This is a genomic window from Metabacillus arenae (assembly GCF_014773385.1).
Classification (GTDB): Bacteria; Bacillota; Bacilli; order Bacillales; family Bacillaceae; genus Metabacillus_D; species Metabacillus_D arenae.
In genome coordinates, this window is record NZ_JACXAI010000036.1 from 1 (window position 1) to 56,420 (window position 56,420).

The 56,420-nt window shown below is 39.8% G+C and carries 73 protein-coding genes, 1 rRNA gene and 2 other annotated features (1 of these 76 running past the window's edge); of the genes, 2 read left to right on the forward strand and 72 right to left on the reverse strand.

The features are described from left to right. A 16S ribosomal RNA gene (locus IC621_RS21195) occupies positions 1–165 on the reverse strand; the annotation flags it as partial. 244 nt (positions 166–409) lie between these two features. Next, positions 410–592, reverse strand: a complete 183-nt coding sequence (locus IC621_RS21200; RefSeq protein WP_191161199.1) for a hypothetical protein — start codon at positions 590–592, stop codon at positions 410–412. Between the two features lie 86 nt (positions 593–678). On the opposite strand from IC621_RS21200, the gene pdaB reads away from it, so the two are divergent. Next, complete coding sequence (gene pdaB / locus IC621_RS21205) at positions 679–1,440, forward strand: polysaccharide deacetylase family sporulation protein PdaB (protein ID WP_191161201.1); 762 nt, start codon at positions 679–681, stop codon at positions 1,438–1,440. An 80-nt stretch (positions 1,441–1,520) separates the two neighbouring features. On the opposite strand, the gene IC621_RS21210 is transcribed toward pdaB, so the two are convergent. Beyond that, a complete protein-coding gene (locus IC621_RS21210; protein ID WP_191161203.1) occupies positions 1,521–2,138 on the reverse strand; it encodes a KinB-signaling pathway activation protein in 618 nt (205 codons plus the stop codon). Positions 2,139–2,334: 196 nt separating this feature from the next. Between IC621_RS21210 and gerD the strand changes: the two genes are divergently transcribed. After that, positions 2,335–2,958 (forward strand): spore germination lipoprotein GerD, encoded by a 624-nt coding sequence (gerD, locus tag IC621_RS21215; protein ID WP_191161205.1) that lies wholly within the window; start codon positions 2,335–2,337, stop codon positions 2,956–2,958. Between the two features lie 180 nt (positions 2,959–3,138). Here gerD and IC621_RS21220 read toward each other — a convergent pair whose 3' ends face one another. The 69 genes from IC621_RS21220 to radA all read right to left on the reverse strand — a co-directional run. Further along, entirely contained in the window at positions 3,139–4,191 is a 1,053-nt protein-coding gene (locus IC621_RS21220; RefSeq protein WP_191161207.1) for an Mrp/NBP35 family ATP-binding protein, read from the reverse strand. A 312-nt stretch (positions 4,192–4,503) separates the two neighbouring features. Then, positions 4,504–5,217, reverse strand: coding sequence for an N-acetylmuramoyl-L-alanine amidase CwlD (gene cwlD / locus IC621_RS21225; protein WP_191161209.1), 714 nt, complete (start codon positions 5,215–5,217; stop codon positions 4,504–4,506). Positions 5,218–5,277: 60 nt separating this feature from the next. Then, positions 5,278–5,721 carry a DUF2521 family protein gene (locus IC621_RS21230; RefSeq protein WP_191161211.1) on the reverse strand — a complete coding sequence of 148 codons (444 nt, stop codon included), beginning with the start codon at positions 5,719–5,721 and terminating at the stop codon, positions 5,278–5,280. 414 nt (positions 5,722–6,135) lie between these two features. Continuing rightward, the gene (locus IC621_RS21235) at positions 6,136–6,645 is read right to left on the reverse strand and encodes a GNAT family N-acetyltransferase (RefSeq protein ID WP_191161347.1); all 510 of its coding nucleotides are present in this window, start codon (positions 6,643–6,645) and stop codon (positions 6,136–6,138) included. A 13-nt stretch (positions 6,646–6,658) separates the two neighbouring features. Further along, positions 6,659–6,961, reverse strand: coding sequence for an acyl carrier protein (locus tag IC621_RS21240; RefSeq protein WP_318153103.1), 303 nt, complete (start codon positions 6,959–6,961; stop codon positions 6,659–6,661). Between the two features lie 698 nt (positions 6,962–7,659). Further along, positions 7,660–8,052 (reverse strand): 30S ribosomal protein S9, encoded by a 393-nt coding sequence (gene rpsI / locus IC621_RS21245; RefSeq protein WP_191161215.1) that lies wholly within the window; start codon positions 8,050–8,052, stop codon positions 7,660–7,662. Positions 8,053–8,073: 21 nt separating this feature from the next. Continuing rightward, positions 8,074–8,511 (reverse strand): 50S ribosomal protein L13, encoded by a 438-nt coding sequence (gene rplM / locus IC621_RS21250; protein WP_191161217.1) that lies wholly within the window; start codon positions 8,509–8,511, stop codon positions 8,074–8,076. 152 nt (positions 8,512–8,663) lie between these two features. Next, on the reverse strand, positions 8,664–9,404 hold the full coding sequence (gene truA / locus IC621_RS21255) for a tRNA pseudouridine(38-40) synthase TruA (RefSeq protein WP_318153104.1): 741 nt from the start codon (positions 9,402–9,404) through the stop codon (positions 8,664–8,666). Positions 9,405–9,415: 11 nt separating this feature from the next. After that, on the reverse strand, positions 9,416–10,213 hold the full coding sequence (locus IC621_RS21260; RefSeq protein WP_191161222.1) for an energy-coupling factor transporter transmembrane component T family protein: 798 nt from the start codon (positions 10,211–10,213) through the stop codon (positions 9,416–9,418). Further along, on the reverse strand, positions 10,210–11,079 hold the full coding sequence (locus IC621_RS21265) for an energy-coupling factor ABC transporter ATP-binding protein (RefSeq protein ID WP_191161223.1): 870 nt from the start codon (positions 11,077–11,079) through the stop codon (positions 10,210–10,212). Before IC621_RS21265 ends, IC621_RS21260 begins: the two co-directional genes overlap by 4 nt. Beyond that, positions 11,055–11,894, reverse strand: coding sequence for an energy-coupling factor ABC transporter ATP-binding protein (locus IC621_RS21270; RefSeq protein WP_191161225.1), 840 nt, complete (start codon positions 11,892–11,894; stop codon positions 11,055–11,057). Before IC621_RS21270 ends, IC621_RS21265 begins: the two co-directional genes overlap by 25 nt. Positions 11,895–12,336: 442 nt before the next feature. Then, positions 12,337–12,699: a 50S ribosomal protein L17 gene (rplQ, locus tag IC621_RS21275; RefSeq protein ID WP_191161227.1), complete on the reverse strand. Its 363-nt coding sequence runs from the start codon at positions 12,697–12,699 to the stop codon at positions 12,337–12,339. A 75-nt stretch (positions 12,700–12,774) separates the two neighbouring features. Further along, positions 12,775–13,719, reverse strand: coding sequence for a DNA-directed RNA polymerase subunit alpha (locus IC621_RS21280; protein WP_191161229.1), 945 nt, complete (start codon positions 13,717–13,719; stop codon positions 12,775–12,777). A gap of 183 nt (positions 13,720–13,902) precedes the next feature. Beyond that, positions 13,903–14,292 carry a 30S ribosomal protein S11 gene (gene rpsK, locus IC621_RS21285; protein WP_191161231.1) on the reverse strand — a complete coding sequence of 130 codons (390 nt, stop codon included), beginning with the start codon at positions 14,290–14,292 and terminating at the stop codon, positions 13,903–13,905. A 19-nt stretch (positions 14,293–14,311) separates the two neighbouring features. Beyond that, the gene (rpsM, locus tag IC621_RS21290) at positions 14,312–14,677 is read right to left on the reverse strand and encodes a 30S ribosomal protein S13 (protein ID WP_191161233.1); all 366 of its coding nucleotides are present in this window, start codon (positions 14,675–14,677) and stop codon (positions 14,312–14,314) included. A gap of 22 nt (positions 14,678–14,699) precedes the next feature. After that, on the reverse strand, positions 14,700–14,813 hold the full coding sequence (rpmJ, locus tag IC621_RS21295) for a 50S ribosomal protein L36 (RefSeq protein WP_003156543.1): 114 nt from the start codon (positions 14,811–14,813) through the stop codon (positions 14,700–14,702). Positions 14,814–14,848: 35 nt separating this feature from the next. Next, a complete protein-coding gene (infA, locus tag IC621_RS21300; protein WP_003217190.1) occupies positions 14,849–15,067 on the reverse strand; it encodes a translation initiation factor IF-1 in 219 nt (72 codons plus the stop codon). Next, a complete protein-coding gene (locus tag IC621_RS21305) occupies positions 15,045–15,380 on the reverse strand; it encodes a KOW domain-containing RNA-binding protein (protein WP_191161235.1) in 336 nt (111 codons plus the stop codon). Before IC621_RS21305 ends, infA begins: the two co-directional genes overlap by 23 nt. 16 nt (positions 15,381–15,396) lie before the next feature. Next, positions 15,397–16,143, reverse strand: coding sequence for a type I methionyl aminopeptidase (gene map / locus IC621_RS21310; protein WP_191161237.1), 747 nt, complete (start codon positions 16,141–16,143; stop codon positions 15,397–15,399). Then, positions 16,140–16,793, reverse strand: coding sequence for an adenylate kinase (locus IC621_RS21315; protein ID WP_191161239.1), 654 nt, complete (start codon positions 16,791–16,793; stop codon positions 16,140–16,142). The genes map and IC621_RS21315 overlap by 4 nt, the downstream gene beginning before the upstream one ends. 52 nt (positions 16,794–16,845) lie before the next feature. Next, positions 16,846–18,138 carry a preprotein translocase subunit SecY gene (secY, locus tag IC621_RS21320; RefSeq protein WP_191161240.1) on the reverse strand — a complete coding sequence of 431 codons (1,293 nt, stop codon included), beginning with the start codon at positions 18,136–18,138 and terminating at the stop codon, positions 16,846–16,848. Next, entirely contained in the window at positions 18,138–18,578 is a 441-nt protein-coding gene (rplO, locus tag IC621_RS21325) for a 50S ribosomal protein L15 (protein ID WP_191161241.1), read from the reverse strand. The genes secY and rplO overlap by 1 nt, the downstream gene beginning before the upstream one ends. A 30-nt stretch (positions 18,579–18,608) precedes the next feature. Further along, on the reverse strand, positions 18,609–18,791 hold the full coding sequence (gene rpmD / locus IC621_RS21330) for a 50S ribosomal protein L30 (protein WP_191161242.1): 183 nt from the start codon (positions 18,789–18,791) through the stop codon (positions 18,609–18,611). Positions 18,792–18,804: 13 nt separating this feature from the next. Beyond that, positions 18,805–19,302, reverse strand: a complete 498-nt coding sequence (rpsE, locus tag IC621_RS21335; protein ID WP_191161244.1) for a 30S ribosomal protein S5 — start codon at positions 19,300–19,302, stop codon at positions 18,805–18,807. 25 nt (positions 19,303–19,327) lie between these two features. Then, positions 19,328–19,690, reverse strand: coding sequence for a 50S ribosomal protein L18 (gene rplR / locus IC621_RS21340; RefSeq protein ID WP_191161246.1), 363 nt, complete (start codon positions 19,688–19,690; stop codon positions 19,328–19,330). 33 nt (positions 19,691–19,723) lie between these two features. Then, the gene (rplF, locus tag IC621_RS21345; RefSeq protein WP_191161248.1) at positions 19,724–20,260 is read right to left on the reverse strand and encodes a 50S ribosomal protein L6; all 537 of its coding nucleotides are present in this window, start codon (positions 20,258–20,260) and stop codon (positions 19,724–19,726) included. Between the two features lie 30 nt (positions 20,261–20,290). Next, positions 20,291–20,689 carry a 30S ribosomal protein S8 gene (gene rpsH, locus IC621_RS21350; protein WP_191161250.1) on the reverse strand — a complete coding sequence of 133 codons (399 nt, stop codon included), beginning with the start codon at positions 20,687–20,689 and terminating at the stop codon, positions 20,291–20,293. Positions 20,690–20,719: 30 nt separating this feature from the next. Next, positions 20,720–20,905: a type Z 30S ribosomal protein S14 gene (locus IC621_RS21355; protein ID WP_191161252.1), complete on the reverse strand. Its 186-nt coding sequence runs from the start codon at positions 20,903–20,905 to the stop codon at positions 20,720–20,722. A 20-nt stretch (positions 20,906–20,925) separates the two neighbouring features. Further along, a complete protein-coding gene (rplE, locus tag IC621_RS21360; protein WP_191161254.1) occupies positions 20,926–21,465 on the reverse strand; it encodes a 50S ribosomal protein L5 in 540 nt (179 codons plus the stop codon). A gap of 25 nt (positions 21,466–21,490) precedes the next feature. Next, entirely contained in the window at positions 21,491–21,802 is a 312-nt protein-coding gene (gene rplX, locus IC621_RS21365; RefSeq protein WP_191161256.1) for a 50S ribosomal protein L24, read from the reverse strand. 37 nt (positions 21,803–21,839) lie between these two features. Beyond that, on the reverse strand, positions 21,840–22,208 hold the full coding sequence (gene rplN, locus IC621_RS21370; protein WP_191161258.1) for a 50S ribosomal protein L14: 369 nt from the start codon (positions 22,206–22,208) through the stop codon (positions 21,840–21,842). 39 nt (positions 22,209–22,247) lie between these two features. Beyond that, complete coding sequence (gene rpsQ, locus IC621_RS21375) at positions 22,248–22,511, reverse strand: 30S ribosomal protein S17 (RefSeq protein ID WP_191161260.1); 264 nt, start codon at positions 22,509–22,511, stop codon at positions 22,248–22,250. A 22-nt stretch (positions 22,512–22,533) separates the two neighbouring features. Beyond that, positions 22,534–22,734, reverse strand: a complete 201-nt coding sequence (rpmC, locus tag IC621_RS21380; protein ID WP_191161262.1) for a 50S ribosomal protein L29 — start codon at positions 22,732–22,734, stop codon at positions 22,534–22,536. Continuing rightward, on the reverse strand, positions 22,724–23,158 hold the full coding sequence (gene rplP / locus IC621_RS21385; protein ID WP_191161264.1) for a 50S ribosomal protein L16: 435 nt from the start codon (positions 23,156–23,158) through the stop codon (positions 22,724–22,726). Before rplP ends, rpmC begins: the two co-directional genes overlap by 11 nt. A 1-nt stretch (position 23,159) precedes the next feature. Next, complete coding sequence (rpsC, locus tag IC621_RS21390; protein ID WP_191161266.1) at positions 23,160–23,816, reverse strand: 30S ribosomal protein S3; 657 nt, start codon at positions 23,814–23,816, stop codon at positions 23,160–23,162. A gap of 3 nt (positions 23,817–23,819) precedes the next feature. Next, on the reverse strand, positions 23,820–24,161 hold the full coding sequence (rplV, locus tag IC621_RS21395; RefSeq protein ID WP_191161268.1) for a 50S ribosomal protein L22: 342 nt from the start codon (positions 24,159–24,161) through the stop codon (positions 23,820–23,822). Between the two features lie 17 nt (positions 24,162–24,178). Continuing rightward, entirely contained in the window at positions 24,179–24,457 is a 279-nt protein-coding gene (rpsS, locus tag IC621_RS21400) for a 30S ribosomal protein S19 (protein ID WP_191161270.1), read from the reverse strand. Between the two features lie 57 nt (positions 24,458–24,514). Beyond that, positions 24,515–25,345: a 50S ribosomal protein L2 gene (gene rplB, locus IC621_RS21405; RefSeq protein WP_191161272.1), complete on the reverse strand. Its 831-nt coding sequence runs from the start codon at positions 25,343–25,345 to the stop codon at positions 24,515–24,517. 27 nt (positions 25,346–25,372) lie between these two features. Then, on the reverse strand, positions 25,373–25,660 hold the full coding sequence (gene rplW, locus IC621_RS21410; RefSeq protein ID WP_191161274.1) for a 50S ribosomal protein L23: 288 nt from the start codon (positions 25,658–25,660) through the stop codon (positions 25,373–25,375). Next, positions 25,660–26,283 (reverse strand): 50S ribosomal protein L4, encoded by a 624-nt coding sequence (rplD, locus tag IC621_RS21415; protein ID WP_191161276.1) that lies wholly within the window; start codon positions 26,281–26,283, stop codon positions 25,660–25,662. Before rplD ends, rplW begins: the two co-directional genes overlap by 1 nt. Positions 26,284–26,309: 26 nt before the next feature. After that, entirely contained in the window at positions 26,310–26,939 is a 630-nt protein-coding gene (gene rplC, locus IC621_RS21420) for a 50S ribosomal protein L3 (RefSeq protein ID WP_191161278.1), read from the reverse strand. Positions 26,940–26,977: 38 nt separating this feature from the next. After that, a complete protein-coding gene (rpsJ, locus tag IC621_RS21425) occupies positions 26,978–27,286 on the reverse strand; it encodes a 30S ribosomal protein S10 (protein WP_191161280.1) in 309 nt (102 codons plus the stop codon). Between the two features lie 768 nt (positions 27,287–28,054). Beyond that, positions 28,055–29,245, reverse strand: coding sequence for an elongation factor Tu (gene tuf, locus IC621_RS21430; RefSeq protein WP_191161282.1), 1,191 nt, complete (start codon positions 29,243–29,245; stop codon positions 28,055–28,057). 120 nt (positions 29,246–29,365) lie between these two features. Beyond that, the gene (gene fusA, locus IC621_RS21435; RefSeq protein WP_191161284.1) at positions 29,366–31,444 is read right to left on the reverse strand and encodes an elongation factor G; all 2,079 of its coding nucleotides are present in this window, start codon (positions 31,442–31,444) and stop codon (positions 29,366–29,368) included. 53 nt (positions 31,445–31,497) lie between these two features. Further along, complete coding sequence (gene rpsG, locus IC621_RS21440) at positions 31,498–31,968, reverse strand: 30S ribosomal protein S7 (protein WP_191161286.1); 471 nt, start codon at positions 31,966–31,968, stop codon at positions 31,498–31,500. 43 nt (positions 31,969–32,011) lie between these two features. After that, positions 32,012–32,431: a 30S ribosomal protein S12 gene (gene rpsL, locus IC621_RS21445; protein WP_191161288.1), complete on the reverse strand. Its 420-nt coding sequence runs from the start codon at positions 32,429–32,431 to the stop codon at positions 32,012–32,014. A gap of 107 nt (positions 32,432–32,538) precedes the next feature. Further along, a complete protein-coding gene (locus IC621_RS21450) occupies positions 32,539–32,790 on the reverse strand; it encodes a 50S ribosomal protein L7ae-like protein (RefSeq protein WP_191161290.1) in 252 nt (83 codons plus the stop codon). A gap of 116 nt (positions 32,791–32,906) precedes the next feature. After that, a complete protein-coding gene (gene rpoC, locus IC621_RS21455) occupies positions 32,907–36,515 on the reverse strand; it encodes a DNA-directed RNA polymerase subunit beta' (protein ID WP_191161292.1) in 3,609 nt (1,202 codons plus the stop codon). 127 nt (positions 36,516–36,642) lie between these two features. Then, the gene (gene rpoB, locus IC621_RS21460) at positions 36,643–40,218 is read right to left on the reverse strand and encodes a DNA-directed RNA polymerase subunit beta (RefSeq protein WP_191161294.1); all 3,576 of its coding nucleotides are present in this window, start codon (positions 40,216–40,218) and stop codon (positions 36,643–36,645) included. Between the two features lie 247 nt (positions 40,219–40,465). Continuing rightward, a complete protein-coding gene (locus IC621_RS21465) occupies positions 40,466–41,068 on the reverse strand; it encodes a class I SAM-dependent methyltransferase (protein WP_191161296.1) in 603 nt (200 codons plus the stop codon). A gap of 250 nt (positions 41,069–41,318) precedes the next feature. Further along, positions 41,319–41,684 carry a 50S ribosomal protein L7/L12 gene (gene rplL / locus IC621_RS21470; protein WP_191161298.1) on the reverse strand — a complete coding sequence of 122 codons (366 nt, stop codon included), beginning with the start codon at positions 41,682–41,684 and terminating at the stop codon, positions 41,319–41,321. A gap of 71 nt (positions 41,685–41,755) precedes the next feature. Beyond that, positions 41,756–42,259: a 50S ribosomal protein L10 gene (gene rplJ, locus IC621_RS21475; protein ID WP_191161299.1), complete on the reverse strand. Its 504-nt coding sequence runs from the start codon at positions 42,257–42,259 to the stop codon at positions 41,756–41,758. Between the two features lie 59 nt (positions 42,260–42,318). Beyond that, positions 42,319–42,463, reverse strand: a sequence feature (ribosomal protein L10 leader region). Between the two features lie 48 nt (positions 42,464–42,511). Beyond that, positions 42,512–43,210, reverse strand: a complete 699-nt coding sequence (rplA, locus tag IC621_RS21480; protein ID WP_191161301.1) for a 50S ribosomal protein L1 — start codon at positions 43,208–43,210, stop codon at positions 42,512–42,514. 243 nt (positions 43,211–43,453) lie between these two features. Further along, positions 43,454–43,879: a 50S ribosomal protein L11 gene (gene rplK / locus IC621_RS21485; RefSeq protein ID WP_191161303.1), complete on the reverse strand. Its 426-nt coding sequence runs from the start codon at positions 43,877–43,879 to the stop codon at positions 43,454–43,456. A 174-nt stretch (positions 43,880–44,053) separates the two neighbouring features. Continuing rightward, a complete protein-coding gene (nusG, locus tag IC621_RS21490; protein WP_191161305.1) occupies positions 44,054–44,587 on the reverse strand; it encodes a transcription termination/antitermination protein NusG in 534 nt (177 codons plus the stop codon). A 243-nt stretch (positions 44,588–44,830) separates the two neighbouring features. Continuing rightward, positions 44,831–45,013: a preprotein translocase subunit SecE gene (gene secE, locus IC621_RS21495; RefSeq protein ID WP_191161307.1), complete on the reverse strand. Its 183-nt coding sequence runs from the start codon at positions 45,011–45,013 to the stop codon at positions 44,831–44,833. Positions 45,014–45,063: 50 nt separating this feature from the next. Next, positions 45,064–45,210: a 50S ribosomal protein L33 gene (gene rpmG / locus IC621_RS21500; RefSeq protein WP_191161309.1), complete on the reverse strand. Its 147-nt coding sequence runs from the start codon at positions 45,208–45,210 to the stop codon at positions 45,064–45,066. 83 nt (positions 45,211–45,293) lie between these two features. After that, the gene (gene sigH / locus IC621_RS21505) at positions 45,294–45,950 is read right to left on the reverse strand and encodes an RNA polymerase sporulation sigma factor SigH (RefSeq protein WP_191161311.1); all 657 of its coding nucleotides are present in this window, start codon (positions 45,948–45,950) and stop codon (positions 45,294–45,296) included. A 67-nt stretch (positions 45,951–46,017) separates the two neighbouring features. Further along, on the reverse strand, positions 46,018–46,530 hold the full coding sequence (locus IC621_RS21510; RefSeq protein ID WP_191161313.1) for an NYN domain-containing protein: 513 nt from the start codon (positions 46,528–46,530) through the stop codon (positions 46,018–46,020). A gap of 3 nt (positions 46,531–46,533) precedes the next feature. Next, complete coding sequence (gene rlmB, locus IC621_RS21515; protein ID WP_191161316.1) at positions 46,534–47,277, reverse strand: 23S rRNA (guanosine(2251)-2'-O)-methyltransferase RlmB; 744 nt, start codon at positions 47,275–47,277, stop codon at positions 46,534–46,536. Continuing rightward, on the reverse strand, positions 47,277–47,696 hold the full coding sequence (locus IC621_RS21520) for a Mini-ribonuclease 3 (RefSeq protein ID WP_191161318.1): 420 nt from the start codon (positions 47,694–47,696) through the stop codon (positions 47,277–47,279). Before IC621_RS21520 ends, rlmB begins: the two co-directional genes overlap by 1 nt. 4 nt (positions 47,697–47,700) lie before the next feature. Then, a complete protein-coding gene (gene cysS / locus IC621_RS21525) occupies positions 47,701–49,098 on the reverse strand; it encodes a cysteine--tRNA ligase (protein WP_191161320.1) in 1,398 nt (465 codons plus the stop codon). Then, a complete protein-coding gene (cysE, locus tag IC621_RS21530) occupies positions 49,079–49,744 on the reverse strand; it encodes a serine O-acetyltransferase (RefSeq protein ID WP_191161323.1) in 666 nt (221 codons plus the stop codon). The genes cysS and cysE overlap by 20 nt, the downstream gene beginning before the upstream one ends. A gap of 258 nt (positions 49,745–50,002) precedes the next feature. After that, positions 50,003–50,232 (reverse strand) — a binding site (T-box leader). A gap of 48 nt (positions 50,233–50,280) precedes the next feature. Further along, positions 50,281–51,735 carry a glutamate--tRNA ligase gene (gltX, locus tag IC621_RS21535; RefSeq protein ID WP_191161325.1) on the reverse strand — a complete coding sequence of 485 codons (1,455 nt, stop codon included), beginning with the start codon at positions 51,733–51,735 and terminating at the stop codon, positions 50,281–50,283. A 128-nt stretch (positions 51,736–51,863) separates the two neighbouring features. Then, complete coding sequence (ispF, locus tag IC621_RS21540) at positions 51,864–52,340, reverse strand: 2-C-methyl-D-erythritol 2,4-cyclodiphosphate synthase (RefSeq protein ID WP_191161327.1); 477 nt, start codon at positions 52,338–52,340, stop codon at positions 51,864–51,866. Further along, entirely contained in the window at positions 52,337–53,029 is a 693-nt protein-coding gene (gene ispD / locus IC621_RS21545) for a 2-C-methyl-D-erythritol 4-phosphate cytidylyltransferase (protein WP_191161329.1), read from the reverse strand. Before ispD ends, ispF begins: the two co-directional genes overlap by 4 nt. A gap of 12 nt (positions 53,030–53,041) precedes the next feature. Beyond that, positions 53,042–54,145, reverse strand: a complete 1,104-nt coding sequence (locus IC621_RS21550; protein ID WP_191161331.1) for a PIN/TRAM domain-containing protein — start codon at positions 54,143–54,145, stop codon at positions 53,042–53,044. 190 nt (positions 54,146–54,335) lie between these two features. Further along, on the reverse strand, positions 54,336–55,415 hold the full coding sequence (gene disA / locus IC621_RS21555) for a DNA integrity scanning diadenylate cyclase DisA (RefSeq protein WP_191161333.1): 1,080 nt from the start codon (positions 55,413–55,415) through the stop codon (positions 54,336–54,338). Positions 55,416–55,419: 4 nt separating this feature from the next. Then, on the reverse strand, positions 55,420–56,420 hold the 3' portion of the coding sequence (gene radA, locus IC621_RS21560) for a DNA repair protein RadA (RefSeq protein WP_191161335.1). It continues 376 nt past the right edge of the window; the window shows 1,001 of its 1,377 coding nt (coding positions 377–1,377); its start codon lies off the right edge, out of view; its stop codon occupies positions 55,420–55,422.

A 56,420-nucleotide genomic window follows, 5' to 3' on the forward strand; every position in this document is an offset into this window, starting at 1 on the left:
CCGGTTTCCCGGAGTTATCCCAGTCTTACAGGCAGGTTGCCCACGTGTTACTCACCCGTCCGCCGCTAACCATTCAAAAGCAAGCTTTTAAATGGTCCGCTCGACTTGCATGTATTAGGCACGCCGCCAGCGTTCGTCCTGAGCCAGGATCAAACTCTCCGATAAAGTAGAGTTGATTAGCTCTTAAAAAATAAATCTAGAATTAACGTTGACGCTTTGCTTTGTTTAGTTTTCAAAGATCATTTTGTTGTCAGCTTCGCTCAGAAGCGACTTTATTAATATAACATCTTTATCTATATAGAGTCAAGAGTTATTTTAATTTTTTTCTCAGCTGCTGCTAATTTATTTTCCACAATCAGCAGCGGCGAATAATAATATATCATCCTGATATTTATTCGTCAATACTTATTTAATTTGTTTTTAAAATTTCTTTTATCCTCATTAATGTTTGCTGTTTTTCCATCAGCGATCTCCTAATAATGGGTGATAGTTGTTTAGAACTTAAAGAACTATCCAGTTCAGTTAATGCCCCTTCAATGACTATTTGCAGTTCTATTACGTCCGTTTGTTTCAAAATAAATCCATATGCCATATTATCACCCTCCTATTTTTAATCATTTTCCAATTGGACAAAGCATATACATCACATAAAGAAATGGACGAGGAGGATCAGCTTAGATGAATTTTTATGTGATTCGAGCAAAAAAAATTAAGCAAGCAATTGTTATTATTATTGCAGCTTTTTTTACTGCAGGGTTGTTATATATTGAGAATTTCCTTCACTTCCCCGTTTTTTCAACTGATGATGGTCCAAAAGCAATCTATAGAGGAGAAGCAAAAGGGAATATGGTCTCTCTCACATTTGACATTAGCTGGGGTGATGAAAAAGCAAAGCCAATTCTTGATGCCCTAAAAAAACACAAAATCAGTAATGCGACTTTCTTTTTATCTGGCGCATGGGCTGAGAGACATCCCGATATTGTAAAACAAATACAAAAAGACGGCCATCAAATTGGAAGTTTGGGGTACGCTTACAAAAATTATACACATCTTGAACCTGCTGAAATAAAAAAGGACATTGTACTCGCACAAACTGTTTTTAATAACTTAGGAATAAAGGATGTTAAGCTTTTAAGGCCGCCTACAGGAAACTTCGATAAAGAAGTGCTGCAAGTCGCACAGCAGTATGGCTATACAATCGTACATTATAGTATTGATTCGGATGATTGGAGGAACCCTGGAGTAGACCAAATTGTTAACAATGTAACCGCGGATATGCGCAGCGGAGATATCATTCTGCTTCACGCATCTGATTCAGTAAAACAAACAATAAAAGCTCTCCCTGCGATTGTCGAGGGATTAAAGCAAAAAAATCTTAAAAATGTAACTGTAAGTGAATTAATTGCAAATACGACTACTCAATCAAATGAAGTAAAATAAAGGCTGCCGCGAATACGGCAGCTTTTTTTCCAGCTGTAGAAGTTTATTGAAAGTATATGGCTAAATTGGGATTTATAGCTTTAATCAAGACGCTTACCATTCCCTTTTCCGGTAATTTTCGGCAGGATCAAGAGCTGGTAGGCATTGCACGCAAGCAAAGGAATCAGCATTAAATACAGCCAATCCGCTTCATTTACTCTTAAGGCGGGTACCCATTCAACGGTTGTTACTACTACCATAAAGAAAAGTGCAGGGACAAATGCGCTTTTCTTAGTTTGCCGCATCTTAAAGTAGGCAACCACTAAGCCGAATCCAAGGATTGCAATGGCTAATAATACATAAGATAAAACCGATTCATCTTTTATTGCAAAAAGCTGATAACGAAAATAGATTAAATCAAACAGGACAAAAAGAATGAGAAAAAGCTGTATATTATTCCATAATGAAACCGAACGGAATATTCCCATTCCGAACCGGTGTACGGTTAAATAAGCAAAGAAGCCCATTTGACTAATAATGCTAAATATAAAGCCTAATCCGATGAACCAAAATAAAACCGAAAGAATTTCAACTATTTCCCCCTGTATAAAAAGCGATTGATACTCTCCCCATTTTAATGTAAATCCAGCAATGCTCGTAATAACTGCTCCTACAAGCAACGTGGATAAAAACAAACGAACCCAATTACGACTATTCACACGATATCCTCCATACTTTTTCTCGTTTATGATTTTACCAATCATGAATGAAAATGGCTATATAGGGCTTCATCTCCTGACACAGGGATGTGGCAATGATCTAGTGGGATAAAACGGAAGTCATATTAAAGTATAAAACCTCTTAGATAATTCATATTAAGAATAGGAAATTTATTATTGAAAGGAGCCTTTTTATATGACTAGGAAACACTTGCTCCTCACATTGATCTTTTTATTTACAATAGCAGGTTGTGCTCCTAAAGAGCAAGCTGGTCAAATGGATTATGAAGAAACCAAAAAAATGGTTGTCGATATATTAAAAACAGATGACGGAAAAAAAGCCATCGAAGAAATTATGAATCAAGACCCTTTGAAACAAAGTCTTGTGATGGATCAAAAAACTGTCTCTGACACCATTGAAAAAACTCTCACATCCGAAAAGGGTGCAGAGTTTTGGAAAAAAACATTTGAAGATCCTAAATTTGCTGAAAGCTTTGCTAAATCGCTGCAAACTGAACACGAAAAAGTCATTAAAGACCTTATGAAGGATCCTGATTATCAAAAAATGCTTATTCAAGTGTTCCAAAATCCTGACATGGAAAAGCAAATGACAACAGCGGTACAAGGTCAAGAATTCCGCAAGCACCTTCAAACTGTCATAACCGAAACTCTCTCAAGTCCACTTTATAAAAACAAGATGGAAGAAACCTTATTAAAGGCGGCTAAAGAAATGGAGAGCGCACAAGGTCAAGGTGGTGGCGGCGGAGAACAAAGCTCTGAACAGCAAGGCGGAGGTGGAGGGCAACAGTCTGGACCGTAATAGAGCGAGGAGCTTCTGTTTAAAGAAGCTCTTTTTCTTGCCCTTAAACAATCTGACAATAAGCCCTATAACGGAAAAGTAATTACCTCAACCCTTCAATCAAGGCAAGCTTCTAAGAAGCAGCTCCCGCCTTTTTATAAGGTGCGATTACCCATTTCATTTGTTTCAATTTGTTAGCTGTTATCTGGGAATAATTTCTGCTACCTGTTTTGCAATATCCATGTACACTTTTCCAATTGGATGCTGTTCATCGTAAACAGATGGCGCAAATTCCTCTTCATTCCAATCTGGCTGCTGAAGGGGAATTTGCCCCAGCATAGGAACATTTAATTCTTCTGATAGCTTTGGACCTCCACCTTTTCCAAATACATATTCCTTTTCCCCAGTTTTCTTACTTTCATAATAAGCCATATTTTCGATCACACCTATTACTTCGTGATCTGTCTTAAGAGCCATAGCCCCTGCTCTTGCTGCAACAAAAGCAGCCGTTGGATGAGGGGTTGTGACGATAATTTCCTTGCAGGAAGGCAGCATTGAATGAACATCTAACGCAACATCTCCGGTACCTGGAGGCAAGTCAAGAAGAATGTAATCAACATCTCCCCACTCCACTTCCTGAAAGAAATTATTCAACATTTTTCCTAACATCGGTCCGCGCCAAATGACAGGAGCGTTATCCTCTACAAAGAATCCCATTGAGATCACTTTTACCCCAAACCGATCAACAGGAAATACCTTTTCTCCTCTAACTACAGGTCTTTTTGTAATTCCCATCATATCAGGGACACTAAATCCATAAATATCGGCATCAATGAGTCCGACCTTTTTCCCCAACCGTGCAAGGGAAATCGCTAAATTTACAGATACAGTTGATTTACCAACCCCGCCTTTTCCAGAAGCAACCGCAATAAATGTCGTTTTATTTGCAGATGAAAGAAGATTGGAATCAGCTGAAGACTCCACTTGATACTTTGCTATTGTTTCTTGAGGAAGCTCTTCAAATCGAATTCCAACTGAATCTGCTCCAGCCGATTTAAGTCGTCCGACTACTTCTTGTTGCAGCTGTAATTGTTCACCAGTATTTAATTTTGAAATACCCAGTTTAACGCTGACATGCTTTTTTTCAGGCTTAATTTTGATTTCCCTAATAGCGTCCAATTCAAGCAATGATTTATGTAAAAACGGATCATTAAGATTACCAATAGCTTCCTTAACCTGTTGTTCTTGCAACATAGCTAACCACCCTTTTGTTGAATTCGTTTACATCAGTATAACATACAACATTGCTTTGTCGTATTGATAAACCTTGAAGAAACATGATGGGATAAATGATTGATCGGAATGGCAGCTTTCTATATTTCATTGATAATTATTTCAAATTTTATTATCTTTTCTCACTCCTTATTTAAATGGTAAAAAAGGAGAAACAATCCCAAAAAGGATGCCTTTCCTTATTCAGAGGTTATGACATGCTAAGCATTTGAGAAACCAAAGGTTTGGAATTTAATGAACTTAAGCTTCTTTTTACACAACAAAACCCCGCCGTCATTCCGGGGGGGTATTCTTATCTGTAAAATATCTTAAAACACCTTTATAGATAGATGCTGCTAATTTATCTTGGTACTTTTCATCTGAAAGCAACTGCTCCTCTTGTGGATTGGAGAGAAATCCGACTTCAACTAGGGCTCCCGGTTTTTCCGTATATTTAACAAGATAGACACTGTTGATTTTCTTAACCTTACGGGTCGTATTTTCGAGATTTTTTCGGAGCTCATCCTGTACAAACTTCGCAATTTTTTCATTCTCTTCATATTTTCCATTGTAAAACGTTTGTGCGCCGCTCCATTTACTCGAAGGTATAGCATTTAAATGAATGCTTAAATACAGGTCAGCCTCAGACTGATTAATTCTTTCAACTCTCTCCCGAAGATCCTCAGATTTTCTGCGGCTGTATCCTTTTGTACCTGCGCGGGCTAAATCTTTATCAGTCTCTCTGGTTAGTATCACGAGTGCACCTTGCTCTTGTAAATAGTCCCTTACCCTTTTTGAAACCTCCAGTGTTATATCCTTTTCTAACAATTTAGCTCCTACCGCTCCGCCATCAGGACCCCCATGACCAGGGTCTATGTAGATCACTTTACCAGTAAGAGGCAGGTTCCAAGCATTCCAAGAATCATTATCTGAAAATTGAACTCGAAACAAGACTAATAATAAAATAAATCCGCCTAAAAAGGCCAACCATTTTAGCTTCTTTTTCATTTCTTCCCCTCCTGCACGTCCCCTTATTACATTTATATGGGACAAGGATAGGGAATATGATTATTGAAGCCTTAGCTTATATCTTTTTTCTCCTTTTGTATAGCCTTCTTTCCACCATTGTTGAATATAGCATTCACAAGCAATCATTAATGATTCATTGATCATTGGATCATCATTCACTTTTCCCCAATGAAGCATATAATCAAAAAAATCATCTGTTAACAGCTTTTCTTCATGTCTGCACCGATATGCGACCATTTGCATGGATTCCCCATAATAGCCGAACCGGCTAAATTTTGCACCAAGCAGAAATGCTTCAACTGCAAAATCAATACATCCTTCCTCAATTGCAGCTTTACTGATTGTGCGACTTTGAAAAAATTCATTAAAGTAATTTAGAATCGTTTTCTTTATTTCAGTTAGAGAGATCTCTCTAAGCATTTTTCTTTCATAAGTAAGCTGTTTTTCACGCCGTTTTTCTTTAAAAGATAATAAAGTACCCAATTTTCAATGCCCCCTTTCCCTATATTTTTCAACCGAATGAATAGAATCATTCTTCTATCAGTTGCCAAATATGAGAAAAAGAAAGACAAGATGAAAAGGCAATAAAACAAGTGAACTAATGCAACCCAAGCATCTTGGTCTGTCTTCACCTTCACTTGGAGGGTTCATCAGGTGCAAAATTAATACGATCTGGTTTGTCAAACTCTTGTATGTGTATAGTCAGATTACTCATTTCTCTTGATGCCACACCAAGCTCAGTCCAAATTCCCTTATATGGAATATTGATACAAGGGCAGGCAGAGGAATTCCAGATACGGATTGCCCGGATACGAGTCATAACATGCAGGATAAAGAAAGGGGCAGTATGAAACTGACCAAGGAACGTAACTTCTTCATATTCTCCTTTAGTTGCTTCTAAATTTCCTTATAATAAAAAACTGTGGCATCCAATTCACCATTCGAAGACTTAGCATAACGAGGGATGCTTCCTGCTTCGATATATCCTTGAGATTTATACAAAATATTAGATGGGTCACCCGCTCGGGTATCTAAAAACAATAGGGTTGTACCTTCTTGCTTTGCTTTTTGTTCTAAAGTACTCATCAGATTTCTTGCAATTCCATTTCTTCTCTGCTCCGGGTGAACCATTAATCTCACAACTTCGGCTCTATGTAAACCATTTGCCCTTAATACTAGATGCAGTTGAATGGTCCCGCATACCTTTTGATTTAATCTAGCAACCCACAAAATAACACCTTGACCTAACAGGTCTTTCCAGTATTCTCTTGCTGCTTCTTTACTCAGTGGGGATAAAAAACCAATTGAAGCACCACTTTCAACTACCTCAATTAATAAATCGGATAATTCTTCTAAGAGCGTTTCATTGATCAGTGAAACTTCAGTTATTTGCAATTCGTTAGTTATAATGGACACTCCTTTAACTGTTTAATTTGTTAAGTTCTTTCTCAATATTCTCTGACGATTGTCCTCTTTCCTGTAAAAGAAGTTCTAACTCATCAATACTTTCCTCATTGGCATTACTTTCTGCATGACCAATTTGTAATGTCTCCTCTACTTGCTTCACAAGCCTTGCAACTGTAGGTTCATCAAACATAGTTTCTAATTCTATTTCGATAGTAAAATGCTCAAGTATACGAGTCATCAGTTGAAAAGCAAGTAGAGAGCACAACAAGTCCTGAACGGAATAACGATGTAATAATATTGCATATACTGCCAACAAAATAGTTGGATAGGTCGGTTTGGAAGTATTCCCTAAATTTCACTTGCACAATGGCTCTGGGGTGGGAATATTCCAAAAGTTCGACATTTCACATTTGAAGGCTATTCTGGCTCATCAGCAATCGCGTCACTGAGAACCAGCCTGCTTGTTGTCTTTTCCAATAATCCAGTTGGTTTCTGAACAACATACGGCCTTCTACTTGGCAAATTTTAGCATGTCTTTCATCTAGTTTCCATGGATATTTTGTATTATTTTTGCAAATTATGAATGGGCTGTCCGAAAAGGGCAAATTCATTAAAAACTGAAATCAAGAATGAATATAAACCCATTCAAGTCTAGAAGTTTGGTCACATAGAAAATAAAAAAGATTCTACTTGAACGAAAGGACAGATCTTGCAAACGCCTAGAACGCTTCCTCATGGCGTGGAAGAAGCGTTGATGAAAAAACACTACTCGAGCGCTTAAAAAATAGCGTTAGTAGGCTATTAGAAGGGCATAAAGGCATAAACACGTCTGTGAGCTCTGATGAACAACAACAGTTGTTTAAGCGATACGATTACAATGAGAAAAAACAAGTATATTCGTTTGGCTGGCATAAAAAGGGATACACAAGAGGTAATCAAACTGATCTATCTACAAACAAAAAACCCTTCCTCGACAATCCGAGAAAGGGCGTAAACGTTGATGTATAATGAATATTAACGTTTTGAGAACTGAGGTGCACGACGAGCGCCTTTAAGACCGTATTTTTTACGTTCTTTCATACGTGCATCACGAGTTAATAGACCAGCGCGCTTAAGAGTTAAACGATACTCAGGGTCTGCTTGTAATAATGCGCGAGCGATACCGTGACGGATTGCTCCAGCTTGACCAGCAAAACCTCCGCCTTTTACACTTACTAAAACATCATAGCCTGAAGCTGTTTCAGTTAATGCTAAAGGTTGTTTAATGTCTTCGATTAAAGCAGCAAATGGGATATATTCTTTAATTTCACGATTATTAACAACGATACGGCCTTCGCCAGGAACTAGGCGAACACGTGCAACAGAACTTTTACGACGGCCAGTACCGTAATATTGAACCTGTGCCAAAATGAAAAACCTCCTTAGTTATTATCCGCGAAGTTCGTAAACTTCTGGTTTTTGTGCTTGATGTGGATGCTCACTGCCAGCATATACATGCAGCTTTTTGAATTGTTGACGACCTAAAGATCCTTTTGGAAGCATTCCGCGAATTGCTAGCTCTAACATTTTCTCAGAGTAGTTTGTACGCATTTCTAACGCTGTACGAGACTTTAATCCGCCAGGGAATTGACTATGGCGATAATAAATCTTGTCAGTCAATTTTTTACCAGTTAATTCGATTTGTCCTGCATTAATGATGATCACGTGATCACCTGTGTCAACATGTGGTGTAAAAGTTGGTTTATGTTTACCACGTAAGATAGATGCAACTTCAGTAGCAAGACGACCTAGAGTTTTGCCAGCAGCATCTACAACGTACCATTTACGGTCAACTTCGCTAGCTTTCGCCATATACGTTGTACGCATGATTTTCCCTCCTAATAATCAATCAAAAAATTTCAACACTCTATGTTCAAAACACGATAAGTTTCCGGGGCTTATTCGTGGGGTTGAAATAACATACCATATGATATAATAACCCGCCGGAAAAGCAATGTCAAGAGAATGTTACACCAGGTTTAGTTGTCATAATAAACCTTCCATAAATATAAACCGTGACCTGGGGCTGTTTTTCCACTCTTTTCCCGATTTCTTGCCAATAAAATTTTTGGGATATCTTCTGGAATGATTTTTTTTGCCCCAACATCCAATAAAGTCCCGACTATGATTCTAACCATATTATATAAAAAACCATTACCTATAAAAGAAAAGACAAGCTCCCCATTTATTTGGTTTAAGTTTATTTCATAAATAGTTCTAACCCTATCTTCCACTTCGGTTTTAGCTGAACAAAAGCTTGTAAAATCATGAGATCCTATTAAATAATCAGCAGCTTCCTTCATTTTTAGCATATCTAGCGGAAATGGATAATGGAAGGTATAGTTCCGCTTAAAAACATCAGCTTCCTTGGTTAACAAAACTCGATAACGGTATTCTTTTTTCTTCACATTAAAGCGGGCATGGAAATGGGCATCTGTCTTTTCAGCATTCAAACAAGCTACATCATCTGGCAGCAGGCTATTCAGGGCATATGGCCATCTCTCCAGTGGAATATGCAGGAGTGTGTCAAAATGGATAACCTGACCATGTGCATGAACACCTGAATCAGTCCGCCCTGAGGCAAAAGCCTTTACCTTTTCCCCTTTATGAAGCTTTTGAAGTGCCTTTTCGAGCTCAAGCTGAACAGTCCGTTTTTGAAGCTGTATTTGATAACCATGAAAGTTTGTTCCATCATAGGCAACGGTACATTTCAACCTCACCGTCTTCACCTCTATCCTCTTAAAAGGATCATAACAACCCCTGCTGCTGCTAATAGGATTAAAGCAGCCGTATCCATTAGTCCCCATTGAAGCTGTCTTAGCTTTGTTCGGCCTTCCCCGCCTTGATAGCCTCTTGCTTCCATTGCAGTTGCCAGCTCTTCTGCTCGTTTAAATGCACTAACGAAAAGGGGAACGAGCAATGGAACGATTGCCTGGATTCTATCTTTTACTGGACCACTGGTAAAGTCTACGCCGCGAGCCATTTGAGCCTTCATAATTTTATCCGTTTCTTCCATTAAAGTTGGGATAAATCTTAATGAAATAGACATCATAAGGGCCAGCTCATGAACAGGCAATCCGATTTTTTTACAAGGGCCTAACAAACTTTCTATTCCATCTGTCACTTCAATCGGAGTAGTAGTTAGTGTTAAGAGAGTGGTCATCAAAATAAGAAAAAGGAACCTCAATGAGATAAAAATACCTTGGACAATACCTTCTTCATAAATCTCAAAATAACCTAAATCTATTATGACTGCCCCTTCCCTCGTAACAATGATATGCAATAGAAAGGTAAAAAGGATAATCCATAAAATTGGCTTTAGACCATTTATCAAAAATCTAGGGGGCAACTTCGTCATAAAAACGACCGACAATGTAAAGGCCCCTAATATGGTGTAAGTTAGCCAGTTGTTTGCGAAAAAAACAACAAATACAAATAAAAAAATCATTGTCAGCTTTGCGCGCGGATCCATTTTATGAACAAGCGAGTCACCTGGGACATATTTGCCGATTAAAATCTTATCCATCATCGTATTTCACCAACTGCCAAAAGACTTTTTACTTCTTCAACAATCTCATCCATAGAAAGGCATACCTTTTGTAATGTAACCCCAAGTTTCTGCTCTAAAGTACGCTGGAATTTAACTGTCTCAGGCAAATCAAGCCCCATCTCGGCCAATAGTTGGCTGGATGCAAAGACCTCACTAGGTTTACCACTTAATTTGATAGTTCCTTTATGCATAACAACAATCTCACCAGCATAGCGTGCAGCATCTTCCATACTATGGGTAACCAAAATCGTCGTTAGGTTTTGTTTATGATGAAGAGTATAAAATAAGTCCATAATCTCTTTTCTGCCTCTTGGATCAAGTCCTGCAGTCGGTTCATCCAAAATAATCACTTCTGGCTCCATTGCAAGTACTCCGGCAATTGCCACTCTCCTCATTTGTCCGCCGCTTAGCTCAAAAGGAGACCTAGTCAATATGTCATTAGGCAATCCCACTATGGAAATAGCTTTTCTTGCTCTTTCCTTCGCTTCTTGGTCAGACACTCCGAAATTAAGCGGCCCAAATGAAATATCCTTTTCTACCGTTTCTTCAAATAGCTGATGTTCAGGGAACTGAAAGACAATACCGACTTTCTTCCGAATGGCCTTTAAATTCCTTTGCTTTTTTCCTGCATGAATTTGATTATCCCCAATTTGCAAATAACCTTTAGTTGGCTTTAAAAGCCCGTTGAGATGCTGAAGAAGAGTAGATTTTCCAGAACCTGTGTGGCCTATAACAGCAAGGAAAGTCCCTTGCTTTATTTCTAGGTTCAGATCATACAAAGCTAACCGTTCAAAGGGTGTTTTCGCCTGATAGCGGTGTTCTAGCTCCTTGATTGTAATGTCCATAGCTCTTTCACCAACCCTTCAGGAGTCAAGTGGTTCTCTCCGACAGGTACACCTGCTGTTTTAAGCTTCTGACTTAGCTGATAAGAGAATGGAAGGTCCAGCCCTATTTCTGTAAGAGACTCATCAAGTGCAAAAATTTCGCTTGGTGTTCCTTCTGCAAACTTTCTTCCATTGTTCATCACAATGACCCGATCAGCTTTAGCAGCCTCTTCCAAGTCATGAGTAATTGAGATAACTGTAACAATTCCTTGTTCCTGGAGTGTACGAACGGAATTCATTACTTCATCCCGTCCAATGGGGTCAAGCATGGATGTTGCTTCGTCCAAGATGATAATTTTTGGCTGCACAGCTATTACTCCGGCAATTGCAACACGCTGTTTTTGACCACCTGATAGATGGTGCGGCTCTTGATCGAGAAACTCTTCCATTTTCACCTGCATTGTTGCCCACTCGATCCTTTTCACCATCTCTTCTCGCGGTACAGCATGATTTTCTAAACCAAAAGCCACATCATCTTTTACAGTTGTACCAACAAATTGATTATCAGGATTTTGAAAAACCATTCCTACTTTTTTGCGTATTTCCCAGATGTTCTCTTCAGTAAGTGGTAAACCGCATACTTGGACATGCCCTTCCTGAGGAAGAAAGAGACCATTCAAAATTCTCGCAAGAGTAGATTTACCAGATCCATTGTGACCTACTATGGCAAGCCATTCCCCATCTTTCACTTCTAAGCTGACGTTCTGAAGTGCTGGGTTTGACTCTTTATGATACCGAAAAACAATATTTTCCACTTTTACTACATCTTGTCCCACCTGACATCCTCCCTTCTCCAAAACTAAACTTAAGCTACCTACCTGCTCTGGTCAGGTAAAAAATTGCCGCATAAATAACGGAAGCGCCCTATACAGCCCACACATTCCTGTGAAAAGTCCACGCAGAACTTTAAGTGGGGCCTAGGCGCTACAGCTAGACAAATACAACTTTTATTAAGGGCTCTTTTCTAAGTGATTGTTGCTATTGACTTATAAGAAGCTTTTAAATACTGGCAATTGGTGAGCTGCCAGCTGCTTCAAATCTCACCTCTCACCTCAAGAACCATAAATCTCAAAGTAATAGATTTGTTTCAACAGCAACAATGTTTACGAAAACCGCCTTTTAAATTGTATTTATTTCAAAGCTTAATGCTTGTAAAAAAAGGGCATAAGGCAGTAATAAAACTGTCCCCTGCCCTAGTGGTAAAACATCTAAGTGTTCTTAGACTAATTCAATGATAACCATTGGTGCTCCGTCACCACGACGAGGGCCAAGCTTCATAATACGAGTGTATCCACCTTGGCGCTCAGAGTAACGAGGTGCAACATCGCCGAATAATTTTTGAAGAGCGTCTTGATCGTTTTCTTCATTTGCTACTTCATTACGGATGAAAGCAGCAGCCTGACGACGAGCGTGTAAGTCACCACGTTTACCTAAAGTAATCATTTTATCAACAACTGAGCGAAGTTCTTTAGCACGTGCTTCAGTAGTTTCAATACGTTCGTTAATGATTAAATCAGTAGTTAAGTCACGTAACATAGCTTTACGCCCCGCACTTGTACGTCCTAATTTTCTGTATGACATATGATGTCCCCTCCTTTGTTATATACTTGACTAACTTCTATGAAAACAAAAGAAAATTACTAGTTAACCTGGTAATCAGTCATCTTTTCTAAGTCCCAAGCCAAGATCTTCTAACTTAGCTTTAACTTCTTCCAATGACTTACGTCCTAGATTACGAACTTTCATCATATCCTCTTCTGTTTTATTAGCTAGTTCTTGTACTGTATTGATTCCTGCGCGTTTCAAACAGTTGTATGAACGGACAGATAAATCAAGTTCTTCAATTGTCATCTCAAGTACTTTCTCTTTTTGGTCTTCTTCTTTCTCTACCATAATCTCAGCATTTTGAGCCTCATCGGTTAAACCAACGAAGATATTAAGATGCTCAGTTAAGATTTTAGCACCAAGAGCAATCGCTTCTTTAGGTCCTGTACTGCCATCAGTCCACACATCAAGAGTCAATTTATCGAAATTCGCCACCTGGCCAACACGAGTATTTTCAACTTGATAGGAAACTCTAGAAACAGGTGTGTAAATAGAATCGATCGGAAGCACACCAATTGGCTGATCTTCTCTTTTATTCGCATCTGCTGGAGTATATCCGCGTCCGCGTCTTGCAGTTAATCTCATTCTCAAATGAGCATTCGCACCGAGTGTTGCAATGTGAAGGTTAGGGTTTAAAACTTCTACATCACTATCATGTGTAAGGTCTGCAGCCGTAACAGCTCCATCACCCTGGACATCGATCTCAAGTGTTTTCTCTTCTTCAGAATAAATTTTAAGTGCAAGTTTCTTAATGTTTAAGATGATCGTTGTAACATCTTCAACGACGCCTTCTATAGTAGAAAATTCATGCAGTACACCATCTATTTGGATCGATGTTACAGCGGCACCAGGTAGTGAGGATAATAGGATACGACGTAAGGAGTTACCCAGAGTTGTACCATATCCACGCTCAAGTGGTTCTACGACGAATTTACCGTAGTTGGCATCATCGCTGATTTCAACCGTTTCGATTTTTGGTTTTTCAATTTCCAACATTCAATCAAACCCTCCTTCAAAACGTCGAAACCTCGGTCAGAATACTGCTTTTTTCTATCTAACCGAAATTCCCCATTAATAAATCCCTATTGTGCACAACAACAGAATGGGCAATTCTGCTTTAAAATATAATACTGTATCATAACCCATTATTGACATGGATACAAAATCTATACAGATAAATTATACGCGACGACGTTTTGGCGGACGACATCCATTATGTGGTACTGGAGTAACATCTCTAATTGCTGTTACTTCAAGACCTGCAGCTTGAAGTGCACGGATTGCAGCTTCACGACCAGCTCCTGGTCCTTTGACAGTAACTTCTAATGTTTTCAAGCCATGTTCTTGGGAAACTTTTGCTGCAGCTTCAGCTGCCATTTGCGCTGCAAACGGAGTAGATTTACGAGAACCTCTGAAACCTAAAGCACCAGCACTAGACCAAGAAATCGCATTGCCGTGTACGTCCGTAATCGTAACGATTGTGTTATTGAAAGTTGAGCGGATATGAGCAATTCCAGCTTCAATATTCTTTTTCACGCGACGTTTACGAGTGTTTGTTTTACGTGCCATGTTTGATAACCTCCCTTACTTATTTCTTTTTGTTCGCTACAGTACGACGTGGACCTTTACGAGTACGAGCGTTGTTTTTCGTATTTTGACCGCGAACAGGCAGGCCGCGACGGTGACGAAGACCGCGGTAGCAGCCGATTTCAATTAGACGTTTAATATTTAAAGAAACTTCACGACGAAGATCCCCTTCAACTTTGTGTTTGTCTAATACATCACGGATTTTCCCTAATTCTTCTTCAGTAAGATCGCGAACGCGAGTATTTTCAGAAACACCAGCTTCTGCTAATACTTTTTGAGCAGTTGAAGTTCCTACACCGAAAATATATGTTAATGATACGACAATACGTTTATCACGTGGAATGTCAACACCAGCAATACGTGCCATTTACAGATGCACCTCCTTAAAATTATCCTTGTTTTTGCTTATGTTTTGGATTTTCACAGATAACCATTACTTTTCCTTTTCTGCGGATTACTTTACATTTTTCGCAGATTGGTTTAACGGATGGTCTAACCTTCATCTTGTTTTCAACCTCCTTGATAGTACGGAGTGCGTTTATTTATAACGATACGTAATTCTACCGCGAGTTAAATCATACGGAGATAATTCTACCGTAACTTTGTCTCCAGGTAAAATACGGATAAAGTGCATACGGATTTTACCGGATACATGCGCTAAAACAGTATGGCCATTTTCCAATTCTACTTTAAACATTGCATTTGGTAAAGTTTCAGCAACAGTACCTTCTACTTCAATAACATCGTCTTTCGCCATCTAAGTGTTCTCCCTTCTTCAAATCAGTAACTTGCTCATTGACAAACTTACTAACTGCAAAACGAAGTTTACCGTTTGTCACACGACCAGACTCGTTTATACTGTTCTGAACTTCTGGAGATACGCAATCAAAAAACATAAGATGATTGATATTCTTTCTTTTGGGAGAATGAAACTTTCGTTTTTCTCCGTCAGCGATTAAAACGAAACGCTTGTCGAGAATATGAATCACTACTGCATATTGTCCAGCTTCTCTGCCTTGAGTGATCAAAACAAACTGACCTATGCGCGGGCTCGAATCAGGTTCGCTCAAACATTATCACCTTCACTTAGGCTTTCGTTAAGATTTCATAGCCTTCTTCGGTAATCGCTATGGTGTGTTCAAAATGTGCACACATTTTCCTATCAACTGTCACAACCGTCCAGTTGTCTGGTAAAGTTTTTACATAGCGCGTACCTGCATTAACCATTGGTTCAATGGCTAAGACCATTCCAGGTTTTAAACGCGGACCCTTTCCCGGCGGTCCATAGTGAGGAATTTGCGGGTCTTCGTGAAGATCTTGACCTACTCCATGACCAACATATTCTCTAACTACAGAAAACTTGTGTCCTTCGACAAAAGTTTGTATTGCGTGGGAAATATTCGACAATCTTTCCCCTGGTTTTGCCTCATCTAAGCCTTTATATAAAGATTCCTCTGTCACTTCCAGCAGCTTCCGTGTCTCATCAGAAACCTTACCCACCGGATATGTCCATGCAGAATCACCATGATAACCGTTATATTTAGCACCTATATCGATACTGATAATATCTCCTTCACCAAGCTTCCGATCTCCCGGAATCCCATGAACAAGTTCTTCATTAACAGAAGCACAAATACTTCCGCGAAAACCATTATACCCTTTAAAGGAAGGAATTGCATCATAAGACCGAATAAACTTTTCAGCAATTGCATCCAATTCTTTTGTAGTGATACCGGCTTTAATATGCTTTTTGAGTTCTTGATGGGTTAATGCTACGATACGACCAGCTTCACGCATGATTTCAATCTCACGCGGAGTCTTGCATATGATCATTCACCTAAGCCCCCAAGCAATTCCTTAATATCATTAAAAACTAGACTAATATCTTGTTGACCGTCTACATTTCTTAAGTAACCTTTTTGATTGTAAAAATCAAGTAAAGGCTTTGACTGCTTCACATTAACCTCTAAACGATTTGCGACTGTTTTTTCATTATCATCTTCACGTTGATAAAGTTCACCGCCGCATTTATCGCATACACCTTCATTTGCAGGTGGATTAAAGATTAAGTGGTAGGTTGCTCCGCAGTTCTTGCAAATCCTGCGACCAGTCAATCGTTCCATTAAAATGTCTTGGTCCACTTCAATATTAATAACATAGTCGATTGATTTTGATAATTCCTCTAAAATAGTTTCAAGAGCTTCTGCTTGCGCGACAGTTCTTGGAAAGCCATCTAACAGGAATCCATTGTCACAATCATTCTTGCCCAAACGTTCACGAACAATACCAATTGTTACCTCGTCTGGCACAAGCTCACCTTTATCCATAAAAGACTTGGCTTTGAGCCCTAAATCAGTACCGCCTTTTATGGCTGCTCTAAACATATCTCCAGTTGAGATATGAGGGATGTGATACTCTTCAACGATTCGTTCCGCCTGTGTCCCTTTTCCGGCCCCAGGCAGTCCCATTAATACTAAGTTCATTCGTACTCCCCCTCAGTCTCTATTAGAGGGAATGGAACACGGTCCCATAACCTCACTGTTTTATAAATCCTCTATAGTGACGTTTTACAAGTTGGCTCTCAAGCTGTTTCATCGTCTCAAGGGCAACCCCGATAACGATTAGCAAGCTTGTTCCACCGATTTGTGCAGCAGGGGGCAATCCAGCAAATTCAATAAAAAACACAGGAAGAACTGAAATAACAGCTAAGAATATTGAACCTACAAAAGTAAGTCTGTAAAGAACCTTCGTTACATATTCTTGTGTGTTTTTCCCTGGACGAATACCAGGTATATATCCGCCTTGTTTCTTCAGGTTTTCAGCCATTTGTTCAGGATTTACTTGAACAAATGTATAGAAGTAACTGAACGCAATAATCAAAGCCACGTACACAATCATCCCGATAGGCTCTGTATAATCAAATGTTTTTTGAATCCAATCTGTTACATCATTAGATCCAAAGAACGAAGCGATTGTAGGAGGCGTAATAATGAATGACATGGCAAAGATTACTGGAATAACACCAGCCGCATTTACTTTTAACGGCAGGTGAGTGGATTGTCCTCCACCAGATGGTGAGCGTCCACCTTTAGCGTATTGGATCGGAATCTTACGAAGTGCTTGCAGAATAAAGATAACTCCTACAGTTACCGCAAGAATAGCTAATAGTAAAAGGACTACTGTCACAATTCGTAGAAACAGCTGATCTCCAGCATCTGAGAATTGTTGAGCATAAATTTGGTTGACCGTATCAGGAATGGCTGCAACAATACCCGCAAAGATAATAATGGAAATTCCATTACCGACTCCTTTTGAAGTAATTTGCTCACCTAACCACATTAAAAAAGCAGTTCCTGCTGTAAGTACAACCGCAATCAGTAAGTAGGTCGGTATCCCAGGATTCTGGATAAGTCTTCCGCCTGCAAGATTATTAAATCCGTAGGACATCCCAATCGCCTGGATAAAACCTAATACAATTGTAAAGTACCTTGTGAACTGAGCTAATTTACGGCGGCCAACTTCTCCTTGCTTAGACCATTCAGTGAATTTGGGAACAACATCCATTTGAAGCAGCTGAATGATGATGGAAGCAGTAATGTAAGGCATTATGCCCATCGCTAAGATAGAGAAATTATAAAGTGCGCCACCGCCAAAAGTATTTAAAATACCAAAAACGTTCAATTCATCCTGTGCAGCTAACACTTCCGCATTTACGTTAGGCACAGGAATGAATGTTCCGATTCGGAAGACGATAAGCATTAGTAGGGTGAAAAATATTTTATTTCTAATATCACCCACGCGCATAAAATTGGAGATTGTCTTGAACATTAGATCACCTCAGCTGTACCGCCAGCAGCCTCAATTGCTTCTTTTGCAGTAGCGGAGAATTTGTTGGCTTTTACAGTTAATTTTTTCTCTAACTTACCATTGCCAAGAATTTTTACTCCAGCAAGTAATTTGCTTACTACACCAGTTTCAAGAAGTAATTCAGGAGTTACCTCAGTTCCATCTTCAAAACGGTTTAGTTTTTCAACGTTAATTACCGCAAAATCTTTACGGTTGATATTCGTGAAACCTCGTTTAGGTAAACGTTGGAATAAAGGGGTTTGACCACCTTCAAAACCAGGACGAACTCCACCGCCGGAACGAGCGTTTTGACCTTTATGACCTTTACCAGCCGTTTTACCATTACCAGAACCGATGCCGCGACCTACACGGTTACGTTCTTTACGGGAACCATTAGCTGATTGTAATTCATGAAGTTTCATAGGGACACCTCCTTATCATTTAACTGTCTATTATTGTTCGTTTACAGTAACTAGATGTGAAACTTTGTTAATCATACCACGAATTGCAGCATTGTCTTCGTGTACAACAGTTTGGTTAACTTTTTTCAAACCAAGCGTTTTAACTGTAATACGTTGGTCTTGAGGACGACCGATAACACTGCGAGTGAGGGTAATCGCTAATTTGTTTGCCACTATATTTCCCTCCTTATCCTAACAGTTCTTCAACAGTTTTTCCACGAAGTTTCGCAACATCTTCAGCACGCTTAAGCTGACCTAAACCGTTCAATGTTGCGCGCACCATATTAATTGGAGTGTTAGAACCTAATGATTTTGATAAGATATCAGAAACACCAGCTAACTCAAGAACCGCACGAACAGGTCCTCCAGCGATAACTCCAGTACCTTCTGATGCAGGCTTTAATAGGATACTACCAGCACCATATTGTCCGATAACTTCGTGTGGAATTGTTGTATTAACCATTGGTACTTCAATTAGGTTTTTCTTAGCATCTTCAATTGCCTTACGAATTGCTTCAGGCACTTCTTGTGCTTTACCAGTACCGAAACCTACATGCCCGTTTTTATCACCTACAACAACTAATGCTGCAAAGCGAAAACGACGACCACCTTTAACAACTTTCGCAACTCGGTTAACGGTAACTACACGCTCTTCAAGTTCTAGCTTGTTTGCATCAATACGCATTCTTTATAGTCCCTCCTTTTTTCGATTAAAATTTAAGTCCAGCCGCGCGGGCAGCATCAGCAAGAGCTTTAATACGACCATGATATAAGTATCCGCCACGGTCAAATACTACATTTTCTACACCTTTTTCAACAGCACGTTTTGCAACAAGCTCTCCAACTTTCTCAGCTGCACCCGTACTGCTTGAAGAATCAGCAGATAAGTCTTTATCAAGAGTCGACGCACTAACAAGAGTTACACCGTTCGCATCATCGATCAATTGCGCATAAATGTGTTTGTTAGAACGGAACACGTTTAAACGTGGTCTTTCAGCAGTTCCCGTTAACTTAGAACGTACACGAGCATGTCTTTTCTTACGAGTTTCGTTTTTGCTAACTTTCGTAATCATATCTAAGTCACTCCTTTCTTACCTTATGAGGCATTACTTAGCAGTTTTACCTTCTTTACGACGTACATGTTCACCTTCGTAACGAATTCCTTTGCCTTTGTAAGGCTCTGGCGGACGAACGTCACGGATGTTTGAAGCCAATGCTCCTACACGCTCTTTATCTGAACCTTTAACGATAACCTTTGTTTGAGATGGTACTTCGATTTCAATACCTTGTTCAGGCACGATTTCAACAGGATGAGAGTATCCAACGTTAAGAACAAGTTTGTTGCCAGACTTAGAAGCACGGTATCCAACCCCAACAAGCTCTAAACCTTTTTCAAAACCTTTAGATACGCCTTCAACCATATTACCTAACAAGCTGCGGGTCGTACCGTGAAGAGCACGGTGCTCTTTATGGTCTGAAGGACGAGTTACAGTTAACACATTCTCTTCAACATTAATATTAATATCAGGATTAAACGTACGAGTTAATTCACCTTTTGGTCCTTTAACAGTTACAGTAGATTCTTTAATCGTCACTGTAACATCAGAAGGAATCTCAAGTGGTTTTTTACCTACACGAGACATTCCATTACACCTCCATTCACTTTTAACTAATTACCAAACGTATGCTAATACTTCTCCGCCGGCTTGTTTTGCACGTGCTTCTTTATCAGTGATCACACCTTGAGAAGTAGAGATAATCGCGATACCTAAACCATTTAGTACTCTAGGTACTTCGTTTGCTTTAGCGTAAACACGTAAACCAGGCTTGCTGATGCGTTTTAATCCAGTGATTACACGCTCATTATTGCTTCCGTATTTCAAGAAAATACGAATGATACCTTGTTTATTATCTTCTACAAATTCTACGTCACGAACAAAGCCTTCACGCTTTAGGATTTCAGCAACTTCTTTTTTGATTTTAGAAGCAGGTACTTCCAACTTCTCGTGACGTACCATGTTCGCATTACGAATGCGAGTAAGCATATCTGCAATTGGATCTGTCATAACCATTCTAAATAACCTCCTTCCCGTAATTGGGTATTACCAGCTAGCTTTCTTAACGCCAGGAATCTGACCTTTATATGCAAGTTCACGGAAACAAATACGGCAAAGCTTAAATTTGCGCAGTACGGAATGCGGACGGCCGCAACGTTCGCAGCGAGTATATTCTCGTACTTGGTATTTTTGTGTGCGCTTTTGTTTCGCAATCATTGATTTTTTAGCCACGTTTTCGCCTCCCTCTTCAATTATTTCTGGAACGGCATACCAAATTGAGTTAATAATTCACGTGCTTCTTCATCAGTGTTAGCAGTAGTAACAATAACGATATCCATTCCACGAACTTTGGTTACTTTATCGTAATCAATTTCAGGGAAGATTAATTGTTCTTTAACACCTAACGTGTAGTTTCCACGTCCATCAAAAGACTTTTTAGAAATACCGCGGAAGTCACGGACACGTGGTAGAGATACAGACACTAATTTGTCTAAAAACTCATACATGCGTTCACCGCGAAGTGTTACTTTAGCACCGATCGGCATTCCTTCACGAAGACGGAAACCAGCGATAGATTTTTTCGCTTTAGTGATAACTGGCTTTTGACCAGCAATTTGTGTCAATTCTTCTACAGCATTATCTAAAGCTTTAGAGTTTGCAACAGCGTCACCGACACCCATGTTAATCACTATTTTTTCAACTTTTGGCACTTGCATTACAGATTTATAGTTAAACTTGCTCATTAAAGCAGGTGTCATTTCTTTTGAATATTTTTCTTTAAGGCGGCTCATGAGATAGACCTCCCTTCCTTAGTTACTATTTATCTAAAGATTCACCAGATTTTTTTGCTACACGTACTTTTTTACCGTCTACCACTTTGTATCCGATACGAGTTACTTCACCTGATTTAGGATCAAGTGGCATTACGTTAGATACATGAATTGGAGCCTCTTGGCTGATAATGCCTCCTTGGGGATTTGCTTGATTAGCTTTAGAATGTTTTTTCACAACATTTACTCCCTCAACAAGAACACGTTCATTTTTAGGATAAGCTGCAAGGATTTCTCCTTGTTTACCTTTATCCTTACCAGAGATAACCAATACTTTGTCACCTTTTTTTACATGCATCCGAGTCGCACCTCCTTAGTAAGGCTGAGTTTTTCTTTTATAGAACTTCCGGAGCTAGAGAAACAATTTTCATAAAGTTGTTGTCACGCAACTCACGGGCAACCGGTCCGAAAATACGAGTTCCACGAGGACCCTTATCATCACGGATGATTACACAAGCATTTTCATCGAAACGGATATATGATCCGTCTTGACGGCGAACACCACTCTTTGTACGGACAATTACTGCTTTAACAACGTCGCCTTTTTTAACAACGCCTCCTGGTGTTGCTTGTTTTACCGTACAAACAATAACATCACCAATATTGGCAGTTTTACGTCCTGATCCGCCAAGAACTTTAATAGTAAGTACTTCACGTGCGCCAGAGTTATCAGCAACTTTTAAACGAGATTCTTGTTGAATCATTTACGTTACCTCCCTTCGGAATTTAACTTTCCGAACATATTAAATAATGACAGCTTCTTCGACGACTTCCACTAAGCGGAAACGCTTTGTAGCAGATAACGGACGAGTTTCCATGATCTTTACGATATCGCCGATTTTAGCTTGGTTGTTTTCGTCATGAGCTTTAAATTTCTTTGAATACTTTACGCGCTTTCCGTAAAGAGAATGCTTTTTGTAAGTTTCTACAACGACTGTAATTGTCTTATCCATTTTATCAGACACGACACGGCCAGTGTAGACTTTACGTTGGTTGCGTTCACTCATTCTGCAGGCCTCCTCCCTTTAATTATTTGCTAGCCGCAATCTCTCTTTCACGAATGACAGTTTTCATACGAGCGATAGACTTGCGCACTTCACGGATGCGTGCAGTGTTTTCGAGTTGTCCTGTCGCTAGTTGAAAGCGAAGGTTGAAAAGCTCTTCTTTAAGTGATTTTACTTTTTGTTCAATTTCAGCAGTGGTTAGATCACGAATTTCATTAGCTTTCATTTGATTCACCACCAATTTCTTCACGTTTTACAAACTTAGTTTTGATCGGTAATTTGTGAGATGCAAGACGCAAGGCTTCACGAGCAACTTCTTCCGATACACCTGAGATTTCAAACATGATTTTACCAGGCTTTACAACAGCTACCCATCCTTCTGGAGCACCTTTACCAGAACCCATGCGGACTTCTAAAGGTTTAGCAGTGTAAGGCTTGGAAGGGAAAATTTTAATCCAAACTTTACCGCCACGTTTCATGTAACGAGTCATTGCAATACGAGCAGACTCGATTTGGCGGTTTGTGATCCAAGATGCTTCTAAAGCTTGAATGCCGTATTCACCAAAATTTACTTCTGTGCCGCCTTTAGCACGTCCGCGCATTTTTCCACGGTGTTCTCTGCGATACTTAACGCGTTTGGGCATTAACATATTATTTTCCTCCTTCCTCAGATTTCTTCTTAGTAGGAAGAACCTCTCCACGATAGATCCAAACTTTCACACCTAACTTACCGTAAGTAGTGTCAGCTTCTGCTGTTCCATAATCAATATCAGCACGAAGTGTGTGAAGTGGCACAGTTCCTTCACTGTAATGTTCAGCACGAGCGATATCAGCTCCGCCTAAACGACCAGATACCATTGTTTTAATCCCTTGTGCACCAGCGCGCATTGCACGTTGAATGGTTTGCTTTTGAGCACGACGGAATGAAATACGATTTTCTAATTGACGAGCAATATTTTCTGCAACCAATTTTGCATCAAGGTCAGCTCTTTTGATTTCTAGAATGTTGATGTGTACACGTTTGCCAGTTAATTGGTTAAGAGCTTTACGAAGTGCTTCTACCTCAGTACCACCTTTACCAATTACCATTCCTGGCTTAGCAGTGTGGATCGTAATGTTTACACGATTCGCAGCACGTTCAATCTCAACCTTTGAAACAGACGCGTCTTTTAAACGTTTACTGATGTATTCACGAACTTTAAGATCTTCATGTAAAAGGTTAGCGTAATCTTTCCCAGCGAACCATTTAGATTCCCAATCACGAATAACTCCAATACGAAGACCGACCGGATTTACCTTTTGACCCACGGATTATCCCTCCTTCTTTTCTGATAAAACGATAGTAATGTGACTTGTACGTTTATTAATTTGGCTTGCACGACCCATTGCGCGTGGACGGAAACGTTTCAAAGTTGGTCCTTCATCAACGAATACTTGAGAAACCACCAGGTTGTTAGCGTCCATCTCATAGTTGTGCTCGGCGTTTGCTATAGCAGACTTCAATACTTTTTCAACGATTGGAGAAGCAGCTTTAGGAGTATGTGTTAAAATCGCTACCGCTTCACCTACTTGCTTACCTCGAATTAAATCAACGACTAAACGTGCTTTACGAGGAGCAATACGAACTGTTCTTGCAACAGCTTTAGCTTGCATTTAAATGCCTCCTCTCATTAGCGTCTTGTTTTTTTGTCATCATTAGCATGACCTTTGTACGTACGTGAAGGAGCAAACTCACCTAATTTGTGACCTACCATATCCTCAGTAACGTAAACAGGCACATGTTTGCGACCATCATAAACCGCAATAGTGTGGCCGATGAATTGCGGGAAAATTGTTGAACGACGAGACCAAGTTTTAATCACTTGTTTCTTATCGGATTCATTTAATTTCTCAACTTTGCTAAATAAGTGTTCATCCACGAATGGCCCTTTTTTTAGACTGCGACCCATTGTTGAACCTCCCTTCGTGATTGCGCTACGGTTCGAGTGAACCGTAGGTCAACCCCGTTATTTTTTACGACGACGAACGATAAACTTGTCGGATTTGCTTTTCTTCTTACGAGTTTTGAATCCAAGAGTTGGTTTACCCCACGGAGACATTGGAGACTTACGTCCGATTGGCGCACGTCCTTCACCACCACCATGTGGATGGTCGTTAGGGTTCATAACAGAACCGCGGACAGTTGGGCGCTTGCCTAACCAGCGAGAACGACCTGCTTTACCAATGTTAATTAATTCGTGCTGTTCATTACCCACTTGACCTACTGTAGCACGGCAAGTAGCAAGAATCATACGAACTTCACCAGAGTTTAAACGAACTAATACATATTTTCCTTCTTTACCTAGTACTTGCGCAGAAGTACCGGCAGAACGTACTAATTGTCCACCTTTGCCTGGTTTTAACTCAATGTTGTGTACGACAGTACCAACTGGAATGTTTTGAAGTGGCAATGCATTTCCTACTTTGATGTCAGCTTCTGGACCTGACATAATTTCCATGTCAACCTTTAGGTTTTTTGGAGCTAAGATGTAACGTTTTTCCCCATCTGCATAGTTTACTAATGCGATGTTTGCAGATCGGTTCGGATCATACTCGATTGTAGCAACGCGTCCAGGTATACCATCTTTATTGCGTTTGAAATCGATGATACGATATTGGCGTTTGTGTCCCCCGCCTTGATGACGCACAGTTAATTTACCTTGATTGTTACGTCCGCCTTTTTTATGCAAAGGTGCTAGTAACGATTTCTCAGGTGTGTCTGTTGTGATTTCAGCGAAATCAGAAACTGTCATACCGCGGCGGCCATTTGATGTTGGTTTATACTTTTTAATCGCCATCTCGTTTCCCTCCTTCTTTAGTAGTTATTAAACTTCAAATAATTCTATTTCATTGCTGTCAGCTGTTAATTTGATAACTGCTTTTCTGCGACGATTTGTTAATCCGCTGTAGCGGCCAACACGTTTGAATTTCCCTTTGTAGTTCATGATGTTAACTTTCTCAACGTTGACACCGAAGATCTTTTCGATTGCGTCTTTTACTTGAGTTTTGTTAGCATTCACATCAACTTCAAATGTATATTTTTTCTCTTCCATTAGAACAGTAGACCGTTCAGTGATTACGGGGCGCTTAATAATATCGCGAGGATCTTTCATTATGCAAGCACCTCCTCTACTTTTTCCACCGCAGCTTTCGTAATAATAAGCTTTTCATGGTTTACAACATCAAGTACATTTACTCCGTTAGCGTCAACAACAGTTACACCAGGTATGTTGCGAGCTGATAAAGCTACAGCTTCGTTTGCATCAGCAGTAACGATCAAAGCTTTTTTCTCAACAGAAAGACCTTTTAAAACAGAGGCCATTTCCTTTGTTTTAGGAGCTTCTAATACTAAGTCTTCTAGTACTAAAATGTTGTTATCTACTACTTTAGAAGATAAAGCAGATTTGATAGCCAGACGGCGTACTTTTTTAGGTAATTTATATGCATAGCTGCGAGGAGTTGGTCCAAATACTGTACCACCACCGCGCCATTGTGGTGAACGGATAGATCCTTGACGAGCACGACCAGTACCCTTTTGACGCCAAGGTTTGCGACCTCCGCCAGCTACTTCAGAACGATTTTTAACTTTGTGAGTTCCTTGACGTAAGGAAGCTCTTTGCATGATGATCGCTTCAAACAATACTGAGTTGTTTGGTTCAATACCAAATACAGAATCATTTAATTCAATTTCACCAGCATTAGATCCGTTTTGGTTAAATAATGCTACTTTTGGCATTATCAATTTCCTCCTTTCCTACTAAATTACTTGGATTTTACCGCACTTTTTACAGTGATTAAGGCTTTTTTAGGACCAGGCACGTTACCTTTAATTAATAAAAGGTTGCGCTCTGCATCAACTTTTACAATCTCAAGGTTTTGAACAGTAATACGCTCTCCGCCCATACGTCCAGGTAATAGTTTATTTTTGAAAACACGGTTTGGATCAACAGGCCCCATTGAACCGGGTCGACGGTGATAACGAGAACCGTGAGACATAGGTCCGCGAGATTGGTTATGGCGCTTGATTGCACCTTGAAATCCTTTCCCTTTCGAGATTCCTGTTACATCTACACTTTCTCCTTCAGAGAAAATACTTACTTTGACTTCTTGACCAACTTCATACTCTTCTAAGTTAACTCCGCGAAATTCCTTTACGAAGCGCTTAGGCTCAGTATTCGCTTTAGAAAAATGACCCTTCTGCGGCTTGTTTGAAAGCTTTTCACGTTTATTTTCAAATCCTACTTGAACAGATTCATAACCGTCAGATTCAACTGATTTCTTTTGAAGTACCACATTCGGAGCAGCTTCAATTACAGTTACAGGAATTAAATTTCCGTTTTCAGCAAATACTTGCGTCATACCTATTTTTCTACCTAAGATTCCTTTGGTCATTAGTCACACCTCCTAATTAAATGTGTTTATATTTTGAATTAAAGTTTAATTTCGATGTCTACACCAGACGGCAAGTCTAAACGCATTAATGCATCAACTGTTTGTGGTGTTGGGTTGATGATGTCGATTAAACGTTTGTGTGTACGCATTTCAAACTGCTCACGAGAATCTTTGTACTTGTGAACCGCACGTAAAATCGTGTACACAGACTTTTCAGTTGGTAATGGAATTGGACCAGATACGTTAGCACCAGAACGTTTAGCTGTTTCTACGATTTTTTCAGCTGATTGATCTAAAATTCTGTGATCATAAGCTTTTAAACGAATACGAATTTTTTGTTTTGCCATTATTTTCCCTCCTTTTCGCCTACTTCTTTATAGACAGTTCTCCGTGAGAATTACCCTGACAGTACCCGCCATGGCAAAGCGGCCGGGTGTATCAGCAACCTCTCACTTCATCGCAGTCAAAGACCAACATTAAATATTATATAAAAATTCCGCACATGTTGCAAGTGAATTTTATATTTTCTTCTGGTCTCGCACACTTTTTCTATTATACATACCCATTATTATCAATTCAAGCATTCATAAAAGTTTTAGACAGGAACAATTTGCAAATTTTCATTTTTACTATTAAAGTTGTTTCCTAGTTCATTTGAACGGAAATCCCAAGGCATGTTATCGAAGCATAAGGCAAAGACAAGACCAGCCTCTCGTAGGAGCTTGTTGTTTTTTAGGGAGCAAGGTTGCCGCTATGAAGGGTTAGGAGTTGAATTCATTAAAAAGGAAATCCACTCTTCCGCTGATTACATCAATTTCTACCTTAAACCTCTCACCTTCAGAAAGACGAGTATTGTATTTCAAAAAGTAAAAAAAAGATTTTAAGTTTTTGAAATTGTTAGCGTTAAAACTACCCTATACCTTTTATTTCTTTTATAAACTTTATCTTTCTGAACTAATAAAAAAAAACGAAGTTGCCTTGAATAAAAAACAGGCAACTTCGCGACATTTTGCTTTTAATTTTACGGACCTGAACTCTAATAAGACATTTCAATTTATCCTATTTTACGGCACAGAAAAAGACGAGCAAAATTGCTCGCCTTTTTCGGGTAACTATTACTCAGTGATTGAAGAAACAACACCAGATCCTACAGTACGTCCGCCTTCACGGATAGAGAATCTTGTTCCATCTTCAATAGCGATCGGTGCGATAAGTTCAACAGTCATTTCGATGTTGTCTCCAGGCATAACCATTTCAGTTCCTTCTGGAAGAACAACGATACCAGTTACGTCAGTTGTACGGAAGTAGAACTGAGGACGGTAGTTAGAGAAGAATGGAGTATGACGTCCACCTTCTTCTTTAGATAAAACGTAAACTTCTGCTTTGAATTTAGTGTGTGGAGTGATTGTTCCTGGTTTAGCAAGAACTTGTCCACGTTGGATATCTTCACGAGCTACACCACGAAGAAGTGCACCAATGTTATCTCCAGCTTCAGCATAATCAAGAAGCTTACGGAACATTTCTACACCTGTAACAGTTGTAGATTTTGCTTCCTCAGCTAAACCGATGATGTCTACAGTGTCACCAACTTTAACTTGTCCGCGCTCAACACGTCCAGTAGCTACTGTACCACGACCAGTGATTGAGAATACATCCTCAACTGGCATCATGAATGGTTTTTCAGTATCACGTTCTGGAGTTGGGATGAATTCATCAACAGCATTCATAAGCTCGATGATTTTCTCTTCCCACTCAGCATCTCCTTCAAGAGCTTTTAGAGCAGAACCTTTTACTACAGGTACATCGTCACCAGGGAAGTCATATTCAGAAAGAAGATCACGAACTTCCATTTCTACTAGTTCAAGTAGTTCTTCATCGTCTACCATGTCACATTTGTTTAAGAATACAACAAGGTATGGTACACCAACGTTACGAGATAAAAGGATATGCTCACGAGTTTGTGGCATTGGGCCGTCAGCAGCAGATACTACTAGGATACCGCCATCCATTTGTGCAGCACCAGTGATCATGTTCTTAACATAGTCAGCATGTCCTGGGCAGTCTACGTGTGCATAGTGGCGAGTGTCCGTTTCATACTCAACGTGTGCAGTTGAGATTGTAATTCCACGCTCGCGCTCTTCTGGAGCGGCGTCGATCATGTCATAAGCCATAGCTGCACCTTTACCAGAACGTTTAGCAAGAACTGTAGTGATTGCAGCTGTTAAAGTTGTTTTACCATGGTCAACGTGACCTATTGTACCGATATTAGCATGCGTTTTGGAACGGTCAAATTTTTCTTTAGCCATTCTAAAAATCCTCCTTAGAGATTATATTAGGTTTAAGTATAGGATACTAGAAAGCGAAAGCATTGCCTCGCTTTCTAGGCTTACATAAACAGTTATACTTCAATGCAGGGGTAAAATCAATTACTCACCTTTATTTTTTTTGATAATTTCTTCTGAGATAGATTTAGGAACTTCTTCGTAGTGGTCAAAGTGCATTGTAAACACTCCGCGACCTTGTGTGTTTGAACGAAGGGAAGTTGCATATCCAAACATTTCAGAAAGAGGAACCATTGAACGGACAACTTGTGCGTTACCGCGTGCTTCCATACCTTCTACACGTCCACGACGGGAAGTAACTCCTCCCATGATATCTCCCATATATTCTTCTGGTGTTACGATTTCAACCTTCATAACCGGTTCAAGAATAACAGGGTTACATTTTGAAATAGCGTTTTTAAGAGCTAATGAAGCTGCTACTTTAAAAGCCATTTCACTTGAGTCAACATCATGGTAAGATCCATCAACTAAAGCAGCTTTTACATCGATAAGCGGATAGCCTGCGAGTACACCGTTTTTCATTGCATCTTCAAGACCAGCTTGAACAGCAGGAATATATTCGCGAGGTACGACACCACCAACAATTTTGTTTTCAAATTCGAAGCCTTTACCTTCTTCATTAGGTTCGAATTCGATCCAAACGTGACCAAATTGTCCGCGTCCACCAGATTGGCGTGCAAATTTACCCTCTACCTTAGCAGCGCCGCGGAACGTTTCACGATAGGCAACCTGTGGAGCTCCAACGTTTGCCTCTACTTTGAATTCCCGTTTCATACGGTCAACAAGGATGTCAAGGTGAAGCTCACCCATACCAGCAATGATTGTTTGACCAGTTTCAGCATTAGTATGTGCTCTGAATGTTGGATCTTCTTCTTGAAGCTTCTGCAAGGCTGTTGTCATCTTATCTTGGTCTGCTTTTGATTTCGGCTCAACAGATAACTCAATTACAGGCTCTGGGAATTCCATAGACTCTAGGATAACCAAGTTTTTGTCATCACATAGAGTATCACCAGTAGTCGTATCTTTTAATCCAACTGCCGCAGCAATATCTCCTGCATAAACAGTTGAAATTTCTTCACGGCTGTTCGCGTGCATTTGAAGGATACGACCTACACGTTCACGCTTGCCTTTAGTTGAATTAATAATGTAAGAACCAGAGTTTAGAGTACCAGAGTACACTCGGAAGAATGTCAGTTTTCCAACATATGGATCAGTCATAACTTTGAATGCAAGTGCTGCGAATGGACCTTCATCACTAGATTCACGAGTTACTTCTTCATCACTGTCTGGAAGAGTTCCTTTAATAGCTGGTACATCAGTTGGCGCCGGCAGATAATCAATAACTGCATCAAGCATTAATTGAACACCTTTGTTTTTGAATGCTGACCCGCAGATAACCGGATAGAATTCAACGTTACAAGTACCTTTACGGATTGTAGCTTTAAGCTCTTCAGTTGTAAGCTCTTCACCTTCTAAGTACTTCATCATTAATTCTTCATCAAGCTCTGCAACTGCTTCTACTAATCTTGAACGGTACTCATCAGCTTGTTCCTTGTATTCCTCAGGTATTTCTTTTGCTTCAGTACGGGTTCCTAGATCATCTTCATAGTAGTAAGCTTGCATTTCTACTAAGTCGATGATTCCATTAAATTGGTCTTCAGCACCAATCGGAAGCTGGATAGGGTGTGCGTTCGCTTGAAGTCGGTCATGGATTGTACCTACAGAGTAAAGGAAATCTGCCCCGATTTTGTCCATTTTGTTTACGAAAACGATACGAGGTACTCCATAAGTAGTTGCTTGGCGCCAAACAGTTTCAGTTTGAGGTTCAACTCCTGATTGAGCATCAAGAACAGCTACCGCACCGTCGAGTACACGAAGAGAACGTTCAACTTCAACTGTGAAGTCTACGTGTCCCGGTGTATCGATGATGTTAACTCGGTGGCCTTTCCATGAAGCAGTAGTTGCTGCAGACGTGATCGTAATACCACGCTCTTGCTCTTGTTCCATCCAGTCCATTTGAGATGCACCTTCATGTGTCTCACCGATTTTATGAATACGGCCTGTATAGAACAAAACGCGCTCAGTAGTCGTCGTTTTACCAGCGTCAATGTGTGCCATGATACCGATATTACGAGTGTTTTCTAAGGAGAACTCTCTAGCCATTGGGTACTTTCTCCTTCCATATATGATTATTAGTTTGATTTATAGTTTATAGATTACCAGCGGTAGTGAGCAAATGCTTTATTTGCTTCTGCCATTTTATGAGTATCTTCACGTTTCTTAACTGCTGCTCCAGTGTTGTTAGCTGCATCAAGAATTTCGTTAGCTAAACGCTCTTCCATGGTCTTTTCACCGCGTAGACGAGCATAGTTTACTAACCAGCGAAGTCCTAGAGTCGTACGACGATCTGGGCGTACTTCTACAGGTACTTGATAGTTAGCACCACCAACACGGCGAGCTCTAACTTCAAGTACAGGCATGATATTCTTAAGCGCTTGTTCGAAAACCTCCATGGCATCTTTTCCAGAGCGCTCTTGAACTAAATCGAAAGCAGTGTAAAGAATGGTTTGGGCTTTACCTCTTTTACCATCAAGCATGATACGATTGATTAAACGTGTAACAAGCTTTGAATTGTGAATCGGATCTGGTAACACATCTCTTTTTGCTACAGGGCCTTTACGTGGCATTTAGTTTTCCTCCCTTCCTCTTAATCCTATCTTTACTTAATTATTACTTTTTAGCTTTTGGTCTCTTCGTACCGTATTTAGAACGGCCTTGCATACGACCATCCACACCAGCAGTATCTAATGCACCGCGAACGATATGGTACCGTACTCCAGGTAAGTCTTTTACACGTCCACCGCGAATTAAAACAACGCTATGCTCTTGAAGGTTGTGGCCAATTCCAGGGATATAAGCAGTTACCTCGATTTGGTTTGTTAAACGTACACGAGCATATTTACGCAGCGCTGAGTTTGGTTTCTTTGGTGTCATAGTACCAACACGAGTACACACGCCGCGTTTTTGTGGTGAAGAAGTGTTTGTTTGCTCCTTTTTGAAGCTGTTATAACCTTTGTTTAAAGCAGGGGAATCAGATTTTGAAACCTTGGTTTCGCGTCCCTTGCGAACTAGTTGGTTAATAGTAGGCATTAGTAGTATCCTCCCTTCATTTTTAATCCCACATACCCAGGTGATTCATCTTTGGGCAAAAAACAAGTTTTTGCTAGTCATGATAATCATTTCTGGCAAAAACATTTTTATAATAGTAGAATAGCAACAGTTGCTGCCCCAACTTCTATTCCACAAGCTTTACCAAGCTTCTTCATAGAAGGGACCTTTGTTAAAGGAATCTCATATTCTGCAGCAAGATTCATAACCTGTGCGGTAACGCTCGGATCTGCATCTTCCGCAACAACAATCTCTTTAACTTGTTCTGTTTTTAGAGCTTTAACTGTTTGCTTTGTACCAACAATAATCCTTGGAGCCTGTGATACTTTTTCATAAGACATAGTCCTTTATATCCTCCAAAGCACAGGTTTATTGACACCTTGAATATATTATCATCCAAAAAGATGGATGTCAATATTTAAAATGCTTTTTTCTGTGACATCCATCTTCTTAAAGATTAGTCTATAGTAACTGTTTCATCAACAGCATCAATTTGTGACACTGACTTTACATTTCTGACACTGCGGTAGCTTTGCATACCTGTTCCTGCCGGTACGAGCTTCCCGATAATAACATTTTCCTTCAGTCCAAGCAATTCATCGCGTTTTCCTTTAATGGCAGCATCTGTTAGGACACGAGTTGTCTCCTGGAAGGATGCGGCTGACAAGAAGGAATCTGTCTCAAGAGAAGCTTTAGTAATACCAAGCAAGACTGGTCTTCCTGATGCAGGACGCTTTCCTTCAAGCAATACTTTTCGGTTCGCATCTGTAAACTGATGAATATCCAATAAGGAACCAGGCAAGACGTCTGTCTCTCCAGCATCATGGACACGCACTTTTCGAAGCATTTGGCGAACCATAACCTCTACGTGCTTATCACCAATTTCTACCCCTTGCATACGATAAACCTTCTGCACTTCTCGAAGCAGGTACTCTTGTACTGCTGTGATATCTTTAACTTTTAATAGCTCTTTTGGATCAATTGAACCTTCAGTTAATTCTTGTCCGCGTCCAACCTTTTCTCCTTCAGCTACTTTGAGGCGTGCGTTGTAAGGAGCTGTATAGTTTCGAGATTCTACTGCCCCTTGGATCACAATTTCTTGTTGTTTATCGCGTACCTCATTAATTTCAGATACCACACCATCAATTTCAGTAATAGTTGCTTGACCTTTTGGATTACGGGCTTCAAACAGCTCTTGGATACGAGGTAAACCTTGAGTGATATCATCTCCTGCCACACCACCGGTATGGAACGTACGCATTGTTAACTGTGTTCCTGGTTCTCCGATAGACTGTGCCGCTATAATACCAACTGCTTCCCCGACTTCTACGTCACTGCCTGTAGCAAGATTTCGTCCATAACATTTTTTACATACCCCATGACGGGTGTTACATGTAAATGCAGAACGGATCCACACTTCCTCAATGCCGGACTCAACGATCTCTGTCGCAAGATCTTCTGTAATTAGTTCATTTTCACGAACCAGCACGCTGTCCGTTTCTGGATGTGTAATCGTTTTTCTTGCAAAACGGCCAATCAAACGCTCTTCAAGCTTTTCAATGATCTCCGTACCATCCTTAATAGATTCAGCAAGGATTCCGCGATCTGTTCCACAGTCTTCCTCACGGATAATGACATCCTGAGCAACATCAACAAGACGGCGGGTAAGGTAACCTGAGTCTGCCGTTTTAAGAGCCGTATCAGCAAGACCTTTACGGGCGCCATGTGTAGAAATAAAGTACTCTAATACAGTTAGGCCTTCTCGGAAACTTGATTTAATTGGTAACTCGATAATACGACCAGCCGGGTTGGCCATCAATCCGCGCATACCGGCTAATTGAGTAAAGTTAGAAGCGTTACCCCGGGCGCCTGAATCACTCATCATGAAGATAGGATTGGTTTTGTCTAAAGATGCCATCAGTTTGCCCTGAATCGTATCTTTAGCCGCACTCCAAATGGAAATAACTCTTTCATATCGCTCATCTTCGGTGATAAGACCACGTCTGAATTGTTTAAGAACATTATCGACTTTGCCCTGGGCCTCATTGATAATTTCTTCTTTTTCCCGTAATACGATAATGTCTGAGACACCAACCGTAATACCGGCTTTTGTAGAATGTTTAAAACCTAGATCTTTTAAGCGGTCAAGCATTTTTGAAGTTTCGGTAATATGGAATTTCTTGAACACTTCCGCAATGATTTTACCTAAGATGCCCTTCTTGAAAGGCGGAATTATTTCTTGATTCTGTATATATTCTTTAACATCTACTGTAGGATCAACAAAGAATTTTTCAGGTGTTTTCTCTTCAATATTCATCTTCGTTGGTTCGTTCATATATGGGAACGAAGTTGGAAGAATTTCATTGAAAATTAGTTTACCGACAGTTGTAACAAGAAGCTGTTTTTTCTGCTCATCAGTAAAAGTTTCGTTATTTAAAGAAGTCGTACGGACCGCAACACGAGTATGCAAATGAACGTACCCGTTCTGATAGGCTAATAACGCTTCGTTTGTGTCGTTGAAGATCATTCCTTCTCCTACAGCCCCTGCACGCTCTAACGTTAAGTAATAGTTACCTAATACCATATCCTGGGATGGTGTCACGACTGGTTTACCATCTTTCGGATTTAAGATATTTTGAGCAGCAAGCATTAGAATGCGAGCTTCTGCTTGCGCTTCAGATGAAAGGGGAACGTGAACAGCCATTTGGTCGCCGTCAAAATCGGCATTGTATGCTGTACATACAAGCGGATGGAGACGGATCGCACGCCCTTCAACAAGTGTAGGTTCAAACGCTTGAATGCCTAGTCTGTGAAGAGTAGGTGCGCGGTTTAGAAGTACAGGGTGTTCTTTAATAACATATTCAAGTACATCCCAAACTTCAGGCTGTACGCGCTCAATTTTACGCTTAGCACTTTTAATATTATGAGCAAGTCCTTTTTCAACAAGCTCCTTCATAACAAACGGTTTGAACAGCTCTAATGCCATTTCCTTTGGAAGACCGCATTGGTACATTTTTAAGTTAGGACCAACGACGATGACCGAACGACCAGAATAGTCCACACGTTTCCCAAGTAAGTTTTGACGGAAACGTCCTTGCTTTCCCTTTAGCATATGGGAAAGTGATTTTAATGGACGGTTACCTGGTCCTGTTACAGGACGGCCGCGGCGGCCATTATCAATTAATGCATCAACTGCCTCTTGAAGCATACGCTTTTCGTTTTGAACGATTATACTAGGCGCTCCAAGATCTAATAAACGTTTTAAACGATTGTTCCGGTTAATAACACGACGATAAAGATCGTTAAGATCTGATGTCGCAAAACGTCCGCCATCTAATTGAACCATCGGACGCAATTCTGGCGGAATTACAGGGAGTACGTCTAAAATCATCCATGATGGGTAGTTTCCAGAGTTACGAAAAGCTTCTAATACTTCTAATCGTTTGATAGCACGTGTACGACGTTGACCTTGAGAAGTTTTGAGTTCTTCTTTTAATTGGTCAACTTCTTTATGCAAATCAATATCCTGAAGAAGCTTTTTAATTGCTTCTGCCCCCATTGCAGCTTGGAATGTGCTGCCGTACTTCTCCCGGTATGCACGATATTCCTTTTCAGATAACAGCTGTTTCTTTTCTAAAGGTGTATCACCTGTTTCTGTAACTACGTAGGAAGCAAAATAGATTACTTCTTCTAAAGCACGAGGAGACATATCAAGGACTAATCCCATACGGCTTGGAATTCCTTTGAAGTACCAAATATGAGATACAGGAGCAGCAAGTTCAATATGACCCATTCGCTCACGGCGTACTTTCGCTCGAGTTACTTCAACTCCGCAGCGGTCACATACAACACCTTTGTAACGAACGCGCTTATATTTACCGCAATGGCACTCCCAATCTTTTTGAGGTCCAAAAATACGTTCGCAGAATAATCCGTCTTTCTCAGGCTTTAGTGTACGATAGTTAATTGTTTCAGGCTTTTTAACTTCACCAAATGACCAAGAGCGGATTTTGTCCGGTGAAGCAAGACCGATGTTCATATATTCAAAATTATTTACATCTAGCAAGGGGCCTACCTCCCTTATAGTCTTCGGGTTTACCGAAATCGCTTGCTGGTTTACAATGAATGATCGGCTCTAATAGAGTGTTACCTCTATTAGAACCATTTCTATGTTAAGTCAGGAAAACGGGCTGTTATTCCTTTGTTACTACATCTCGTTCTTTTTCAAGCTCAAGATCCGGTTCTTCATCCTGAGTTAATGAAAGACTTTCGGCTTGCCCAGTCTCTTCATCATCTTCAAGGTCTCTCATTTCAATTTCTTGTTCATCATCAGAGAGAATTTTTACATCCATACCTAAGCTTTGAAGTTCTTTAATTAAAACTTTAAATGATTCTGGCACCCCAGGTTCTGGTACATTTTCGCCTTTTACAATGGCTTCATATGTCTTAACACGTCCGACTACATCATCTGATTTAACTGTTAAGATCTCTTGCAAGGTGTATGCAGCACCATACGCTTCAAGTGCCCATACCTCCATCTCACCAAAACGCTGTCCGCCAAACTGGGCTTTACCTCCAAGCGGCTGCTGTGTAACCAATGAGTAAGGGCCTGTAGAACGAGCATGCAATTTATCGTCAACCATGTGAGCCAGCTTGATCATATACATGATTCCCACTGAGACACGGCTGTCAAATGGTTCGCCTGAACGTCCATCGTAAAGAACAGTTTTAGCATCACGGGCCATTCCAGCCTCTTCTAATGTAGACCAAACATCCTCTTCACGAGCTCCATCGAAAACCGGAGAAGCAACATGTAATCCAAGTCTTCTCGCAGCCATACCGAGGTGAAGCTCTAATACTTGCCCGATATTCATACGTGATGGTACACCAAGCGGATTTAACATGATGTCGACTGGTGTGCCATCCGGAAGATAAGGCATGTCTTCCTCAGGAAGGATACGCGAAATAACACCTTTGTTTCCGTGGCGCCCCGCCATCTTATCCCCTTCAGAAATTTTACGTTTTTGTACGATGTATGCACGTACTAATTGATTTACACCAGGAGGAAGCTCATCTCCGTCTTCACGGTTGAATACCTTTACGTCTAAGACAATTCCGCCGCCTCCATGAGGAACACGAAGGGATGTATCGCGGACTTCACGAGCCTTTTCACCGAAAATAGCATGTAAGAGACGTTCTTCAGCTGTCAGCTCAGTAACCCCTTTAGGTGTTACTTTTCCTACAAGCAGATCGCCATCCTTCACTTCTGCGCCGACTCTGATATTTCCACGCTCATCCAAGTTGCGAAGTGCATCCTCGCCGACATTCGGGATATCACGCGTAATTTCTTCTGGCCCAAGCTTAGTATCACGTGCTTCTGATTCATATTCTTCAATATGAATGGATGTATAGACATCGTCTTTTACAAGGCGTTCGCTCATAATGATGGCATCCTCATAGTTGTAGCCATCCCATGTCATGAAGGCAACCATTACGTTGCGGCCAAGTGCCAATTCCCCTTTTTCCATGGAAGGTCCATCAGCGAGAATTTCGCCTTTTACTACTTCATCTCCAACACTAACGATTGGACGTTGGTTGTAGCAGGTTCCTTGGTTAGAACGGATAAATTTAAGCAGACTGTATTTATCTAAATTACCTTTAACTTTTTGACCATCTACATCTTCATAACGACGAACCCAAATATTTTTCGCTTCAACACGCTCAACAACACCTGGATATTTGCAAATAACTGCCGCACCAGAGTCTTTTCCTGAAACATATTCCATTCCAGTACCAACAATTGGCGCTTCTGGATTCATAAGAGGAACTGCCTGCCTTTGCATGTTCGCTCCCATCAAGGCGCGGTTTGAGTCGTCATTTTCCAAGAAAGGAATACAAGCAGTTGCTGCGGAAACTACCTGCTTTGGAGAAACATCCATATAATCGATGCGATCTCGGCGAACAACTGTGTTTTCCCCGCGGAAACGAGCGATAATATCTTCGTCTAAGAACGAACCATCTTCCCCAAGACGCGCATTCGCCTGGGCAACAACATAGTTATCCTCTTCATCTGCTGTTAAATAATCCATTTGACTAGTCAGCTTACCAGTCTCGGGATCTACTCTGCGATAAGGTGTTTCAATAAATCCAAAACGGTTCACCTTTGCGTAACTTGACAACGAATTGATTAATCCGATGTTCGGACCCTCTGGCGTTTCAATCGGGCACATACGGCCATAGTGGGAATAATGAACATCACGGACTTCGAATCCGGCACGTTCACGAGTTAAACCACCTGGACCAAGCGCCGAAAGACGACGTTTATGAGTCAATTCCGCAAGCGGGTTTGTTTGATCCATAAATTGAGATAATTGGGAGCTCCCGAAAAACTCTTTAATAGATGCAATAACCGGGCGAATGTTAATTAATTGCTGTGGCGTTATCGTGTTTGTATCTTGAATAGACATCCTTTCCCGTACTACGCGTTCCATTCTGGATAAACCGATACGGAATTGGTTTTGAAGCAATTCCCCTACTGAACGAAGACGACGGTTACCAAGATGGTCGATATCGTCAGTATCTCCTACACCGTGGAGAAGATTAAAGAAATAGCTAATTGATGAAAGGATATCTGCTGGTGTGATATTTTTAACTTCCTCTACCACATAAGCATTCCCTATTACATTGATCACTTGTTCTCCATCAGGATCGTTAGGAGAATAAATTTTGATAGATTGTAATGTCACATCATCTTCTACTACTCCGCCATTCGGCTGAACTTTTCTAAATCCTACACCGTTTTCTAAATTCGGAAGAATTTTATCCAATGTTCTTCTATCAATCATTGTGCCTTTTTCGGCAATTACTTCACCTGTTTCAGGGTCTGCTAGACTTTCAGCAAGACGCTGATTAAACAATCTATTTTTAATGTGAAGTTTTTTATTAATTTTATAGCGGCCTACATTTGCTAAATCATAACGTTTCGGATCAAAGAAACGTGATTCTAATAAGCTTTTTGCATTATCAACCGTTGGAGGCTCGCCTGGGCGCAGACGCTCATAGATTTCAAGCAAAGCTTTTTCTGAGCTTTCCGTGTTGTCTTTATCAAGCGTATTGCGTAAGTATTCGTTTTCTCCAAATAAATCGATGATTTCTTGATCAGAGCCAAACCCAAGAGCACGCAAAAGAACCGTAACTGGCAACTTACGAGTACGATCAATACGTACATATACGACATCTTTCGCATCTGTTTCGTATTCTAACCATGCGCCACGGTTTGGAATCACAGTAGCAGTAAAGCCCCTCTTACCATTTTTATCAACTTTACCACTGTAATATACACTCGGTGAACGCACTAACTGCGATACAATTACACGCTCAGCACCGTTGATCACAAATGTGCCTGTCTCAGTCATAAGTGGGAAATCTCCCATAAACACATCTTGATCTTTAACTTCTCCTGTTTCTTTGTTAATCAAACGCACCTTTACACGTAATGGTGCAGAATAGGTAACATCCCGCTCTTTAGACTCTTCAACCGGGTACTTAGGATCACCTAAGCTATAGTCGATGAATTCAAGTGAGAGGTTACCAGTGAAGTCTTCTATCGGAGAAATATCCTGGAACATTTCCCGAAGACCCTCATCAAGAAACCACTGATAAGAAGCGGTTTGGATTTCAATGAGATTTGGTAATTCTAACACTTCACTAATACGTGCATAACTTCTGCGTTGGCGGTGTCGTCCATACTGAACAAGTTGACCTGTCAACTGATTCACCCCTCAAATCATGCGTAATATATGTGTAAAAAATATTAAGCTGCCACCTAGCAATAATATTTTTACAAGGCAAAAGAAAAAGGGTTTCTTTAATAGAAAACCACATAGGATTGCCATTATAGATTTTATAAGTCTTTCCAAAGATGGCAATTTTATACATGGAAAAACTGTTTTTACGACACTTATTCAATATTAACATATTGGCATTTTATAATATTAACATACAAAAAATTTCAAGTCAATATTTTTTTGCACAGATAATATAGTAACCTTTTTTCTTCTCTATTACGTCAGCTTCCGAATAGAGTTCGTTCAGTTTTTCTATCGCAGAAGGAGCGCCTTGCTTCTTTTGGATAACAACCCAAAGTTCCCCTCCCGAATACAAGTGCGTATAACTCTTTTCAAAAATTTCGTGAACAACCTTTTTGCCAGCCCGTATTGGAGGGTTTGTTAAAATAGCTGCATATTTCTTTTTCGATATTTCTTCGAATAAGTAACTCTGAAAAACTTGTACATTTTCAATTCTATTTACTTTAGCATTCTCTTTAGAAAGTTCAACAGCTCTTTCATTGATATCTACCATATCCACTTTAATGGCAGGATATTCTTTCGCTAAAGAAAGGCCGATCGGCCCATAACCACAGCCAATATCTAAGATTGGCCCTTCGATCTCTGGCATTTGGAACGTTTCAATTAATAATTTTGAACCAAAGTCTACCTCGTTTTTTGAAAAAACCCCTTTATCACTATGAAAGGTAAAAGTATTCCCTTTCAATTGATAAGTCCAGGTTTTCCGTTCACTTTCAACTCTTGGTTTTTCCGAATAATAATGATCGTTCATTTCAGCCCACCTCTTTAGTAGGAGTATTGCCAATCATTTTGCAAATATAACCAAACCTCATAGTCCCTTGAATGTTTAGGATGAGCACAAAAATGAAAATAACAAAAAAGCAGCCCTTGTATTATGGCCATATGAATCAAGTTCAACACCTGAGCTTAAAGACAATAGTACAGAACTTACAACTTCTTACCTTTTAAAAGAAAAAGCCCGCTAGTTAGCAGCGGGCTTTTTTCTGATGTTCATCCGATTATTACTTAACTTCTACAGAAGCGCCAACTTCTTCAAGCTTAGCTTTAAGTTCTTCAGCTTCCTCTTTAGCAATTCCTTCTTTAATTGGTTTTGGAGTGTTATCAACCAATTCTTTAGCTTCTTTTAAGCCAAGACCAGTAATTTCACGAACCGCTTTGATAACTTTGATTTTTTGTCCGCCAGCAGCTTCAAGAATTACGTCGAATTCAGTTTGTTCTGCAGCAGCTTCGCCACCAGCAGCTCCCCCAGCAACCGCAACAGGAGCAGCAGCAGTTACACCAAATTCTTCTTCAATTGCTTTTACTAAGTCATTTAAATCAAGAACTGTCATTTCTTTAATTGCATCGATAATTTGTTCTTTAGTCATTATGTTTTCCTCCTTATTTTCCTTTTGTTTTTACATCATAATGAAATCCGATATTAAGCAAGGGTTATAAATTAAGCACCTTGTTCTTCTTTTTGATCAGCAACAGCTTTTGTTGCAAGAGCAAAGTTACGCATTGGAGCTTGAAGAACGCTAAGCAACATAGAAAGTAAACCTTCGCGTGATGGAAGTTCTGCAAGAGCTTTAATATCTTCTACAGTTGCGATGTTCCCTTCGATTACACCAGCTTTAATTTCTAATGCTTCATGGTCCTTTGCGAAATCGTTGATAATTTTTGCTGGAGCTACAACGTCTTCATTACTAAATGCAATGGCATTTGGTCCAGTTAAAGCCTCATCAAGACCGCTAAGTTCAGCTTTCGCAACAGCACGGCGAGTCATTGTGTTTTTGTAAACACGAATCTCAACTCCTGCTTCACGTAATTTTTTACGTAATTCAGTTACTTCAGCAACGTTTAAACCACGGTAGTCAACGATCACCGTCGATTTACTATCACTGAATTTCGCAGAGATTTCGTCTACAATTTTTTTCTTTTGATCGATAATAGCGCTGCTCATTGTTACACCTCCTGTTATATCATTGTGTAACACTTATACCGCTCGGTGTTGACCCTTTTAGAGTCATATAAAAAGCCCCCATGCAGACATGGAGGCATTATATACAGGCAGATTATTAACATTTACTGCTTTAGTATACACCTCGGTAGGAAATTAAGCTAATTAGTCAGCACCTACTGTCTACGGTATAAATGAAATTTTATTAAAAACAACATTTGTAATTATATCTAAACTTCAAAACGAAGTCAACTATTATTTCACTGCAAAGCTTGAAGGGTCCACTTTTACGCCAGGTCCCATTGTAGAAGTAACAGAAACGTTCTTCACATAAGTACCTTTTGCAGAGGCTGGCTTAGCTTTCAACATTGTTTCGTAGATTGTAGAAAAGTTTTCGATTAATTTATCATCTTCGAATGATACCTTGCCGATTGGAACATGAATATTTCCAGATTTGTCAGCGCGATATTCTACTTTACCAGCTTTGATTTCTTTCACAGCTTTCTCAACTTCAAATGTAACAGTACCAGTTTTAGGGTTTGGCATTAAACCTTTTGGTCCTAACACACGGCCAAGCTTACCAACTTCACCCATCATATCTGGAGTTGCTACGATAACATCAAAGTCAAACCAACCTTGTTGAATTTTGTTAATATAATCAGAATCACCAACAAAGTCAGCACCTGCTGCTTCTGCTTCTTTCGCTTTTTCACCTTTAGCGAACACTAACACACGCTGAGTTTTACCAGTACCGTTTGGCAGCACAACTGCTCCGCGGATTTGCTGGTCATTTTTACGTGTATCGATTCCTAAACGAAATGCCACCTCAACAGTTGCGTCGAATTTAGCAGTATTTGTTTTCTTTGCTAATTCAATTGCTTCTTTTACATCATACACTTGAGAACGATCTACTAATTTAGCCGCTTCAACGTATTTTTTACCTCTTTTTGCCATTATTGTTTCCTCCTTATGTGGTTTTAGCGGAATAACCTCCCACGCTTAAAAGCTTAGAACTCATTGTCCAACACCCCAAGAAGGCAGGTTTTGCCTTTTTAGAATGATTGGGCTTTACGGCTTTATGAATTGAGTTAAGCACTTCAGCCGGATTGCTCTAAACTCCTAGTTACAAAAAATCTCATTTCAGAGATAAAGGTTGCGAACTTGTATTGTACCAAACTCGCAACCCCCATAAAACAATTAGTCTTCGATAACAATACCCATGCTTCGGGCAGTACCTTCAACCATGCGCATCGCCGCTTCAACGCTTGCCGCGTTTAAGTCAGGCATTTTCGATTCCGCGATTTCGCGTACTTTATCGCGCTTAACTGTAGCTACTTTATTACGGTTAGGTTCACCGGAACCCGACTCAATTCCAGCCGCTTTTTTCAATAGAACTGCAGCAGGCGGAGTTTTCGTAATAAATGTAAATGAACGGTCTTCAAATACCGTGATTTCAACAGGGATAATTAAACCAGCTTGATCTGCTGTACGCGCGTTAAATTCTTTACAGAATCCCATGATGTTAACACCTGCTTGACCTAATGCCGGTCCAACTGGCGGCGCTGGATTGGCTTTACCAGCAGGGATTTGCAATTTAACTAGCTTAATAACTTTTTTAGCCACGAGACACACCTCCTTAAGTCCGTGATGTGGTTTCGGGTATAACCCTCCCACTCTTAATTCATTCTTTATATGAATGATCGAAAAAAATTCAATGTTTGCAGCCTCAAATTACTGAGACATACTGACTTATGAAATATTATCACTTTTCTTCTTCTATTTCAAGTTATTTTCAAATTACAATTTGTTAATTTGGGAAAACTCAAGCTCAACAGGTGTTTCCCTTCCAAACATATTCACTAATACTTTGACCTTCTGTTTATCTTGGTCTAATTCCTCAATTGATCCTGTGAAATTTGCAAATGGCCCGTCTGTTACTTTCACTGTTTCTTTTAGTTCGAAGTCAATTTCAACTCTTCGCTCTTCCATACCCATCCGTTTTAAAACGACCTGTACTTCATCAGGCAACAGCGGGGTCGGCTTTGACCCAGATCCAGTAGAGCCTACAAAGCCAGTTACTCCTGGTGTATTGCGGACAACATACCACGAATCATCCGTCATCACTAATTCTACTAAAACATAACCAGGAAATACCTTCTTTTTAACTACCTTTTTCTTCCCGTTTTTAATATCTGTTTCTTCATCCTCCGGAACCATTACACGAAAAATCTTATCTTGCATGCCCATTGATTCAACACGCTTCTCGAGATTTGCCTTCACCTTGTTCTCATAACCGGAATATGTGTGAACAACATACCAATTCTTTTCCATTCATTGAGGACCTATTTGTCCTTCCCTCCCCGTACTCATTTTCTAAAACGAAAAGCTCACCTGCGCCCTTGAGCGGCCTAGGATAAGGCTAAGCGCTGAAGCTGGATAACGGCAAAACTTACATACACTAGTTAGCTCATTATTTTACTTTAAATTTCTGACAATATTAAAAAACCCGCAAAACGGGTTTTGGAAAACAGCTAATCTTGTCATATCATCTATTATAGCACGAGCATCCTACTCTTATTCAAGAATTAAACGAATTAATGAAGAAATTCCTTGATCAATAACCGCGAAAAATACAGCAGCGAAAATAACAGTCGAAACCACTGTGATTGTATAACGTGTTAGTTCTTTTCCTTTTGGCCAGCTGACTTTCTTCATTTCACGGGCAACTTCTTTAAAGAATTTTCCAATACGCTGCATTTCGTTACCTCCAAGTTTTAAAAACAAGCTATAAAAAATAAAAGCAAAATCTATTTTGTTTCACGGTGTATCGTATGAGAATTACAAACTCTACAAAATTTCTTCATTTCTAGTCGCTCTGCAGATGATGTATTCTTCATTGTTGTATAGTTTCTATTTCCACAATCCGTACACGCTAAAATGACTTTTTTTCTCATAAAGACACCTGCCGCTACTCTATCAATTTCTATAAAACTGTATCACAGCAAAGTTTTAAATGTCAACAAGCTCTAAAATTTATTTACATGCTGATTTCCCGAAGCTCTAAGTATTTCTCAAGCTTTCTTTTTACCCTTTGCAAGGCGTTGTCGATCGACTTCACATGTCTGTTTAACTCTTCTGAAATTTCTTGATAAGATTGTCCGTCCAAGTAAAGGACTAACACTTTTCGTTCAAGGTCACTAAGGAGTTCCCCCATTTTAAGTTCAATATCATCAAATTCTTCCTGATTGATGATCAATTCTTCCGGATCCATCACTTTTGCTCCTGAAATAACATCTAAGAGAGTTCTATCAGATTCTTCATCATAAATAGGCTTGTCCAATGAAACATAAGAATTTAGCGGAATGTGTTTTTGACGGGTAGCAGTTTTAATAGCGGTAATAATTTGGCGGGTAATACATAGTTCGGCAAAGGCTTTAAAAGATGTAAGCTTGTCCTCTTTAAAATCACGAATAGCTTTATACAAGCCAATCATCCCTTCTTGTATAATATCTTCGCGATCTGCTCCAATAAGAAAATAGGACCTTGCCTTTGCGCGTACAAAATTACGATACTTCGTAATTAAATAGTCGAGCGCATCACTATCCCCTTGGTGTACATACTCGACTATTTGTTCATCTTCCAATTTCGAAAAATGATCCTTGTTGATTTTAACCTTGTTGACTTGTGAGCTCACTCCGATCCCCCCGGGACACACTAGATAGAAATATTATACAGCAGAATTTTTGAAAGCGTCAACCTTTCTATGACCGCCCTCGTCTCCATTTTTCAAAAGCATTCATTACTTCCTCGGATAAAAATACTTTTGAAGCAGGTCGTTCTTCTTCAATTTTCTTAACTTTTTTTTTGATTTTCCATTCGATTGTTTCCATATCAGTTAACAACTCGCGGGCGGACTTACGCAATGCGCCTTGTCCAAAAATAGCCCATTGTTCTGTATAATCAGAGGTTGCAACATGAACTTGGGTCTTTATATTATTTAAAGAGATGGCCAGCTTCTCTATTCTTTCATCTGCTGTCTCATTTTTCTTGGTGTAGATCACTTCAACCTTGTAATTTTTATATTTTTTTTCAATCCCTTTTACAAGGTGGGCATCAAACACCACAATCACTCGATAACCTGTGAAGGACTGATATTCAGCCATTTGCTGGACTAGTCTGTCGCGGGCATCTGCCAGACTATGCTTCTTTAATTGCTGCAGCTTGGGCCAAGCACCAATGATGTTATATCCATCAACAAGCAGGATATTTTCCATCTTTTATTCTCCTAATGGATTGCGTCTGCGGTAGACCTCATACATTAAAAGACTTGCTGCAACAGATGCATTTAGTGACGTAACACGCCCAGCCATAGGAAGACTAACAAGGAAGTCACATTTCTCTTTAATTAATCTCCCTATTCCTTTCCCTTCACTGCCAATGACTAGACCGATCGCCATGTTACCGTCCATATTCCTGTAGTCGTCAGCTCCCTTTGCATCCGTTCCGACAATCCAAACTCCACGTTCTTTTAATTCCTCAATAGCTCTTGCCAAGTTAGTTACCCTTGCAACCGGAATGTACTCAATTGCTCCAGTTGAAGATTTTGCAACAGTAGCGGTTAATCCTACCGCTCTGCGCTTCGGGATAATGATACCATGAGCTCCCGCCGCGTCTGCTGTTCTCATAATTGAACCTAAATTATGCGGGTCCTCGAGCTCGTCCAAAATAAGGAAAAAAGGTTCTTCGTTTCTAACGTTTGCCTTTTTGAATAAGTCATCGATTTCTGCGTATTCATAAGCAGCAACTTGAGCAACAATACCTTGATGGTTTGCGTCTGTCATTTGATCAAGCTTTTTCTTTGGGACATACTGGATGAGTACTCCCCTGTCTTTGGCTAATCTTGTTATTTGCTGTATTTGTCCTTTTTGGGAGTTTTCAGCAATCCATATCTTATTTACTTCCCTTGTTGATTTAAGGGCTTCTATAACAGAGTTTTTGCCGGCAATATAATCTTCACTCATTATGCTTCCTCCCTCCTGCGGTCAATTATCATGATTGATTTTGAAACAACCTCTGTTAGCCGCTCTTCTTCTTTCTCCAAGAAAAGATAGCCGACTATCGCTTCAAATGCAGTGCTGTAACGATAGGTTTGAACATCTGTGTTTTTTGGGATCGTGCCCGACTTCGCGTTTCTGCCTCTCTTGATAACAGCCACTTCTTCTTCATTAAATTCATCCTCTGCAAGCAACTCGTGCAAAATAACTGCCTGAGCCTTTGCAGACACGTACTGCTTAGAAAGCTTGTGCAATTGATTTGGCCGGACATTTCCTTTCGCAAGGAGGTGATGACGGACAAAAACTTCAAAAACCGCATCACCAATGTAGGCTATCGCTAAGCTGTTTAGCTGTTTTGAATCTTTAATATTTACTAAATCTAACATCCATTTAGCCTCTTTTCCATCTAATGCCTTGAGGCGTGTCTTCTAAAATAATATTCATCTCTTTTAGTTTGTCGCGGATCTCATCAGAAAGTGCAAAATTCCGATCCTTTCTAGCTTGAATGCGCTGCTGGATCATGATCTCAATTTCCTCATCCAATAATTCTGTTTGCTTAAAAGATAATCCAAGAATCTCTGCAAGCTCATCAAAAGCTTCCACAAACGCCTGAATAACGACTTCAGCTGTATTTTTTTCCTGCAAGTAATAGTTCGCCAGTTTAGACAGTTCAAAGAGAATGGAAATAGCATTAGCTGTATTGAAATCATCGTCCATTTCTTTAACGAACTGTTCACGAAATTCGTTAATTTTGCGTGTCCATTCCTCATTGTTTGATGTTAAGTTTGTGCTGCTTTCAACTCGATGCTTTAAGTTTGTATACGATGTTTTCAATCGGTCAAAAGCATTCCTTGTACTTTCCAATAATTCATCTGAGTAATTAATTGGATGGCGATAATGAACAGAAAGCATAAAAAATCTTAATACTTGAGGATCGTGGTGCTTTACAATGTCATGAACTAATACAAAATTCCCTAGGGATTTGGACATCTTTTCATTGTTAATATTGATGTAGCCATTATGAATCCAATATTTTGCAAATGGTTTCTCTGTCAATGCTTCTGTTTGGGCTATCTCATTCTCATGGTGGGGAAAGGTTAAGTCCTGCCCGCCAGCGTGGATATCAATTGTATCCCCCAAATACTTTTTGGCCATTGCCGAGCATTCGATGTGCCAGCCCGGCCGGCCTCTTCCCCATGGGCTATCCCAGGAGATTTCTCCTTCTTTTGCAGCTTTCCATAAAACGAAATCAAGGGAATCCTTTTTCTTTTCCCCTACTTCAATTCTCGCCCCCGAGCGCAGGTCATCAATTGACTGATGGGAAAGCTTGCCGTATTCTCCAAAAGACCGGGTCTTATAATAGACATCACCTTCAGCTTCATAGGCATAGCCCTTCTCAATCAATTTATCAATAAATTCAATGATACTATCCATGTTTTCTGTCACCCTCGGGTGAATATCGGCTGTTTTGCAGCCTAATGATGCGACATCTTCAAAATAAGCACCAATAAAACGCTCAGCAACAGAAGAAACATCTGTTCCCAATTCCTTTGCGGCTTTAATTAGCTTATCGTCTACATCTGTGAAATTTGAAACAAATTGCACTTCATACTCTCTATATTCTAAATATCGTCTAATTGTATCAAACACAATTGCAGGTCTTGCATTTCCGATATGAATATAATTATAAACAGTCGGTCCGCACACATACATTTTTACTTTTCCTGCTTCGATCGGTTCGAAAATCTCTTTCTTTCTTGTTAAGGTATTATAAAGCTTTATTGCCACTTTGCATCTTCCCTTCTTTTACTTCCTCCAAATCTTGCTTTAACCGGGCTACCTCTTCCTCCAGCTGCTTGAAGCGGTCAGCAACTGGATCCGGGAGATCTCGGTGGTTAAGGTCTTTTTTTACTCGTTCTCCATTTTTAATAACGACTCTTCCTGGGATCCCCACAACAGTCGAATGGTCCGGCACCTCATGCAATACAACAGAACCTGCGCCTATTTTAGAGTTTTCCCCTATTGTTATGGATCCTAGCACTTTTGCTCCGGTAGCAATAAGGGCATTGTCTTTAATCGTAGGGTGCCGCTTACCTTTTTCTTTACCTGTTCCTCCTAATGTAACACCTTGGAAAACGGTCACATTGTCACCAATTTCGCAGGTTTCCCCAATTACCACGCCCATTCCGTGGTCAATAAAGAATTTTCTTCCTATTTTTGCCCCTGGGTGGATTTCAATTCCTGTAAAAAAACGGCTGACCTGAGAAATAACTCTTGCTATATAAAATAGCTTCTTTTTATAAAAAGCATGGGCTAATCGGTGTGCCCAAATGGCATGTAACCCTGAATAGGTTGAGATTACTTCAAAATAACTTCTTGCAGCCGGATCTTGTTCAAACACTACATCGATATCTTCCTTCAATGTTTTAAACACCCGATTTCCCTCCAATCGTCTACCTCTTAAGCCTGAGTTTTATTTTTCCATAGAACAAAAAGCGCAAGGCGCGAGTCCTTCGGCAACAAGCACTCGGGCTAGCTTCATAGAAAGGCGTTTTTTCCTTTCTTTGAAGCTTGGCTTGTGACCTCAGGGGGCTAAGCGGTACAGCTAGACCACGACAGCTTTCTTTAACACATTATCACTTTAATCAACTTAAACTATTTGGAAATATAAAAAAGCGCCTCTGCATTAGAATACAGAGACGCTTTTTATGCGCGGTTCCACTCTGTTTAAGCCGGACAAAAAATCCAGCCTCAACTTTAGGCTCCTTTAACGGAGAGCATCCGCCTGTAGCTACTCTAATTGTTCGCTACAAGACTTGAAGGGGCATTTCAAAAATGCTGTCACCTAAACCTTTCTCAGACGGTGAAGGTTCTCTCTGGCAAGGACTCACACTTTTTACTTATCCTTCTCAACGTTTTTTCGAAATGAATTTACTCTTACTATATTACATTTTAAGCAAAAAGTTAACTCTAAATTAAACTATTTAAACGGACTAATACTGTTTCCTTGCCAAGAAGCTCAATTGCCTGCGGCAATTCAGGACCATGAGTTTGGCCTGTTGTTGCTACACGAATCGGCATAAAAAGTTTTTTGCCTTTTTGACCTGTAGATTTTTGGACCGCTTTTATAGCTCCTTTAATATTGGCAGCAGTATACTCTTCTAAATTCGATAGTTCCTGTGCAAATGCCATTAATACCTCTGGAACTTGCTCTTCTTCTAATACACTTCTTGCTTCACGATTATAATCAATTTCTTCTTTGAAAAACAACTCCGTTAGTTCAACAATTTCTGCACCGTAGCTTAATTGCTCCTGATAAAGACCAATCAACGTGTGCGCCCATGCTTTTTCTTCCTGAGTCATATCCTCACGAAGCTTACCTGCTTTAATTAAATGAGGCAACGCAAGCTCTGTTACAGTATTTAGGTCAAGGTTTTTTAAATATTGATTGTTCAGCCATTTCAGCTTTTGAGAATCAAATACTGCTGGGGATTTAGATAACCTTTTTGCATCAAAGATTTCAATAAATTCATTCTTTGTAAAGATTTCTTCTTCGCCAACAGGAGACCAGCCAAGCATCCCGATGAAGTTAAAGAGTGCCTCAGGCAAATACCCTAAAGCTTCATATTGTTCAATAAATTGAATAATGGATTCGTCACGCTTGCTTAATTTTTTGCGGTTTTCATTTACAATAAGCGTCATATGACCAAATACTGGTATTTCCCAGCCAAATGCTTCAAAGATCATCATTTGTTTTGGTGTGTTGGAAATATGGTCTTCTCCACGCAGAATATGTGTAATTTTCATCATGTGATCATCAACGGCAACAGCAAAATTGTATGTTGGTGTACCATCCTTCTTCACAATGACAAAATCACCAATTCCGTCAGCTTCAAAGGTAATTTCTTCTTTTACGATGTCATCAAACTTGTATACTTTTCCCGCAGGAACTCTAAAACGAATGCTTGGCTTGCGGCCTTCTTTTTCTAACGCTTCTTGCTCTTCCTCTGTTAGGTTTGCACATTTGCCGGAGTAACGAGGCATTTCACTGCGTGCAATTTGTTCTTCACGTTCTTTTTCTAGTTCTTCCTCAGTACAATAGCATTTATAAGCTAACTCATTATCTAGTAGGTCATTATAAAGCTTTTTATAAATATCGTTTCGTTCGGATTGACGGTATGGGCCGTATTCTCCGCCAACATCTACACTCTCATCCCAATCAATTCCCAGCCACTTTAAGTAGTTTAGCTGACTTTGCTCGCCGCCTTCAATATTACGTTTTTTATCTGTATCTTCAATGCGGATAATAAACTTTCCGCCTTGACTTCTTGCAAATAAGTAATTGAATAAAGCCGTACGTGCATTTCCAATATGTAAATGTCCGGTCGGACTTGGTGCATAGCGCACTCTTACATCATTTGACATAAACCTGACCTCCAATTAAACGATTGTCTCATCCTTTAGTCTACGTTATTTTACCACTTAAATAGTGACCCTTCAAAGCAGAAAGGGATCAGTCCAGAATTCCTTGAACTGGCTGAATGTTAAGCGCCTTAGCCGTTTTGCAGGAGAACAACGGCTTGGGCTGCAATTCCTTCTTGTCGTCCGGTAAAGCCCAATTTTTCGGTTGTTGTTGCTTTAACATTTACCTGAGATATTTCACCTTCAAGTAAATCCGCGATCCGGGACCTCATTTCCTCTATATATGGGGCCATTTTTGGTTTTTGGGCAATAATGGTGCAATCTATATTCCCTAATTGGTATCCTTGCTTTTTTACAAGGCTCCATACATGATTCAGCAGCTTTGCCGAGTCAGCATCCTTAAACGCTGGATCTGTATCAGGAAAATGTTTTCCAATGTCGCAGGCCGCAATTGCGCCTAGACAAGCATCTGCTACTGTATGCAAAAGAACGTCTGCATCAGAATGACCTAATAAACCTTTCTCATAAGGAATTTCGATACCCCCAATGATCAACGGCCTGCCTTCTACAAGCTGATGTACATCAAAGCCTTGTCCAATTCGAATCATTTTGTTTCCCCTCTTTCACTTTCCATGATAGCTTTTGCGATGAGCAGATCATCAGGTGTTGTCAGTTTAATGTTTGTATAGTCACCGGTTATAATTTTCACTTTTTCGTTCAATCTTTCTACCAAGCTGCAGTCATCTGTGCCTAAAAAGCTTTCCTCTGCTGCCTTTCGATGAGCGTGTAGAATAAGAGAAAGACGAAAAGCTTGTGGGGTCTGAATTGCCCACAAGCTTGATCGTTCCACCGTCTCAGACACTTCATATTCATAAACTCGTTTAATCGTGTCTTTTACAGGAACAGCAACTGTTGCCGCTCCGTGCTCATATGCAGCTTGAACAAGTTCCTGTATGCGCTCTTGCTTGACGAAAGGCCGGGCACCATCATGAATTAACACAATTTCTTCACCTTTAGCAGATTTAAGACCATTGTATACACTATGCTGCCGTTCGGCTCCGCCTTGTATAAGCTGAACTTTTTTTTTCATACGATACGTATCAATAAGCTTTATAAACTCGGGTTTATCATCTTTATTAATCACAAGAATAATACCATTACAATCTGGATCATGCTCAAACACGCGTAATGTATGAACAATAACAGGGATTTTTTTCAATTCAATGAATTGCTTGTTTTTCCCAGCATTCATACGTTTTCCCTGACCAGCAGCCGGTATAACGACTTGGTACTTCATAGCTAGTCTCCCCTATAGCGCCTTCTCCAATAATTTCGGTTTAGCAAAGATCATTCGTCCAGCAGATGTTTGCAGTACACTTGTTACTAAAACATCGATATGCTTGCCAATATAGTTTCGTCCTTCTTCCACAACAATCATCGTTCCGTCATCTAGATAAGCAATACCTTGATTTTGCTCTTTACCGTCTTTGATGACTTGAACATTGAGCTCTTCCCCAGGAAGAACGACAGGTTTAACTGCATTCGCCAAATCATTAATATTTAAAACAGCAACCTTTTGCAATTCGCAAACCTTATTTAAGTTAAAATCATTTGTGACAACCACTCCGGAAGTAAGCTTCGCTAATTTAACGAGCTTGCTGTCTACTTCCTGAATTTCTTCAAAATCGCCTTCATAAATTTCAACTTTAATGGCTAATTCCTTTTGAATCCGGTTCAGAATATCGAGCCCTCTGCGGCCGCGATTTCTCTTTAGTGCATCAGAGGAATCCGCTATATGCTGAAGCTCTTCTAAAACAAATTGAGGAATAACGATTGTACCCTCCAAAAATCCTGTTTGACAAATATCTGCTATCCTTCCATCAATAATAACACTTGTATCAAGGATTTTCAGCTTTTTCTCTTCTAATTCAACTTCCTCTTCCCCTGCCCCTTTTTTCTTACTATTCATGCGGACAGGTATAGAAAATAGGTTAACAAGCTCATCTTTTTTCTTAAAACCAACTTGAAAGCCTAGATAACCTAATAACAAAGTTAAAAAGATCGGAATAATTGTACTAAATATCTGATATGGGATATCTTTGAATGGAATAACATTTACAAGTAAAAAAGCAATAATAAGTCCGGTTACTAAACCTAAGCTTCCAAATAGAACATCTGTCACTGGAGCTTTTACAAGTGCTTCTTCGAACACTTTAATCCAATTTACAACGTAATCAACCAACCAAAAAGTGGCAATATAAAAAAGAATTGCTCCCAGTATAGCTAGTACGTACGGTGTAGTAATAAAAGGTATGTCTTGCATATTTAACCTTGCAATTAATTCAGGTAATAAGAAAAGTCCTAAAACTCCTCCGGTAATAAGGAATAAAACTTGTACAATCCGCTTTAACATACCTTCACCTCCTTTTATCCATTATAAACAATTTATATGAATTAAAACGTCTCTTAAATAGTTTTCCCAAAATGTAACCAGTTTGAAACCAAGCTGTAATTGTTTTGAATTCTCACTTTATACACAAATAGAAAAACAAGATTAATATAACCCAAATAAGTGAAAATAAAACCTATTCACGAAAAATTCATTAAATTTGCCTGTCAAGTAAATATTGATCTTGAAGTTTCGTTAACCCTTTTTTGATTTTCTTTGCACGAACTTCTCCTATCCCATCGACATCGTCAAGTTGTTCTACGGATGCGCTTGAAATAAGTTTCAAATTATTAAATTTATTTACTAGATTTCCAATAACAGTTGATGGAAGTCTCGGAATTTTGTGAAGAACGCGATACCCTCTCGGAACAACTGTATCCTCAAGGTTGGTGTAATGAGAATACCCTAGAAGCTTTAAAAGAACAGAGTCTTCAAGAAGCTCGAAGCTAGATAATTCCTGTAATTGCTGGAGGATAGCAAAAGGATCCTGAACCTTTTCAAAAACGTAATCCTTAATCAGCAGAGCTGCATCCTCTTCTAGTTCTGTCAACAGCTCTCTAAGCTGAAGCCTAACAAGCTGCCCTTCTGTTCCAAGTTCATTTACATAATCATTTATTTCACTCTTAATTCGCAAAACCATTTCCATTCGATGCAGAACCTGCAGTACTTCTCTAAAGGTAACAAGCTCTTCAAATTCAAGTGCTCCTAGATTTCTTAATGAATGTTCAAGAACTGCCCGATATTTTTCTAGAGTTTGCAAAGCTTGATTGGCCTTTGTAAGGATAACTCCAATATCTTTCAAGGAATAGCGGATATCTCCATAATATAGGGTAATGACATTTCTCCTTTGGGAAATGGCAATTATGAGATTACCAGTTTGTTTAGCTACCCTTTCAGCTGTGCGATGCCTCATCCCTGTTTCCGAAGAGCTGATCGTAGAGTTTGGTACCAATTGTGCATTCGCATACAAAATTTTATGGCCTGAATCACTTAAAATAATTGCACCATCCATTTTTGCAAGTTCATATAGGTGAGCTGGAGAAAACGAAGAGTTAATATAAAACCCTCCATCGACAACTTCTTTTGTTCGTTCATTATAACCCATAACAATTAGACCTCCAGTTTTTGCCCGGAGCACATTTTCAATTCCTTCCCGGATGGGTGTGCCTGGAGCAATAAACTGAAGAATATCTGTTAAATTTTTACCTGCTAATTTCTTCTCTTTTTCAACCATTCTTTTATCCCCCTAAAGTAATTTGCAGGGCCTCAGCTACATTTTTCACACCGATTATTTGTATATCGCTCGGTATATTCCATCCGCCTATGTTTGCTTCAGGTATAATCACTCGTTTAAATCCTAATTTCTCTGCTTCGTGAACCCGCTGCTCAATTCTTGATACTCTCCTTACCTCTCCTGTCAAACCAACCTCACCGATAATGATATCTGACGGCTTCGGAGCAACATCTTTAAAGCTTGAAGCAATACTAACAGCGACTGCCAAATCTATTGCTGGCTCGTCAAGCTTGACTCCTCCTGCCACCTTTAAGTAAGCATCCTGATTTTGAAGCAATAACCCTACTCGTTTTTCTAAAACTGCCATTAATAAAGGAACCCGATTATGATCTATTCCGGTAGCCATTCTCCTTGGATTTCCAAAGCTGGTTGGTGATATTAATGCTTGTATTTCGACAAGGACTGGTCTTGTTCCTTCCATAGACGCAACAACTGTTGAGCCCGCTGCACCGATGGAACGTTCTTCTAAGAAAATTTCAGAAGGGTTTAAGACTTCTTCGAGCCCAATCTCATTCATTTCAAAAATACCCATTTCATTTGTTGAACCAAAACGGTTTTTTACAGCTCTTAAAATACGGTATGTATGATGACGCTCTCCTTCAAAATAAAGGACCGTATCCACCATATGCTCTAATAGTCTCGGACCTGCAATTGATCCTTCCTTTGTCACATGTCCCACAATGAAAATAGGAATGCCTTTTGTTTTCGCAATTCTCATTAGCTCTGCCGTACATTCGCGTACTTGTGAGACGCTTCCGGGGGCTGAGCTAATATCACTTTGATAAACAGTTTGAATGGAGTCAACTACTACAAAACTGGGATTTGTTTCTTCTATGGATTTAGAAATAAATTCCATATCAGTCTCTGAAAGTACATACAGCTGTTTAGAAGTAATCCCTAAACGATCGGCCCGTAATTTTGTTTGTTTTACGGATTCCTCACCAG

Excerpts from the sequence above, each read along its gene's own strand:
- rplA (WP_191161301.1), bottom strand. The coding sequence starts at position 43,210 with ATGGCAAAAAGAGGTAAAAAATACGTTGAAGCGGCTAAATTAGTAGAT.
- IC621_RS21280 (WP_191161229.1), bottom strand. The coding sequence starts at position 13,719 with ATGTTGGAAATTGAAAAACCAAAAATCGAAACGGTTGAAATCAGCGAT.
- fusA (WP_191161284.1), bottom strand. The coding sequence starts at position 31,444 with ATGGCTAGAGAGTTCTCCTTAGAAAACACTCGTAATATCGGTATCATG.
- IC621_RS21520 (WP_191161318.1), bottom strand. The coding sequence starts at position 47,696 with ATGTTAGATTTAGTAAATATTAAAGATTCAAAACAGCTAAACAGCTTA.
- rplN (WP_191161258.1), bottom strand. The coding sequence starts at position 22,208 with ATGATTCAACAAGAATCTCGTTTAAAAGTTGCTGATAACTCTGGCGCA.
- IC621_RS21450 (WP_191161290.1), bottom strand. The coding sequence starts at position 32,790 with ATGTCTTATGAAAAAGTATCACAGGCTCCAAGGATTATTGTTGGTACA.
- IC621_RS21510 (WP_191161313.1), bottom strand. The coding sequence starts at position 46,530 with ATGGAAAATATCCTGCTTGTTGATGGATATAACATCATTGGTGCTTGG.
- tuf (WP_191161282.1), bottom strand. The coding sequence starts at position 29,245 with ATGGCTAAAGAAAAATTTGACCGTTCCAAAACGCATGCTAATATCGGT.
- rplF (WP_191161248.1), bottom strand. The coding sequence starts at position 20,260 with ATGTCTCGTGTAGGTAAAAAACCACTTGAGATTCCTTCTGATGTTACA.
- rplV (WP_191161268.1), bottom strand. The coding sequence starts at position 24,161 with ATGCAAGCTAAAGCTGTTGCAAGAACAGTTCGTATTGCTCCTCGTAAA.
- IC621_RS21220 (WP_191161207.1), bottom strand. The coding sequence starts at position 4,191 with ATGTTGCAAGAACAACAGGTTAAGGAAGCTATTGGTAATCTTAATGAT.
- rplQ (WP_191161227.1), bottom strand. The coding sequence starts at position 12,699 with ATGTCATACAGAAAATTAGGACGTACAAGTGCGGGGCGTAAAGCTATG.
- rplJ (WP_191161299.1), bottom strand. The coding sequence starts at position 42,259 with ATGAGCAGCGCTATTATCGATCAAAAGAAAAAAATTGTAGACGAAATC.
- rpsJ (WP_191161280.1), bottom strand. The coding sequence starts at position 27,286 with ATGGCAAAACAAAAAATTCGTATTCGTTTAAAAGCTTATGATCACAGA.
- rpsH (WP_191161250.1), bottom strand. The coding sequence starts at position 20,689 with ATGGTTATGACAGATCCAATTGCAGATATGCTTACTCGCATTCGTAAT.
- map (WP_191161237.1), bottom strand. The coding sequence starts at position 16,143 with ATGATCATATGCAAGACTCCGCGTGAGATTGAAATCATGCGTGAAGCT.
- pdaB (WP_191161201.1), top strand. The coding sequence starts at position 679 with ATGAATTTTTATGTGATTCGAGCAAAAAAAATTAAGCAAGCAATTGTT.
- secY (WP_191161240.1), bottom strand. The coding sequence starts at position 18,138 with ATGTTCAAGACAATCTCCAATTTTATGCGCGTGGGTGATATTAGAAAT.
- IC621_RS21260 (WP_191161222.1), bottom strand. The coding sequence starts at position 10,213 with ATGATGGATAAGATTTTAATCGGCAAATATGTCCCAGGTGACTCGCTT.
- rpsG (WP_191161286.1), bottom strand. The coding sequence starts at position 31,968 with ATGCCACGTAAAGGCCCTGTAGCAAAAAGAGATGTGTTACCAGATCCG.
- rpmC (WP_191161262.1), bottom strand. The coding sequence starts at position 22,734 with ATGAAAGCTAATGAAATTCGTGATCTAACCACTGCTGAAATTGAACAA.
- rpsK (WP_191161231.1), bottom strand. The coding sequence starts at position 14,292 with ATGGCACGTAAAACAAACACTCGTAAACGTCGCGTGAAAAAGAATATT.
- rpsM (WP_191161233.1), bottom strand. The coding sequence starts at position 14,677 with ATGGCACGTATTGCTGGTGTTGACATTCCACGTGATAAACGTATTGTC.
- IC621_RS21315 (WP_191161239.1), bottom strand. The coding sequence starts at position 16,793 with ATGAACTTAGTATTAATGGGACTGCCTGGGGCCGGAAAAGGGACACAG.
- rpsE (WP_191161244.1), bottom strand. The coding sequence starts at position 19,302 with ATGCGTATTGATGCAAACAAGCTAGAACTTGAAGAGCGTGTAGTTACC.
- ispF (WP_191161327.1), bottom strand. The coding sequence starts at position 52,340 with ATGATTCGAATTGGACAAGGCTTTGATGTACATCAGCTTGTAGAAGGC.
- IC621_RS21200 (WP_191161199.1), bottom strand. The coding sequence starts at position 592 with ATGGCATATGGATTTATTTTGAAACAAACGGACGTAATAGAACTGCAA.
- rplD (WP_191161276.1), bottom strand. The coding sequence starts at position 26,283 with ATGCCAAAAGTAGCATTATTTAACCAAAACGGATCTAATGCTGGTGAA.
- rplX (WP_191161256.1), bottom strand. The coding sequence starts at position 21,802 with ATGCATGTAAAAAAAGGTGACAAAGTATTGGTTATCTCTGGTAAGGAT.
- rplM (WP_191161217.1), bottom strand. The coding sequence starts at position 8,511 with ATGCGTACAACGTATATGGCGAAAGCTAGCGAAGTTGACCGTAAATGG.
- rpmG (WP_191161309.1), bottom strand. The coding sequence starts at position 45,210 with ATGAGAAAAAAAGTCATTTTAGCGTGTACGGATTGTGGAAATAGAAAC.
- IC621_RS21550 (WP_191161331.1), bottom strand. The coding sequence starts at position 54,145 with ATGTTAAAGCGGATTGTACAAGTTTTATTCCTTATTACCGGAGGAGTT.
- rplC (WP_191161278.1), bottom strand. The coding sequence starts at position 26,939 with ATGACCAAAGGAATCTTAGGTAGAAAAATAGGTATGACGCAAGTATTT.
- gltX (WP_191161325.1), bottom strand. The coding sequence starts at position 51,735 with ATGTCAAATGATGTAAGAGTGCGCTATGCACCAAGTCCGACCGGACAT.
- rlmB (WP_191161316.1), bottom strand. The coding sequence starts at position 47,277 with ATGAGTGAAGATTATATTGCCGGCAAAAACTCTGTTATAGAAGCCCTT.
- rplO (WP_191161241.1), bottom strand. The coding sequence starts at position 18,578 with ATGAAACTTCATGAATTACAATCAGCTAATGGTTCCCGTAAAGAACGT.
- IC621_RS21265 (WP_191161223.1), bottom strand. The coding sequence starts at position 11,079 with ATGGACATTACAATCAAGGAGCTAGAACACCGCTATCAGGCGAAAACA.
- infA (WP_003217190.1), bottom strand. The coding sequence starts at position 15,067 with ATGGCGAAAGACGATGTTATTGAAGTAGAAGGTACTGTTGCTGAAACT.
- secE (WP_191161307.1), bottom strand. The coding sequence starts at position 45,013 with ATGCAGCGTATTGGAAAATTCTTTAAAGAAGTTGCCCGTGAAATGAAG.
- rplR (WP_191161246.1), bottom strand. The coding sequence starts at position 19,690 with ATGATTACGAAAGTTAGCAAAAACGAAACTCGTAAGAAAAGACATGCT.
- rplE (WP_191161254.1), bottom strand. The coding sequence starts at position 21,465 with ATGAGCCGCCTTAAAGAAAAATATTCAAAAGAAATGACACCTGCTTTA.
- nusG (WP_191161305.1), bottom strand. The coding sequence starts at position 44,587 with ATGGAAAAGAATTGGTATGTTGTTCACACATATTCCGGTTATGAGAAC.
- rpmJ (WP_003156543.1), bottom strand. The coding sequence starts at position 14,813 with ATGAAGGTTAGACCATCCGTTAAACCAATCTGCGAAAAATGTAAAGTA.
- rplB (WP_191161272.1), bottom strand. The coding sequence starts at position 25,345 with ATGGCGATTAAAAAGTATAAACCAACATCAAATGGCCGCCGCGGTATG.
- IC621_RS21465 (WP_191161296.1), bottom strand. The coding sequence starts at position 41,068 with ATGAACGATCATTATTATTCGGAAAAACCAAGAGTTGAAAGTGAACGG.
- rpsS (WP_191161270.1), bottom strand. The coding sequence starts at position 24,457 with ATGGGTCGCAGTCTAAAAAAAGGGCCATTCGTGGATGAACACTTATTT.
- rplL (WP_191161298.1), bottom strand. The coding sequence starts at position 41,684 with ATGACTAAAGAACAAATTATCGATGCAATTAAAGAAATGACAGTTCTT.
- rpsL (WP_191161288.1), bottom strand. The coding sequence starts at position 32,431 with ATGCCTACTATTAACCAACTAGTTCGCAAGGGACGCGAAACCAAGGTT.
- ispD (WP_191161329.1), bottom strand. The coding sequence starts at position 53,029 with ATGAAGTACCAAGTCGTTATACCGGCTGCTGGTCAGGGAAAACGTATG.
- rplP (WP_191161264.1), bottom strand. The coding sequence starts at position 23,158 with ATGTTAATGCCCAAACGCGTTAAGTATCGCAGAGAACACCGTGGAAAA.
- rplW (WP_191161274.1), bottom strand. The coding sequence starts at position 25,660 with ATGAAAGATCCTCGCGATATTATTAAGCGCCCCGTAATCACTGAACGG.
- rpsQ (WP_191161260.1), bottom strand. The coding sequence starts at position 22,511 with ATGAGTGAACGCAACCAACGTAAAGTCTACACTGGCCGTGTCGTGTCT.
- cwlD (WP_191161209.1), bottom strand. The coding sequence starts at position 5,217 with ATGAAAAAGAAGCTAAAATGGTTGGCCTTTTTAGGCGGATTTATTTTA.
- gerD (WP_191161205.1), top strand. The coding sequence starts at position 2,335 with ATGACTAGGAAACACTTGCTCCTCACATTGATCTTTTTATTTACAATA.
- disA (WP_191161333.1), bottom strand. The coding sequence starts at position 55,415 with ATGGTTGAAAAAGAGAAGAAATTAGCAGGTAAAAATTTAACAGATATT.